The sequence below is a fragment of the Bradyrhizobium sp. CCBAU 45321 genome (genome assembly GCF_028128975.1).
GTDB classification, from domain to species: domain Bacteria; phylum Pseudomonadota; class Alphaproteobacteria; order Rhizobiales; family Xanthobacteraceae; genus Bradyrhizobium; species Bradyrhizobium yuanmingense.
This window is the reverse complement of the sequence record NZ_LFKZ01000124.1, coordinates 55794-113342: the sequence shown is the minus strand read 5'-3', so window position 1 is coordinate 113342 and position 57549 is coordinate 55794. Positions and strand designations below refer to the sequence as shown.

Annotated in this window: 48 protein-coding genes, 1 tRNA gene and 6 pseudogenes (2 of these 55 running past the window's edge); 41 read left to right on the top strand and 14 right to left on the bottom strand. The window is 61.0% G+C overall.

Translation table 11 applies throughout. The features are described from left to right. The 4 genes from dxs to ACM43_RS20690 form a co-directional block, all read right to left on the bottom strand. On the bottom strand, positions 1 to 134 hold the 5' end (the start) of the coding sequence (gene dxs / locus ACM43_RS20705) for a 1-deoxy-D-xylulose-5-phosphate synthase (protein WP_271542469.1). 1795 nt of this gene lie to the left of the window's left edge; the window shows 134 of its 1929 coding nt (coding positions 1-134); its start codon is at positions 132 to 134; its stop codon lies off the left edge, out of view. A gap of 630 nt (positions 135 to 764) precedes the next feature. Next, the gene (locus ACM43_RS20700; RefSeq protein WP_008132970.1) at positions 765 to 1016 is read right to left on the bottom strand and encodes an exodeoxyribonuclease VII small subunit; all 252 of its coding nucleotides are present in this window, start codon (positions 1014 to 1016) and stop codon (positions 765 to 767) included. Between the two features lie 73 nt (positions 1017 to 1089). Next, complete coding sequence (locus ACM43_RS20695) at positions 1090 to 2019, bottom strand: histone deacetylase family protein (protein ID WP_036004131.1); 930 nt, start codon at positions 2017 to 2019, stop codon at positions 1090 to 1092. A gap of 122 nt (positions 2020 to 2141) precedes the next feature. Then, positions 2142 to 3803: a bifunctional metallophosphatase/5'-nucleotidase gene (locus ACM43_RS20690; protein WP_271542466.1), complete on the bottom strand. Its 1662-nt coding sequence runs from the start codon at positions 3801 to 3803 to the stop codon at positions 2142 to 2144. A 230-nt stretch (positions 3804 to 4033) separates the two neighbouring features. Here ACM43_RS20690 and ACM43_RS20685 point away from each other — a divergent pair, with 230 nt between their 5' ends. Then, positions 4034 to 5278, top strand: a complete 1245-nt coding sequence (locus tag ACM43_RS20685; RefSeq protein WP_271542464.1) for an MFS transporter — start codon at positions 4034 to 4036, stop codon at positions 5276 to 5278. Positions 5279 to 5328: 50 nt separating this feature from the next. On the opposite strand, the gene ACM43_RS20680 is transcribed toward ACM43_RS20685, so the two are convergent. Next, the gene (locus ACM43_RS20680; RefSeq protein WP_271542462.1) at positions 5329 to 7110 is read right to left on the bottom strand and encodes an acyl-CoA dehydrogenase; all 1782 of its coding nucleotides are present in this window, start codon (positions 7108 to 7110) and stop codon (positions 5329 to 5331) included. A gap of 242 nt (positions 7111 to 7352) precedes the next feature. Between ACM43_RS20680 and ACM43_RS20675 the strand changes: the two genes are divergently transcribed. Next, a tRNA-Gln gene (locus ACM43_RS20675) sits at positions 7353 to 7427 on the top strand. 358 nt (positions 7428 to 7785) lie between these two features. Here the strand turns inward: ACM43_RS20675 and ACM43_RS20670 are convergent. After that, positions 7786 to 8301 carry a winged helix-turn-helix transcriptional regulator gene (locus tag ACM43_RS20670; protein ID WP_271542460.1) on the bottom strand — a complete coding sequence of 172 codons (516 nt, stop codon included), beginning with the start codon at positions 8299 to 8301 and terminating at the stop codon, positions 7786 to 7788. A 240-nt stretch (positions 8302 to 8541) separates the two neighbouring features. Here ACM43_RS20670 and ACM43_RS20665 point away from each other — a divergent pair, with 240 nt between their 5' ends. Both ACM43_RS20665 and ACM43_RS20660 read left to right on the top strand, forming a co-directional pair. Further along, positions 8542 to 9174, top strand: coding sequence for a 2-hydroxychromene-2-carboxylate isomerase (locus ACM43_RS20665; RefSeq protein WP_271542458.1), 633 nt, complete (start codon positions 8542 to 8544; stop codon positions 9172 to 9174). A gap of 101 nt (positions 9175 to 9275) precedes the next feature. Further along, positions 9276 to 10475, top strand: a complete 1200-nt coding sequence (locus ACM43_RS20660) for a CaiB/BaiF CoA transferase family protein (RefSeq protein WP_271542456.1) — start codon at positions 9276 to 9278, stop codon at positions 10473 to 10475. 25 nt (positions 10476 to 10500) lie between these two features. Here ACM43_RS20660 and ACM43_RS20655 read toward each other — a convergent pair whose 3' ends face one another. Together ACM43_RS20655 and ACM43_RS20650 are read right to left on the bottom strand one after the other, a co-directional pair. After that, positions 10501 to 11178 (bottom strand): glutathione S-transferase family protein, encoded by a 678-nt coding sequence (locus tag ACM43_RS20655; RefSeq protein WP_271542454.1) that lies wholly within the window; start codon positions 11176 to 11178, stop codon positions 10501 to 10503. Between the two features lies 1 nt (position 11179). Continuing rightward, positions 11180 to 11923 (bottom strand): SDR family NAD(P)-dependent oxidoreductase, encoded by a 744-nt coding sequence (locus ACM43_RS20650; protein WP_271542452.1) that lies wholly within the window; start codon positions 11921 to 11923, stop codon positions 11180 to 11182. A 236-nt stretch (positions 11924 to 12159) separates the two neighbouring features. On the opposite strand from ACM43_RS20650, the gene ACM43_RS20645 reads away from it, so the two are divergent. The 7 genes and pseudogenes from ACM43_RS20645 (at position 12160) to ACM43_RS20615 (ending at position 19879) form a co-directional block, all read left to right on the top strand. Next, entirely contained in the window at positions 12160 to 13761 is a 1602-nt protein-coding gene (locus tag ACM43_RS20645; protein ID WP_271542450.1) for a class I adenylate-forming enzyme family protein, read from the top strand. 18 nt (positions 13762 to 13779) lie between these two features. After that, complete coding sequence (locus ACM43_RS20640; RefSeq protein WP_271542448.1) at positions 13780 to 14517, top strand: SDR family oxidoreductase; 738 nt, start codon at positions 13780 to 13782, stop codon at positions 14515 to 14517. Between the two features lie 14 nt (positions 14518 to 14531). After that, positions 14532 to 15713 (top strand): acyl-CoA dehydrogenase family protein, encoded by a 1182-nt coding sequence (locus ACM43_RS20635; RefSeq protein WP_271542446.1) that lies wholly within the window; start codon positions 14532 to 14534, stop codon positions 15711 to 15713. Positions 15714 to 15736: 23 nt separating this feature from the next. Further along, positions 15737 to 16867, top strand: coding sequence for an acyl-CoA dehydrogenase family protein (locus tag ACM43_RS20630; protein WP_271542444.1), 1131 nt, complete (start codon positions 15737 to 15739; stop codon positions 16865 to 16867). Between the two features lie 14 nt (positions 16868 to 16881). Beyond that, positions 16882 to 18069: an acetyl-CoA C-acyltransferase gene (locus ACM43_RS20625; RefSeq protein ID WP_271542442.1), complete on the top strand. Its 1188-nt coding sequence runs from the start codon at positions 16882 to 16884 to the stop codon at positions 18067 to 18069. Between the two features lie 22 nt (positions 18070 to 18091). Beyond that, positions 18092 to 19101, top strand: a pseudogene (locus ACM43_RS20620) (NAD(P)H-dependent flavin oxidoreductase). A 124-nt stretch (positions 19102 to 19225) separates the two neighbouring features. Continuing rightward, positions 19226 to 19879, top strand: coding sequence for a flavin reductase family protein (locus ACM43_RS20615; RefSeq protein ID WP_271542440.1), 654 nt, complete (start codon positions 19226 to 19228; stop codon positions 19877 to 19879). Between the two features lie 119 nt (positions 19880 to 19998). Here the strand turns inward: ACM43_RS20615 and ACM43_RS20610 are convergent, their stop codons facing one another. Together ACM43_RS20610 and ACM43_RS20605 are read right to left on the bottom strand one after the other, a co-directional pair. After that, positions 19999 to 21201 carry a multidrug effflux MFS transporter gene (locus ACM43_RS20610; protein WP_271542438.1) on the bottom strand — a complete coding sequence of 401 codons (1203 nt, stop codon included), beginning with the start codon at positions 21199 to 21201 and terminating at the stop codon, positions 19999 to 20001. A gap of 96 nt (positions 21202 to 21297) precedes the next feature. Next, complete coding sequence (locus ACM43_RS20605; protein WP_271542436.1) at positions 21298 to 22494, bottom strand: acetyl-CoA C-acyltransferase; 1197 nt, start codon at positions 22492 to 22494, stop codon at positions 21298 to 21300. A 161-nt stretch (positions 22495 to 22655) separates the two neighbouring features. Between ACM43_RS20605 and ACM43_RS20600 the strand changes: the two genes are divergently transcribed. From ACM43_RS20600 to ACM43_RS20585, 4 genes are all read left to right on the top strand, one after another. Continuing rightward, positions 22656 to 23279, top strand: coding sequence for a TetR/AcrR family transcriptional regulator (locus tag ACM43_RS20600; protein ID WP_271542434.1), 624 nt, complete (start codon positions 22656 to 22658; stop codon positions 23277 to 23279). A gap of 14 nt (positions 23280 to 23293) precedes the next feature. Then, positions 23294 to 25615, top strand: a complete 2322-nt coding sequence (locus ACM43_RS20595; RefSeq protein ID WP_271542432.1) for a molybdopterin-dependent oxidoreductase — start codon at positions 23294 to 23296, stop codon at positions 25613 to 25615. A 17-nt stretch (positions 25616 to 25632) separates the two neighbouring features. Next, entirely contained in the window at positions 25633 to 26337 is a 705-nt protein-coding gene (locus ACM43_RS20590) for an SDR family NAD(P)-dependent oxidoreductase (protein WP_271542431.1), read from the top strand. A gap of 67 nt (positions 26338 to 26404) precedes the next feature. Continuing rightward, the gene (locus ACM43_RS20585; RefSeq protein WP_271542429.1) at positions 26405 to 27226 is read left to right on the top strand and encodes an enoyl-CoA hydratase-related protein; all 822 of its coding nucleotides are present in this window, start codon (positions 26405 to 26407) and stop codon (positions 27224 to 27226) included. 75 nt (positions 27227 to 27301) lie between these two features. Here ACM43_RS20585 and ACM43_RS20580 read toward each other — a convergent pair whose 3' ends face one another. Then, positions 27302 to 27733: a winged helix-turn-helix transcriptional regulator gene (locus ACM43_RS20580; RefSeq protein WP_271542427.1), complete on the bottom strand. Its 432-nt coding sequence runs from the start codon at positions 27731 to 27733 to the stop codon at positions 27302 to 27304. 159 nt (positions 27734 to 27892) lie between these two features. Here ACM43_RS20580 and ACM43_RS20575 point away from each other — a divergent pair, with 159 nt between their 5' ends. From ACM43_RS20575 to ACM43_RS20545, 7 genes are all read left to right on the top strand, one after another. After that, on the top strand, positions 27893 to 28756 hold the full coding sequence (locus tag ACM43_RS20575; RefSeq protein ID WP_271542785.1) for an alpha/beta fold hydrolase: 864 nt from the start codon (positions 27893 to 27895) through the stop codon (positions 28754 to 28756). A 34-nt stretch (positions 28757 to 28790) separates the two neighbouring features. Next, positions 28791 to 29795: an NADP-dependent oxidoreductase gene (locus tag ACM43_RS20570; protein WP_271542425.1), complete on the top strand. Its 1005-nt coding sequence runs from the start codon at positions 28791 to 28793 to the stop codon at positions 29793 to 29795. Positions 29796 to 29870: 75 nt separating this feature from the next. Then, positions 29871 to 30650 carry an SDR family oxidoreductase gene (locus ACM43_RS20565; protein ID WP_271542423.1) on the top strand — a complete coding sequence of 260 codons (780 nt, stop codon included), beginning with the start codon at positions 29871 to 29873 and terminating at the stop codon, positions 30648 to 30650. Between the two features lie 230 nt (positions 30651 to 30880). Next, the gene (locus ACM43_RS20560) at positions 30881 to 32476 is read left to right on the top strand and encodes a class I adenylate-forming enzyme family protein (protein WP_271542421.1); all 1596 of its coding nucleotides are present in this window, start codon (positions 30881 to 30883) and stop codon (positions 32474 to 32476) included. Between the two features lie 78 nt (positions 32477 to 32554). Further along, on the top strand, positions 32555 to 33754 hold the full coding sequence (locus ACM43_RS20555; RefSeq protein ID WP_271542419.1) for an ABC transporter substrate-binding protein: 1200 nt from the start codon (positions 32555 to 32557) through the stop codon (positions 33752 to 33754). Positions 33755 to 33822: 68 nt separating this feature from the next. Continuing rightward, entirely contained in the window at positions 33823 to 34923 is a 1101-nt protein-coding gene (locus ACM43_RS20550) for an NADH:flavin oxidoreductase (RefSeq protein ID WP_271542417.1), read from the top strand. 49 nt (positions 34924 to 34972) lie between these two features. Continuing rightward, positions 34973 to 35764: a crotonase/enoyl-CoA hydratase family protein gene (locus ACM43_RS20545; RefSeq protein WP_271542415.1), complete on the top strand. Its 792-nt coding sequence runs from the start codon at positions 34973 to 34975 to the stop codon at positions 35762 to 35764. Here ACM43_RS20545 and ACM43_RS20540 read toward each other — a convergent pair. Beyond that, a complete protein-coding gene (locus tag ACM43_RS20540) occupies positions 35691 to 36059 on the bottom strand; it encodes a MaoC/PaaZ C-terminal domain-containing protein (RefSeq protein WP_271542413.1) in 369 nt (122 codons plus the stop codon). The genes ACM43_RS20545 and ACM43_RS20540 overlap by 74 nt on opposite strands. Positions 36060 to 36198: 139 nt before the next feature. Here ACM43_RS20540 and ACM43_RS20535 point away from each other — a divergent pair, with 139 nt between their 5' ends. The 8 genes and pseudogenes from ACM43_RS20535 (at position 36199) to ACM43_RS20500 (ending at position 43574) form a co-directional block, all read left to right on the top strand. Then, positions 36199 to 37263, top strand: a complete 1065-nt coding sequence (locus tag ACM43_RS20535) for a LysR family transcriptional regulator (protein ID WP_271542411.1) — start codon at positions 36199 to 36201, stop codon at positions 37261 to 37263. Between the two features lie 124 nt (positions 37264 to 37387). Continuing rightward, a complete protein-coding gene (locus tag ACM43_RS20530) occupies positions 37388 to 37924 on the top strand; it encodes a hypothetical protein (RefSeq protein WP_271542789.1) in 537 nt (178 codons plus the stop codon). Between the two features lie 444 nt (positions 37925 to 38368). Beyond that, positions 38369 to 38794: pseudogene (locus tag ACM43_RS20525) on the top strand (transposase); the annotation flags it as partial. Beyond that, positions 38787 to 39053, top strand: a pseudogene (locus tag ACM43_RS20520) (glycosidase); the annotation flags it as partial. The pseudogenes ACM43_RS20525 and ACM43_RS20520, both read left to right, overlap by 8 nt. A 747-nt stretch (positions 39054 to 39800) precedes the next feature. Then, positions 39801 to 40217: pseudogene (locus ACM43_RS20515) on the top strand (transposase); the annotation flags it as partial. A 384-nt stretch (positions 40218 to 40601) separates the two neighbouring features. Beyond that, positions 40602 to 40919, top strand: a complete 318-nt coding sequence (locus tag ACM43_RS20510; protein ID WP_247419046.1) for a co-chaperone GroES — start codon at positions 40602 to 40604, stop codon at positions 40917 to 40919. A 141-nt stretch (positions 40920 to 41060) separates the two neighbouring features. Beyond that, on the top strand, positions 41061 to 42698 hold the full coding sequence (gene groL, locus ACM43_RS20505; protein ID WP_271542409.1) for a chaperonin GroEL: 1638 nt from the start codon (positions 41061 to 41063) through the stop codon (positions 42696 to 42698). Positions 42699 to 43190: 492 nt separating this feature from the next. Beyond that, on the top strand, positions 43191 to 43574 hold the full coding sequence (locus ACM43_RS20500; RefSeq protein ID WP_271542407.1) for a hypothetical protein: 384 nt from the start codon (positions 43191 to 43193) through the stop codon (positions 43572 to 43574). Between the two features lie 336 nt (positions 43575 to 43910). On the opposite strand, the gene ACM43_RS20495 is transcribed toward ACM43_RS20500, so the two are convergent. Continuing rightward, a complete protein-coding gene (locus ACM43_RS20495) occupies positions 43911 to 44198 on the bottom strand; it encodes a DUF1488 domain-containing protein (protein WP_333919549.1) in 288 nt (95 codons plus the stop codon). A gap of 755 nt (positions 44199 to 44953) precedes the next feature. Here ACM43_RS20495 and ACM43_RS38980 point away from each other — a divergent pair. The 8 genes and pseudogenes from ACM43_RS38980 to ACM43_RS20455 all read left to right on the top strand — a co-directional run. After that, positions 44954 to 45169: pseudogene (locus ACM43_RS38980) on the top strand (sensor histidine kinase); the annotation flags it as partial. A 15-nt stretch (positions 45170 to 45184) separates the two neighbouring features. After that, the gene (locus ACM43_RS20485) at positions 45185 to 45379 is read left to right on the top strand and encodes a hypothetical protein (RefSeq protein WP_271542405.1); all 195 of its coding nucleotides are present in this window, start codon (positions 45185 to 45187) and stop codon (positions 45377 to 45379) included. A gap of 84 nt (positions 45380 to 45463) precedes the next feature. Next, positions 45464 to 46402 carry a slipin family protein gene (locus ACM43_RS20480; protein ID WP_271542403.1) on the top strand — a complete coding sequence of 313 codons (939 nt, stop codon included), beginning with the start codon at positions 45464 to 45466 and terminating at the stop codon, positions 46400 to 46402. A 293-nt stretch (positions 46403 to 46695) separates the two neighbouring features. After that, positions 46696 to 47446 (top strand): annotated as a pseudogene (locus tag ACM43_RS20475) (fatty acid desaturase). A gap of 779 nt (positions 47447 to 48225) precedes the next feature. Continuing rightward, a complete protein-coding gene (locus tag ACM43_RS20470) occupies positions 48226 to 49230 on the top strand; it encodes a TRAP transporter substrate-binding protein (protein ID WP_271542401.1) in 1005 nt (334 codons plus the stop codon). Between the two features lie 6 nt (positions 49231 to 49236). Continuing rightward, on the top strand, positions 49237 to 51228 hold the full coding sequence (locus ACM43_RS20465) for a putative bifunctional diguanylate cyclase/phosphodiesterase (protein WP_271542398.1): 1992 nt from the start codon (positions 49237 to 49239) through the stop codon (positions 51226 to 51228). 378 nt (positions 51229 to 51606) lie between these two features. Beyond that, a complete protein-coding gene (locus ACM43_RS20460; protein WP_333919546.1) occupies positions 51607 to 52761 on the top strand; it encodes an HlyD family efflux transporter periplasmic adaptor subunit in 1155 nt (384 codons plus the stop codon). Continuing rightward, the gene (locus ACM43_RS20455; protein ID WP_271542395.1) at positions 52758 to 54701 is read left to right on the top strand and encodes a glycosyltransferase; all 1944 of its coding nucleotides are present in this window, start codon (positions 52758 to 52760) and stop codon (positions 54699 to 54701) included. Before ACM43_RS20460 ends, ACM43_RS20455 begins: the two co-directional genes overlap by 4 nt. A gap of 551 nt (positions 54702 to 55252) precedes the next feature. Here ACM43_RS20455 and ACM43_RS20450 read toward each other — a convergent pair. Beyond that, the gene (locus ACM43_RS20450; protein ID WP_271542393.1) at positions 55253 to 55579 is read right to left on the bottom strand and encodes a hypothetical protein; all 327 of its coding nucleotides are present in this window, start codon (positions 55577 to 55579) and stop codon (positions 55253 to 55255) included. Between the two features lie 306 nt (positions 55580 to 55885). Between ACM43_RS20450 and ACM43_RS20445 the strand changes: the two genes are divergently transcribed. From ACM43_RS20445 to ACM43_RS20435, 3 genes are all read left to right on the top strand, one after another. Next, on the top strand, positions 55886 to 56239 hold the full coding sequence (locus tag ACM43_RS20445; protein WP_271542391.1) for a phasin family protein: 354 nt from the start codon (positions 55886 to 55888) through the stop codon (positions 56237 to 56239). Positions 56240 to 56317: 78 nt separating this feature from the next. Beyond that, positions 56318 to 56563 carry a hypothetical protein gene (locus ACM43_RS20440; protein WP_271542389.1) on the top strand — a complete coding sequence of 82 codons (246 nt, stop codon included), beginning with the start codon at positions 56318 to 56320 and terminating at the stop codon, positions 56561 to 56563. Between the two features lie 556 nt (positions 56564 to 57119). Then, positions 57120 to 57549 carry the 5' portion of a DUF1236 domain-containing protein gene (locus tag ACM43_RS20435; RefSeq protein WP_271542388.1) on the top strand. It continues 14 nt past the right edge of the window, so 430 of the gene's 444 nt are visible here — the first part of the coding sequence; its start codon is at positions 57120 to 57122; its stop codon lies beyond the right edge, outside the window.

Sequence of the window (57549 nt, the reverse complement as noted above, 5' to 3'; positions counted from 1 at the left end):
GTCACCGAGACGGCATCGATGGTCTCCTGCCGCAGCTCGTCGGCAACCTGGCGAATCTGCTCGACCTTGAGCTTGCGCAGATCTTCCGGCGTCCGGATGGTGTCGAGAAGCGGCGTCTTACTGTATGCGTTCACGGCGATTTCCAATTTGTCAGCACCGGAAGGTCATTCCGGTGCGCGATGGGTTTGCACAATATCGGCGCAGCGCGAGTCCTATAACCGTCGGAGCCACCTGCACGGGGCAAGGCCCCGCCTTCAAGCTTAGGTAAGCTTAAGTGTGCTCCGGTTCAGTCTCTGTGATCCCTGTCACTTAGATCGGCTTCGTCCGTCCCAAGCCAATTTCATTAGCAGTTTGAAGCGCTTGTCGTCGGTAATCGGTGCCCACGCAAGGCTTACAAAAAGCCACACTCCGCGCAGCTTTACACCAAAGCTTGGGCCAAAGCCAACCCGCTGGGCCGATTAGGGGTATGCAGGTGCAACTCGCGGACCAGAAGTGGTTAACCTCGGTGCGGGGTAAGGGGTTCCGGCCTTGCTCGGTTCTTGGCAGCTTTTTGGCCCGAGTATGGGCTTTTCTCGCTCTCAACGACCCGATTCGAAGGCGGGGACGTATCGATCCACCGCCAGGGAACCGCATGCCGGTCGGGAACTGCGCACTGCGATAAGGACGCAGCGGCCACGCTCACCGCGAAGACATTCTATGCGGACCTGCGTCGCGCTCTTGCACGGCCCTGGGGAGTCAGAAGGCTGAGCGGGAGAGCACTCTTTTTACTGGACGTCGAGCGGCGCCGTGCCGGTGGCCTGGCCGCTGGCATCGGTGGTGATCTTGTCGACGCGCGCCTCGGCTTGGCGCAGCAATTCCTCGCAACGCCGCTTCAGGGCCTCGCCGCGCTCGTAGATCGTCACGGATTCCTCGAGCGGCACCTTGCCATCCTCGAGCCGCTTCACGATCGTTTCGAGTTCCTCGATCGCGCGCTCGAAGGTGAGCCTGGAGACGTCGACTTGAGTATTTTCGGCCATATCCGTTTCCGATTGCCCGATTCGCTTCACCTTGGAGAAAGCAGAGTTTTGCGGGCGTAATGTGGCGGGTGGGTCAAGCGCCCATCAGGGCGCCGACATGCGCCGTAACAGATTCTTTCAGTCCCTGCAGGTCATAGCCGCCCTCGAGCACCGAAACAACGCGGCCGCCAGCGGTCTTGTCGGCGAGATCCATCAGCTTGCGCGTCACCCAGGCATAGTCCTCCGCGCGCAGGTTGAGCGAAGCCAGGGGATCGCGATAATGCGCATCGAAGCCGGCCGAGATGATCAAGAGCTCGGGGCTGAATTTCTCGAGCTGCGGCAGGATCAGATTCTCGAACGCGACGCGGAATTCCGGGCCGCCGTCCTCGGAGGCGAGCGGCGCATTGACGATGGTGTCGTGATCGCCGCGCTCGCTTTTAGCGCCGGTGCCCGGAAACAGCGGCATCTGGTGCGTCGAGCAGTACATCACGGTCGGGTCTGACCAGAAGATGTCCTGCGTGCCGTTGCCGTGATGCACGTCGAAGTCGACGATGGCCGCCCGCTTGATGCCGTATTTGCGCTGCGCGTGGCGCGCGGCGATCGCGACGTTGTCGAAGAAGCAGAAGCCCATCGGCTTGCCGATCTCGGCGTGATGTCCGGGCGGGCGGACCGCGACGAAGGCGTTGCGATGCTCGCCGGCCATCACCGCTTCGGTCGCCGCAACCGCGCCGCCGACGCCCCGCATCACCGCCTCCCACGTGCCGGGGGACATCGAGGTGTCGCCGTCGATGTAGACCTGACCGCTGGTCGGCGCGATGTGGCGCAGCTCGGTGACGTAATGCTCGTTGTGGCAGAGCGTGACGAGATCGAGATCGCCCTCCGGCGCTTCCTCGCGCGCCAGGAACTGGAAGCGCTCATGCGACAAGGCTTCTTCCACCGCGCGCAGGCGATCCGGCCTTTCAGGGTGTCCCGGCGGCGTGACATGGTCGAGGCAGGCCTTGTGGGAAAGGAGAAGCGTGCTCATCAGGTCGGCCTCACGGAAAACGGGCTTTTGGCGTCGTTGGCCCATTCGGCGCCAAAACGCAATGCAAAACCCAATCTAGGCGCTTGGCCGGGAATGGCAAAGGGCTGCCCGCTTGATCCGGATCAATTCACACGCAGGATGCGCCTGGGCGGCAGCGGACCGACCGGCCCGTGCGCCCGGAAGAACGCGAACAGCGCGTCCGCATCGTAACCGCCGTATTGTGGCGCGGTGCCCTGTTTGGCGACGGTAAACCCGTCTCCGCCGACGGCGAGATAATCGTTGAGCGTGACGCGGTAGCCGCTTCCCGGCTCGATCGGCCTGCCGTTGAGTGTCATCCGCTCGAGGCTGACGCGCTCGCCGAACGGCTTTGAAGCATCCCAGGTATAGGCGAAGCCGTTCGACACCTGGAGAATCCGCGGCCGCTTCGGGTCCAGCCATTGCTGCTCGAGCAAGTCCTTGAGCTGGCTGCCCGTCAGCGTCATGGTGACGAGGCGGTTGCGGAACGGCTGGCTGGCGAAGACGTCGCCGAACGTGATCGCGCCATTCTCCTTCGGAACGATGTCGGTGCGGATGCCGCCGGGATTGGTGAGCGCGATGACGGCGCTGCCATCCTTGGCATCGCGGGTTGCGAGCAATTGCGCGTCGGCGATGATATCGCCGAGCGCGCTTTCGCCGGCCTCGTTCGGCACGCGCGACAATGTCTGCGTCACCGAGCCGGCGGGCCGGTTGGCGATCGGCGCGGAGAGCTTGTCGTAGGCCTCGATCAATGCGGTCTGCTCGGGATCCCTGGCCAGCGAGGCATTGGCGACGATCACGTTCTCGGCTTTCGCGCCGACGATGTCGCGCGTTGCGGGATCGAGCTTGAGGTCGATCGCAGTGACGAGCGTGCCGTATTTGTCGCCGCTGGTGACGAGCCGCCCGTCGATATCGCAGATGTAGGCGCGGTGGGTGTGGCCGCTGACGACGACGTCGACGGCAGGATCGAACTTCCTGACGATGTCGACGATCGGTCCCGTGATGGCAGGGCATTCATTGTAGTCGCCGGCGGGCTCGCCGCCCTGGTGGATCAGCACCACGATCGCTTCGACGCCGCGCGCCTTCAGCTGCGGCACCAGCGCGTTCACCGTCTCGGCCTCGTCGCGGAATTCGAGCCCGGCGATGCCCGCTGGCGAGACGATGCCGGCGGTCTCCTTCAAGGTCAGGCCGATGAAGCCGACGGGGATGCCGTCGAACTCCCTGATCTCGTAGGGCGGCAGCACGCTCTTGCCGGTCGCGGTCTCGACGGTGGAGGCCGCGAGATAACGGAATTTGGCGCCCGTGAAGGGATGCGGCCCCTGGCAGCCGTCGACGGGATGACAGCCGCCGTTCTGCATGCGCAGAAGCTCGGTGTTGCCCTCGTCGAATTCGTGATTGCCGACCGAGCTGATCGCAAGGCCCATCATCGAGAGCGCCTCGATCGAGGGCTCGTCGTGAAACATCGCCGACAGAAACGGGCTCGCGCCTATCAGGTCGCCCGCGGCGACGAAGATGGCGTTCTTGTGCCCGTCGCGCAGCTGCTTCAGCAGCGTCGCCATGTACTCGGCGCCGCCGGCCGCCACCGTCACCTTCTTGGACTTGTCCTCGGGGTCGTTGATGCGGATGCCGCCCGGCGGCGGCCGCAGATGGCCATGGAAATCGTTGATGGCGAGAATGCGCAGCTCGACGGGGGCTGCGCTCTGGGCCGCAGCGGGGAGGGTGCCGGTGAGAGCGAGGACGAAGCAAGCCAGGCGGAGAGGATGTCGCATGGAGTTAGACTATTCGTTCGGCGCAAAGATTTCACGAAGGTTGTTGTCGTCATTTTTGGGGCACGTGCAGCGTCGTTCCCCCGAGAATCCCATCATCGCACGAGCCGTGCCGCTCGATGAATGCCATGCCCGTTACGTGCCGCAACAATTAGCTACAATGTTTCATTTGAAAAACCGTTGGTTGTGGGGCACGATCCGGCCCCGTTCCCTTCAGGCAGACCGTCAGATTGATGATTGCCGCCCCCCGGATCGACGAATCCTCGCCGTATTATCGCGGCTGGCGGGTCGTGCTGGCGTGCTTCCTGATGGCCTTCTTCATGTTCGGCTTCGGCCTCTACGGCCAGGGCGTCTATCTCGCCGAGTTGCAGCGCGCTCACGGCTGGCCGGGCACGCTGATCTCCGCGGCCAGCACCTTCTCGTTTCTCCTGACCTCCGTGCTCGTCATCTTCACCGATGACCTGCTCGAGCGCATCGGGCTGCGCGCGTTGATCCTGTGCGGCCTGACGGCGCTCGGCGCTTCGACCGTGCTGCTGGCGCTGATGCAGACGCCCTGGCAGCTTTATCTCGCCTATGCGCTGATGTCGGTCGGCTGGACCGGCATGGGCACGGTGGTGATCGCGACCGTGCTGAATTCCTGGTTCGAGCAGCGGCGCGGCCTCGCGCTCAGCCTTGCCTTCAACGGCGCGACTTGCGGCGGCATCATCCTCGTCCCGCTGCTGCTGTCGCTGACCGGCAGCATCGGTTTCCGGTCTGCGATGCTGACGGCGACGCTCGCGATGATGGTGCTGGTGCTGCCGGCGGTCGTGACCTTCGTCGGCTGGCCCGCAGGGACAGCGCCTGCAGCGGGCGGACGTTCCTCCGGCTCAGCGCCGGTTCGCTCGCGCAAGGCGGTGCTCGCCAACGCGGCGTTCTGGACCATGGTGCTGCCGATCGCGCTCGCGCTGCTGGCGCAGATGGGTTTCATCGTCCACCAGGTGGCGTTTCTCGAGCCGCTGATCGGCCGCGCCGCCGCAGGGCTTGCCGTCACCATCATGGCGGCGATGGCGATCGTCGGGCGCCTCTCCCTCGGCCTGTTCGTCGACCGGCTCGATGCCCGGCTCGCCTGTTCTGTTTCGATGACGAGCCAGGCGGCTGCGCTGTTCGTGGCTCTGCAAAGCACGAGCCCGACCGTGCTGCTGGCCTGCTGCGCCGTCTACGGCTTCTCGATGGGGAACATGATCACGTTCCCGCCCTTGATCATCCAGCGCGAGATCGGTGCTTCGGCCTTTGCGACCGCGGTGGGCCTGGGCACCTCGATCAGCGGCATCGTTAGCGCCTTCGGCCCCGGTGTCGTCGGGCTCGTGCGCAGCTTGACCGGCAACTACACGACCGCATTCGCACTGTGCGTGGTGCTCAATCTCGTGGCCGCCGGAATCGTGTTGTGGCGGCCGAGGAGAAGGCTGCAAGATTCGCACACTCTATCACCGTCGCCCTGAGGCGGTCGCTTCTTCAGCGGCCCTCGAAGGATGACGGGAGCGACAGACAACTAGCTACCCAGCAACGCCGCATCCGCCGCTGCGACCGATTCCGCGCTCTCCGTCACGGTGCGCTCGAGCGCGCCGGCCTGCACCGCGATGTTCTCGGCGAAGAAGCGCGCCAGCGCGACGTAGCGCGGCGCATCGCCAAGGCCTTCGGCCTTGGCGGCGAGCGCCTCGGAGGCGAGCAGGCAGCCGCCGAGCGTCGCGCCGAATTGCTGCAGATAGGGCGTCGCCCCCGCAAGCGCGTCGTTCGGAGCGGAGGCAACGCGCTCCAGCAGCCATTTGCTGGTGCGCGTGAGCGCCTCCAGGGCCTCGCGCAGCTTGGTGCCGGTGGTGCCGAAAGCGGGATCGTTGGAGGCCTCCACCTGCTTGACCGTTGCCGAGAGCTCGTCGAGCAGCGCCCACACCGATGCGCCGCCATTGGCAGCTAACTTGCGCGTGACGAGATCGATCGCCTGAATGCCGTTGGTGCCTTCGTAGATCGCGGTGATGCGGGCATCGCGGTAGTGCTGGGCCGCGCCGGTCTCCTCGATGAAGCCCATGCCGCCATGCACCTGCACGCCAAGATAGGCGACCTCGTTGCCGATATCGGTGGAGTAGGCCTTGGCCATCGGCGTCAGCAACGCCGCGCGCGCGGCGGCTTCAGTGCGCACCTTCGGATCCTTGGCACGGGTCGAGACGTCGATCGCGACGGCCGTCGCATAGCAGATGGTGCGCGCGGCCGCGGTCTGCGCCCGCATCCGCATCAGCATGCGCTTGACGTCGGGATGCACGAAGATCGCATCCGAGCCGTCGCCTTTCTTGCCGACCGCGCGGCCTTGGCGGCGCTCCTGCGCATACGACAGGGCCTGCTGGTAGGCCCGGTCGGCAACGCCGACACCCTCCAGGCCGACGCCGAGGCGGGCCTGGTTCATCATCGTGAACATGCAGCGCATGCCCTGGTTCTCTTCACCGATCAGATAGCCGATCGCGCCGCCATGATCGCCCATGGTCATGGTGCAGGTCGGCGAAGCATGCATGCCGAGCTTGTGCTCGACGCCGCTCGCATAGATGTCGTTGCGCGGCCCCAGCGAGCCGTCCGCATTGACCATGAACTTGGGAACGAGGAACAGCGAAATTCCTTTGGTGCCGGCGGGCGCATCGGGCAGACGCGCCAGCACGAAATGCACGATGTTGTCGGTCATGTCGTGCTCGCCATAGGTGATGAAGATCTTCGTCCCCTTGATGCGATAGGTGCCGTCCGCCTGCTTTTCGGCGCGGGTGCGCAGCGCGCCGACGTCGGAGCCGGCCTGCGGCTCGGTCAGCTGCATCGTGCCGGTCCATTCGCCGGAGACGAGCTTTTCGAGATAGATCTGCTTCAGCTCGTCGCTGCCGTGGGCGTCCAGCGCCTCGATCGCCGACGCCGTCAGCAGCGGGCAGAGGCCGAAGGCGACGTTGGCCGCGCTCCAGATCTCGGTGCAGGCGGCGTTGATCGCGAGCGGCAGGCCCTGGCCGCCGAAATCTTCCGGGCCGGACACCGCGTTCCAGCCGCCCTCGGTCCAGCGCTTGTAGGCGTCAGGCCAGCCCGGCGCGGTCGTGACCTTGCCACCCTCGAGCTTGATGCCGTGTTCATCGCCGACCTTGTTGAGCGGCGCCAGCACGTCGGATGCGAACTTGCCGGCTTCCTCCAGCACGGCGGCCGCGAGGTCGGCGTCGAAATCGCCGTAATGGCCGGCCTCCAGGGCGGCCTTGAGGCCCGCGCCATGGTTGAGCGACAGCAGCATGTCAGAAATCGGCGCGCGGTAGGTCATGGCTCACTCCCCGAGAACAGATATTGGCGCCGTATTCCCATGAAACGGGAGCGGTCTCAACTGCCGGGACGCCGGATGCCTAGCCGGAACGGGCAGGGCCGTTGGGGCCCAGAATAGAGTGTCAGCCGCGGGCCCTTTTTGCCCCTCCAGGCGGTTGAAATGCTGCGCCGCTCCCTATAGACCGGGCTACGACCGACGGGAATCTGCGGTGGCCGGTTCTGCCCGTTCCGTTCGTCGTCTGTTGGGGCGTAGCCAAGCGGTAAGGCAGCGGATTTTGATTCCGCCATTCGGAGGTTCGATCCCTCCCGCCCCAGCCAGCATACAAGCTGTTGAGTTCGTTGGGTAAGCAGCTCCATTCCCGCCAAATTTTTGGCGCGTTTGGAAATTGAGCTTCTAATGCTTGGTCCAGAATCGAACTAAGCGACGTTCTGCATCACATGGACACTATTGGGTCTTTCCGTGGCTTTGATCGCAATATAAACCGCATAGGCTACTCGGGGAGACCTCTTACGCGCTGTCGTAGAACAGAGAGTTATGGCGAGCAAATCGGATAGTCAGTTGAGCTGATGCGCTTCTGCACCAGAGGGGCGTCAAGCTGTAGTTCGCCCAGCCGATGGCGCAGAGTTAGCCGCAGTGGCGCTGCGGCCGTTGTGGGGGAAACGCGGCTAGTCGCCGTTACGCCGCTTTCCTGCGGGGCTTCGGCTTTGCTTTTTTGTCAAGCAAGACCCTCTCTGGAGCCGGGCGCGCGCCTGGACCAGGGTGGACATGAACTTCCTTGGCTGAAAGCGGCTCGCCGCATTCCGAGCACACCATCACGGGGTCGAACATCTTTCCGCAGTTGCGGTGCTCATGCAGCAGGGGACGTCCGCGTTCGTCGACCATGTGCGTGTCGCCCCAATGTACGAGCGCCATCATGATCGGATAGAGGTCGAGGCCCTTTTGCGTCAGGATATACTCGTGGCGTTTAGGCGACTCCTGATAGGGAATGCGGCGCAGGACGCCCTGCCGCACCAGCTTCTTCAACCGCTCGGCGAGCAAATGCCGTGTGATTCCAAGCGCTGACTGAAAACCCTCGAAGCGGCGCGTGCGCAGGAAGCATTCGCGGAGAATCAGAAGAGTCCAGCGGTCGCCAATCACACCGATGGTGCGAGCCATCGAACACGGCTCTTCCTCAAGTTCATCCCATTTCATTCTGCTCTCCGGTCGACCGGCGCCTGTTCCGCTCGAATCAGGGGGAAGCGGCAGCACGCTTACACCATTCTAGATAGGTACTAAAGGGGATACAATCCCCCGCCGGTCGTCCGAAACCTCGTGATTTCATAGCAGATTTGACAGTTCAATTTTAGAACTATAGAAATGAGTGACAGCCTGCGTTCGGCCTAGAAGATCACTCAAATCTGACCAACATCGCGCCCTGCGGGAGGAGCTGACATGTCCCTCAAAGTTGAATTCCTGTTCGATTTCGGCAGTCCGAATGCTTACCTCGCGGAACTGGCGCTTCCGGGAATCGAACGGCGCACCGGCGTGAAATTCGAATATGTCCCGATCCTGCTCGGCGGCATCTTCAAGGCGACCGGCAACATGTCCCCGTTCGATTCCCTTCGTGGCATCAAGAACAAGCCGGAATACCAGGCTCTAGAGACCCAGCGCTTCATTCGCCGCTACGATGCAACGAAGTTCAGGTCCAATCCTTTTTTTCCGGTCAATACGCTGATGTTGATGCGCGGTGCCGTCGCGGCGCAATTCGAAGGCGTGTTCGAACCCTATTTCCGCGCGGCCTACCACCACATGTGGGAGGAGCCAAAGAAGATGGATGACCTCGAAACCTTCCGAGCGGCATTCATCTCCTCAGGCCTCGATATCGATCGGTTGCTTGCGCGTGCGCAGCAGGACGACGTCAAGAAGGGGCTGATTGATCGAACCACCGACGCCGTCAACCGCGGCGCATTCGGCTCGCCGACCTTCTTCGTTGGAAAGGAGATGTTTTTCGGCAAGGACCAGCTTCGCGATGTGGAGGAGTCGATCGTCGAGCAGATCGGCCAGCCCGTTTCGAAGACGGCCTGAGGCCAGAAGCTGGAGCTTTTGCAGAGCCGGGCAGACGTCCGCGCGCCTGCATGACGAAAGCTCAGTCGGCCTTATAACGAAACCAATTCAGGGAGAATGTCATGCCCGGTCCCCTCAACGGCGTTCGCGTCCTCGATTTGACAGGCGTCGTGTCGGGCCCGTTCGCGACCATGTTCCTGGCGGATCAGGGCGCGGACGTCCTGAAGATCGAGCCGATCGGCGGTGACATTACGCGGCGCAGCCGCGCCACCATCGACAAGGAAGGCGAGTTCTCGGCACTGTTCATTTCGTCAAATCGCGGCAAGCGCTCGCTCGCCATCGACGTCAAGAGCGAGGCCGGCCGTGAGGTTCTGGCCAAATTGGTCGCGAAGGCGGATGTGCTGGTGCAGAATTTCCGGCCCGGCACCATGGAGCGCCTCGGTCTCGGCGTCGAAGAGTTGCGCCAGCGCCATCCGCGCCTGATCTATGTCTCGATCAGCGGTGTTGGCGACTCCGGACCTTATGTGAAGAAGCGTGTTTACGACCCGATCATTCAGGGCCTGTCGGGCTTTGCCGATATCCAGTCGCAGCCGGTTACGAACCGTCCGCAGATGATCCGGACTATCGTCTGCGACAAGACAACCGCCGTGTTCACCGCCCAGGCGGTGGCGGCAGCCCTCTACGCGCGCGAGAAGACAGGGCAGGGTGATCACATCCAGGTCGCCATGCTGGACGCGATGATCTCCTATTTGTGGCCGGAAGGCATGATGCAATACACGGTGGTGGGGGCCGAGGCCACTGCTGCAGATCCCAACGATCGGCCGGATCTCGTGTTCAAGACCAGCGACGGCTACATCACCGCCGGTACCATTTCCGATTCCGAATGGCAGGGTTTTTGCCAGGCGTCCGGCGATCCGGAGCTTGCCAGGGATCCCCGTTTCTCGACGCCGGCGGCGCGCTCCGTCAACGCCACGGCACGTATCAACAAGATGGCGGAGTATATCAGCCAGCACACCACCGCCGAATGGCTGGAGCGTCTGGACGCCGCCGACGTCCCCTGTTCGCCGATCCTGCGACGGGGCGAGATCATTCACAATGAACAGGTGGTCGCCCGCGATATCATTGCCGAGTTCGACCAGCCGAAGGTGGGGCGGGTGCGGCAGCCGAAGCCAGCGGCGCGTTTTTCGGTCAACGAGGCCACGATCGGCGGGCCTGCTCCCAGGGTCGGCGAGCACTCCCGCGACGTGTTGCACGAACTTGGGTACGACGATGGCGCCATCGACAAGATGATCGCCGAGCGCAGCGTGCGCGTCGCGGTCTAACCGCGAAACCCGTTGGCGATGTCTTCTAGGCCTTCGTCGGCGCCGGCGTGATCGGCGCCATGGGAACATTCGCTGCAACGGCTCGCTGGAACGCTTCGCGTTTCCGGATGCTCTCGAGATAAGGCTGAGCGTTGTCGCAAATGCCGACGCCATAGGCGATAGCCCACTCGAGGCACGTCGTGAGCAGGATGTCTGCGCTCGTAAAACGGTCACCCATCAGGAATTTCCGGCCGTCTCCGAGCGCGACTTCAACATGGCGCAACTGCTGGCGGAAATACTCGCCGGCCTGGGCAACGACCTCGGGTGCGATGCCGTAGATCGGTCCGAGCGCGTCAGCCCGATGGCGGCGCATCACGTAAAGGCTCGTGGAATCCAGCTCCGCGACGATGAAGAAGCACCATTCCAGCCACGCGGCATACTCGCGCGGGGCGTCCGGAATCAGCGATCGATCCGGCGTGGAATACATGCGCGACAGGTAGGCAACGATCGCTGCGCTCTCGCCGATGCAGAAATCGCCATCTTGAAGCAGCGGGATCTTCTCGCGCGGATTGAGCTTCGAGTATTCTGCGGTCTTGGTTTCGCCGGTTCGTGGGCCAATGGGCCTTGTGTTGTAGGCCAAGCCCAGTTCGTGCATGGCCCAGTGCGGACGAATGGTGCGACTCGTTCCAACGCCCCACAGGGTCAGGTCTGGTGTCGCATTCATATTACCATTTCTCCACGGACGGACGGAGATCGAGTTCGTGGGTCCAGCCATCTTTGCTCTGCTGGTGGGTGAACCAATAGGCTTCGGCTATGGAAGACGTCTTGGTCAGGCTATCGGGCGGAATGTCGCTTGCTTCGATGCCCTTCGCCGCCTTCATGCGTTGGTGAATCGCCTCGCTATCCACGCCGGCGTCGATCAGGAGATGCACGACGTGGATGTTCTTCGGTCCAAGCTCGCGCGCCATCGCCTGGGCCACTGCACGAAGGCCGAACTTCGCTGATGAAAATGCTGCAAATCCCGGGCCGCCACGCACGCTTGCCGTCGCACCCGTAAAGAAGATGGTGCCGCGTCCGCGCGACAGCATCACGCGGGCCGCCTCACGTCCAACCAGGAAACCACCATAGCAGGCGAGTTCCCAGGCCTTGAAGAACAGCTTCTCCGTGGTCTCGAGCAGGGGCTTGTTGACGTTCGAGCCGGCATTGTAGAGACAAACCTCGACAGGCCCGTGCTCTTTCTCGACTCGCGCGAAAATGCCTTGGACGTCTGCTTCCTGACGCGCATCCACGCTGAATGCGTGAACATCATGCCCCGCATCCCTCAGCTCGGCCACGAGTCCCTGTGATTTGGACGCATCGCGCCTGCAGATGCAAACCGTATAGCCGCCTTGGGCAAAACGCCGGGCGACCGCCGCGCCAATGGCATCGCCTGCGCCAACAAGTATCGCTACACCGCGGCTCGCTGCCATCCTCGATCCTCCCTTTAAGTTCTTATTTGATACTATAGACTAGCTGCCGGATGATGCGTTGTAAACGGAGGTTCTTAGGAGCCGCGCAGAAAAAAGCTACTCGCGGATGGATCTTCCGTTCGACTCCGGGAAAGACCGACGACGATTTATCGATTGACGAGTTCTAAAAAAGAACTATAAGTCGAAGACAAGTGTGCCGCATTGCAACGTCGGCATGGTCGGTCGGGAGGTCAGTCGTGGCGGAGCTTTCAGAGACGATTAGTGTCGACGAGATCGCTGCCGGCTTGCCGAGCCGAATCGATAAAGTCACGGCAGGACCGGTTGCCAGAGCGCCCGACCGGATTGCGCTCGTCGAAGACGGGGCCTCCTGGAGCTATCGAGATCTGGAGCAGCGCGTTGGCGAGATCGCCACCGTTCTCTCCTCGCTGGGGATCAGGGCCGGCGATCGGATGATCATCGTCAGCGAGAACTGTATTGCGCTTGCTGCTTTGCTGCTGGGGGCGAGCCGGCTCGACGCCTGGGCGATCGTCGCCAACCCGCGCTTGGCGGCGCGCGAACTGGACCAGATCCGCGATCACAGCGGCGCCCGACGGATGTTGTTTACGTCGGGTATTTCGAAGGAGGCCGCTGCTCACGCCTCTCGCTATGGCGCCGAGAGCCGGCGAATTGGCCCGCTGCCGGATATTGGTGTTGGCCCGCTCAACGAAAGCGCGTCAGTCCAGCCCGTGGAGACCGATCCAGCAAGGCAAGTCGCGGTTTTGATCTACACGTCAGGGACGACCGGAACTCCCAAGGGCGTGATGCTCTCGCATGACAACCTGCTGATCAGCGCAAAGACCACCGCGTACTTCCGCAGGATGAACGAGAACGACAAGATCTATCTTGTGTTGCCGATCTCGCATATCGTCGGCATCTCGCTCCTGATCATGACGCTGATGGTTGGCGGCACGGTGCGGATGGTCAGCAAATACGATCCGGCCGCGACTGCAAAGGCCATCGCGGAGGAGGGCGTCACCATTCTCAATGGCGTGCCTGCCACCTATCAGCGCCTGCTGGAGTACAAGAGCGTATCAGGCGTGGAACAACTCCCCCGAGGCTCGTTGCGCTTGATCGCCGTCGCCGGCGCGCCGCTGGATTTGAACCTGAAGGTGCGCGTGGAAAAGGAGTTCGGGCTTCCCTTGCTCAACGGCTACGGGATCACTGAATGTTCGCCGGGAATATCAGGGGTACGTTTCGATAGGCCACGTTCCGATCAGGCGGTTGGCACGCTGCTGCCAGGCGTGGAGGCGCGGGTGCGAACCATCGAAGGATTTCCGACGGCAGTAGGCGAAGTCGGCGAGCTGCATGTTCGCGGGCGCAACGTGATGCTGGGCTACTATCGTGCCCCCGAGCTTACCGCGAAGGTGGTTGATAGCGAGGGCTGGTTCAATACCGGCGATCTCGCGCGTTTCGACGGCGACTGTCTGTACATCGTCGGCCGCACCAAGGAAATGATCATTCGTTCCGGTTTCAACGTCTATCCCGCCGAGGTCGAAGCAGTCCTCAACTCACATAAAGACGTCGTGCAATCCGCTGTGGTTGGTCGTGCCGCGGACGGCAATGAGGAGATCGTGGCCTTTGTGCAATTGCTGCCGGGATCCCGCACGACACCAGAGACGCTGATGCATTTCGTCAGATCTCAGCTTACGTCTTACAAGCGGCCGTCCGAAATCGTCATCCTCGAGGCCTTGCCGGCGACATCGACTGGCAAGATACTCAAACACAGGCTCGCGGAGTCCTTGCGCGAAGGCGCAACCCCTGCGATGCAGGCGCCCGAATTCCGCAGGCAACATATCTAACTTTACCGGGAGGACATCTTGCAAAAGAGAAACGCAACGGCGGCCGTGATAGGCGCGGGTGACTTCATCGGCGGCGAGATCGCCAAGAAATTCGCAGCAGAAGGCTTTACGGTCTTCGCCGGTCGTCGTAACGGCGACAAGCTGGCTCCGCTCGTCAGGGATATCGAGGCTGCCGGCGGAGAGATCCAGGCCCGTTCGCTCGATGCTCGCAAGGAAGACGAGATCATCTCCTTTCTCAACGATGCAGACAAGCATGCGCCGCTGGAAGTCTGCATCTTCAACATCGGGGCGAACGTGAACTTCCCGATTCTGGACACCACAGAACGCGTCTTCCGCAAGGTCTGGGAAATGGCATGCTATTCCGGTTTCTTGGCCGGTCGCGAGGCCGCCCGCCTCATGCTGCCGCGCGGGGGCGGCAACATCTTCTTTACGGGGGCGACCGCCTCGCTCCGCGGCGGCAGCGGGTACGCCGCTTTCGCAAGCGCCAAGTTTGGCCTTCGCGCGGTCGCGCAGGCCATGGCCCGCGAGCTTGGCCCGAAAAATATTCACGTCGCGCATCTCATCATCGATTCCGGCGTGGACACCGAGTGGGTTCGGCAACGCCGGCTGGAGGCTCTCGGGCCCACCGCGCTGGATGATCCGGACGCCTTGATGCCTCCGGCCTCCGTCGCGACATCCTATTGGCAGCTCTACCAGCAACCGAGAAGCGCATGGACGTTCGAGCTGGAGATCCGTCCCTTCGGCGAGAAGTGGTAGCGGAGCCTGCTGCGATGGAGCTCAAGCTTTCCCGCGAGGATGCCGCGTTTCGTGACGAGGTGCGCAGTTTCATTGCGCAGAACTATCCGCCGGAAATGCGCGTTCCCAATCCGGAGACCGACCTGACCAAGGAGCAGTCGCTGCTCTGGCACCGGATCCTGCACAAGAAGGGCTGGATCGCGCCGCTCTGGCCCAAGGAGTATGGCGGCCCAGGCTGGTCGGTCACGCAGCGCTTCCTGTTCGAGCAGGAGACGTCTCGCGCAGGCACGCTGCCGCCGCTCGCCTTCAGCGTGACCATGGTCGGGCCGGTGATCTACACCTTCGGCAACGAGGCGCAGAAGAAGAAGTTTCTGCCGCGGATCCTGTCCGGCGAGGATTGGTGGTGCCAGGGCTATTCGGAGCCGGGTTCGGGCTCGGACCTCGCGACCGTCAGGACCAAGGCCGTGCGTGACGGCGACCACTACATCGTCAACGGTCACAAGACCTGGACGACGCTGGCGCAGCATGCCGACTGGATCTTCTGCCTGGTGCGGACCGATCCGAGCGCCAAGCCGCAATCCGGCATCTCCTTCCTGCTGATCGACATGAAGTCGCCCGGCGTCACCGTGCGGCCGATCATCACGATCGATGGCAGCCACGAGGTTAACGACGTCTTCCTCGAAAATGTCCGCGTGCCCGTCGAGAACCTGGTTGGCGAGGAGAACAAGGGTTGGACCTACGCCAAGTTCCTGCTCGGCAATGAGCGCACCAGCATGGCCGGCATCGGCCGGTCCACCCGCTACATCAACAAACTGAAACAGATCGTGAGGGCCGAGATACCGGTCGACGATCCCGCGCATCTCGAATTCCTGCGCGACATTGCCCGCATCGAGCTCGACGTGCTGGCGCTGGAAGCGACGGAGTTGCGCGTTGTCGCCCAGATGGCGCGCGGCATAGATCCAGGACCTGCGGCCTCGCTGTTCAAGATCCGCGGCACCGAGATATTTCAGAATATCACCGAGCTCACCCATCGCGCGATCGGCAATTACGGCCTGGCCATCCGCGAGCATCCGGTCAGCGCCAACCGCTTCATGCCCGGCCCCGACTACGGTCACACCGCGTCGGAAAAATATCTGAACGCGCGCAAGCTCAGCATCTACGGCGGATCCAACGAGATCCAGCGAAACATCATCGCCAAGGCCGTGCTTGGGCTCTAGCCACGACGGATCGAGAGGATCGGATGGATATTCAGTTCACGGAAGAGCAGGAATTGCTGCGATCCAGCGTCCAACGCTTGCTGCGAGACCAGTATGATTTCGAGGCGCGGCGCAAGATCGTGGCGAGCGAGGAAGGCTTCAGCCGGAAGCAGTGGGAGGGTTTCGCCGAGCTCGGCCTGCTCGCCGCACCGCTCTCGGAAGGCGCGGGCGGTCTCGGCGGGGGTCCGCTGTCGACCATGATCGTCATGCATGAGTTCGGCCGTCACCTCGTGGTCGAGCCTTTCGTCGAGACGGTGGTGCTGGCCGGCGGATTGATCGAGCATGTGGGCACGCCGGAGCAGCAGCAAAGCTTCATCCCTGAAATCATCGACGGCTCGAAGATCTGGACCTTGGCCTGGACGGAGAAGGGATCGCGCTTCGATCTGGCCAATGTCACGACCAGAGCGCGGCGCGGGGGGAGCGACTACGTCCTGACCGGCGCGAAGACCATGGTGATCGCCGCGCCCTGGGCCGACCATCTGATCGTCTCGGCGCGGACCTCCGGCGACGATCGTGACCGCGGCGGCGTCAGCCTGTTCGTGGTGGATCGCCGCGCGACGGGCGTCGATCTTCAGGGTTTCAGAACCATCGACGGTCGGCGGGCAGCGGAGGTCAGCCTGCGCGGCGTCCGCGGGCAATTGCTGGGAGAGGAAGGCGAGGGCCTTGCCGCGCTGGAAGCCTGCCGCGACCGCGCCATCGGCGCGCTCTGCGCGGAAGCCGTCGGCGCCATCGGTGAGTTGAACTCGGCGACGCTGGATTATTCGAAGACGCGCAAGCAGTTCGGCACCACCATCGGCTCGTTCCAGGTGCTGCAGCATCGGATGGTCGACATGTTCATCGCCCACCAGGAGGCGCTCTCTCTGATGCAGCATCTGAGCCTCAGCCTCGGCGGCGGCGATGCCGGCCTGTCGCGGCTCGCCTCCGGTGCCAAGTCGAAGATCGGCTATGCCGGCAGGTTCGTTGCCGACCAGGCGGTGCAGCTTCATGGCGGCATGGGAATGACCGACGAGCTCAATGTCGGGCACTATTTCAAGCGTATCTCCTCCATCAACATTCAGTTCGGCGACCCTGCGTTCCACGTGCTGCGTTACGCGCAGCTGGACGCGGCCGCGTAGGCAGAGAGGCCAGCATGACGACAGAAGCAGTCATCGTTTCCACCGCCCGAACGGCCGTCGGGAAGGCCTATCGCGGTGCGCTCAACAACACGGACGGCCCGACCATGGCCGGGCACGTAATGGCCGAAGCGGTGAAGCGCGCCGGCATCGCGCCCGGAGAAGTAGAAGACGTGGTCATGGGCTGCGCGATGCAGCAAGGCACCATGGTGATGAACGTGGCGCGCAAGGGCGCCATTCGCGCCGGCCTGCCCGTCACGGTGGCGGGCACCACCATCGACCGGCAATGCGCGTCCGGCCTGCAGGCCATCGCGGTTGCCGCGCGCTCGATCATGCTCGACGGGGTCGAGGTCGCGATCGGTGGAGGCATCGAGTCGATTAGCCTCGTGCAGAACGAGCATATGAACAAATTCCACGCCGTTGACGAAGAGCTGATGGCGATGAAGCCTGAAATGTACATGTCGATGCTCGATACCGCCGAGGTCGTTGCCGAGCGCTACAAGATCGGCCGCGACAAGCAGGACGAATACAGTCTCGAGTGCCAACGCCGCGTCGGCGCTGCGTTGCAGGCCGGCCGCTTCAACGACGAGATCGTGCCGTTCACGACCAGGATGGCGCTGGTCAACAAGGACACTAAGGAGGTCACCTACCAGCAGGTGACGCTCGCCAAGGACGAAGGGCCACGGCCGGAAACCACCGCCGAGGGCCTGGCCAAGATCAAGCCGGTGTTCGAGGGCAAAACCATCAGCGCAGGAAATGCCAGCCAGCTTTCGGACGGTGCCTCGGCCTGCGTGATCATGAGCGACAGGATTGCTGCCAGGAAGGGGCTGAAGCCACTCGGCATCTTCCGCGGCTTCGTTGCCGCCGGCGTCGAGCCCGACGAGATGGGCGTCGGCCCGGTCGCCGCGATCCCGCGCCTGCTCAAGCGCCATAACCTGAAGATCGACGACATCGACCTCTGGGAGCTGAATGAGGCTTACGCGGTGCAGGTGATCTATTGCCGCGACAAGCTCGGCATCGACCCCGACAAGCTCAACGTCAATGGCGGCTCGATCGCGATCGGCCATCCCTACGGCATGACTGGTTCGCGGCTCACCGGCCACCTGCTGATCGAGGGGCGTCGGCGCAAGGCGAAATACGGCGTGGTGACCATGTGCATCGGTGGCGGCATGGGCGCAGCCGGTCTGTTCGAAATCATCCACTGAGCGGCAACGCGGGAGATCATTCGTGAAGACAGCAATTACCGAACTGTTCGGCATCGAGCACCCGATCATCCAGGGCGGAATGCACTATGTCGGCTTCGCCGAGCAGCTGCGGTGTCGAACGCCGGCGGGCTCGGCATCATCACTGGGCTGACCCAAAGGACGCCCGAGCTGCTGGCAAAGGAAATCGCGCGCTGCCGCGACATGACCGACAAGCCGTTCGGCGTGAACCTCACCTTCCTGCCGACCTTCAGCGCCCCACCTTATCCGGAATATATCGCCGCGATTAGGGAGGGCGGAGTAAAAGCGGTGGAGACCGCCGGCCGCAGCCCGGAACAGTACATGCCGGCACTGAAGGCCGCCGGCATCAAGGTGATCCACAAATGCACCTCGGTCCGTCATTCGCTGAAGGCCGAGAAGATCGGCTGCGACGCGGTCAGCGTCGACGGCTTCGAGTGCGGCGGTCATCCGGGCGAGGATGACATTCCGAACATGATCCTGCTGCCGCGCGCCGCAGACGAGCTCAGCATCCCCTTTGTCGCGTCCGGCGGCATGGCAGATGGCCGCAGCCTCGTCGCGGTGCTGTCGATGGGCGCGGCGGGCATGAACATGGGGACGCGTTTCGTCGCCACCAAGGAGGCGCCGGTCCATGACAACGTCAAGCAGGCGCTGGTCAAGGCCACGGAGCTGGACACCGTTCTCGTCATGCGCGCGCTGCGCAACACCGAGCGCGTGCTCAAGAACAAGGGCGTCAACGAACTGCTCGAGATCGAACGCGAGAAGGGGGCAAGCCTGAAGATCGAGGACATCCATGATCAAGTCGCCGGCGTATACCCGCGCGTGATGGTCAACGGTGAGATGGATGCCGGCGCCTGGAGCTGCGGCATGGTGGTCGGCCTGATCCACGACATCCCGACCGTGAAGGAACTGATCGACCGTATCATGGCCGACGCCGAACGCATCATCCGGGAGCGCCTGACTGGTTTTCTCGACGGCGCCGGGCAACGGCCGGCTGCGGTTAGGGCAATCGCCTGAACCCTTCCGGAAGGGCGTTGCGGACGTTCTGACGAGGTTATGCGCAGCGCATGGTCATGCGTGCGTCGATCGTTGTTGAGGCCGATGGGCTGATGGACGGCCTTCGGTAGCCTCGGAGGCACTTATGAGCCAAGCCGACTTCCACTACTACGAGCCTTCGAAAGGCCACGGACTCCGGCATAATCCCTTCAATGCGATAATCGCGCCGCGTCCGATTGGGTGGATTTCGTCGCGCAATGCAGCCGGTCAATTGAACTTGGCGCCGTACAGTTTCTTCAATGCGTTCCTCTACGATCCTCCGATCATCGGGTTTTCCTCGATTTCGTGGAAAGACACGGTCAAGAACGTCAGCGAGACGCGCGAGTTCGTCTGGAATCTGGTCACCATGGATCTCGGCGAACGCATGAACGTGACAGCGACGCCGCTCGATCACGGCGTGAGCGAGTTCGAAGCAGCCGGTTTGACGCCGATACCCGGCCGCCACGTTGCTGTGCCGCGGGTGGGCGAGAGCAGGGCCGCCATGGAATGCAAGGTCGTCGAGGTCTCTCAGCTGGCCAACGCACGCGGAGAAAAGGTGGAAGGATGGTTCGTGCTTGGTGAGGTCGTCGCGGTCTACATCGACAAAACGTTGATCGAGGACGGCGTCTACAACACGGCACTTGCGCGTCCCATTCTGCGCGCCGGCCGGGGTGGAGATTATCTCGAGGTCAGGACCGAGAACATGTTCGAGATGAAGCGCCCACCCGGCAGCAGCAAACCGGAATTCCACGGCACCTGATTGCGCTGGAAGCAGGCTCAACTGTCGGGCTGGCCAAGCACTTGGTCGACAGGCCTGAGCCCGGCTTCACAACGCCGATGAGAGACTAAACGGGAAGCCTGTGCGGGGTCATATGCCCATCAAGATCCCGGGCCTCGTGCGTACAGGCCAAGAGCCAGCAGCGAAAACGAGCTCATCACGACGCCCAACGCGAACATTGCTTCCGGTGACACTGTGGCAGCAAGCCATACGCCGATCGCGGCGATCATCATCTGCAAGAAACCGAGCAGCGCCGAGGCGGCGCCGGCCTTCTCGCCGAATGGAGAGAGCGCCCGCGCAGTGGCCAGTGGACTGACAACACCCATGCCGAGAAGAAAAACGCACATCGCGGCCAGAAACGGCAGGAAGGTCGGGCTGATCATCGAGATGAGCAGGATCGCAAGGCTGCTGGCCGTTGTCGCGCACAAACCTGCCCGGATCGGGCCGTCGAGCCCGTAGCGCGGTGCCAATCTCGTTGCGAGCATACCGGCGGCGAATACGATGAAGACGGTCCCGGCGAAAAAGAGGCCTAGCTGGATCGGCGTGAAGTGCAGCGCCTCGATGAACAGGCGCGGTGCGGCGGAAAACATCGAGAACAAGCCGCCCATAGTGAGGCTCGAGGCGGCCGCGGGGGTAGCGAAGCGGCGGTCGCCAATCAGGCTGGCATAGGTCCTGCAGATGACAGCTGGATTGAGCGGCGTGCGGATCGAATGGTGGGTTTCGCCGAGGACGATGCTGTAGGCCACGGCGCTGACGGCGGCGAATATCGCGACCAGCGCGAATTCGGCGCGCCAGCCCAGGCTGTGGTCGAGGGCGCCGCCAAGCAGCGGCGAGAACCCGGGCGCTGCGGACATCACGATCATGATGAGCGCCATCGCGCGCGCCAGTGCCGCGCCACTGAACATGTCGCGGGCAATGGCGCGAGACAGCACTGATGTCGCGCAGGCACCTGTTGCCTGCACGACGCGGCCGGCCAGGAGATTAGGCAGGTCGGTCGCCAGACCGCACCAAACGCTGCCGGCGAAGAACACGGCAAATCCGATCAGGACCGGCCAACGTCTTCCGTAGCGATCCGAAAGCGGTCCGACCACGAGTTGACCGAAGCCGAACACTGCAAGAAAGACGGTGATGGCGGACGTGACCGCCGCACTCGTGACATTCAATGAGATCGCGATCTGCGGCAAGGACGGCAGCAGAATGTTCGTCGCGAGCGTTCCCATCGCGGCCAGGACAGAAAGGACGGCGATGGGCAGGGCGCTGGAGGTGGGAATGTCCCGCGGCGCGGTGTTGATCAGGTCAGCCATGGGACCTTTCGTGTGATAGGGATAGGTAGATTGAGACGGCGAGTGAGGCGGTTCGCGCCGCTCGCCGACTTCGTTCTTGTCCGCCCAGCCGTGTTATCAGCGGACGATGCGTTCGACTGCTATGGCCGTAGCTTCGCCGCCGCCGATGCAGAGTGACGCGACGCCGCGCTTGAGGTTCCGCGTTTCGAGCGCGTGAAGCATCGTCACGATCAGCCGCGCACCGGTGGCACCGATGGGATGACCGAGCGCGCAGGCGCCGCCGTTGACGTTCAGCTTCTCCCTGGGGATACCGAGATCCTTCTGCGCCGCCATCGCTACGACCGCAAATGCCTCATTAATCTCGAACAGATCGACGTCGCCAACGCTCCAGCCAACCTTGTCCACCAGCTTGCGAATAGCCGGGATGGGGGCCGTGGTGAACCATTGTGGTTCCTGGCTGTGGGTGGCATGGCCCTTGATCTCGGCGAGCACCGGGAGGCCGTCGCGATCGGCCAGCGAGCGTTTCGCCAAGATGAGCGCCGCAGCGCCGTCAGCATTGGCGGATGAGGCTGCGGGCGTGATGGTGCCGTTGGCGCGGAATGCGGCTTTCAGCCCCGGGATTTTGGCGGGATCCACTTTGAGCGGATGCTCGTCGTTCGAGATGATCCGGGGCCCGGCCTTCTCGGTCAACGTGATTGGAGCAATCTCAGCCTTGAACGCGCCGCCTTCAACCGCCTTGCGGGCGCGGCTCAAGGTCTCGATCGCATAGTCGTCCTGGTCTTTGCGGGTGAATTGATAGGCCTCCGCCGTGGCCTCGCCAAAGTCGCCCATCGAGCGTCCGGTCTCGTAGGCGTCTTCCAACCCGTCCATCAGCATGTGGTCGATGATGCGGTCGTGGCCAGCGCGATAGCCGCCGCGTGCCTTGGCCAGCAAATAGGGTGCATTGCTCATGCTCTCCATGCCGCCAGACAGAACGATCTCGGCGGAGCCCGCATTGATGATATCGTGAGCCAGCATGGTGGCCTTCATGCCGGAGCCGCAGACCTTGTTGATGGTGGTGGCGCCGGTGGCATCCGGCAATTTGGCGCCGCGCGCGGCCTGGCGTGCCGGCGCCTGGCCTTGTCCGGCTGGCAACACGTTGCCCATGAAAACCTCGTCGATCCGCTCGGGCGCCAGTTTGGCTCGTTCGAGAGCAGATCCGATCACATGGGAACCGAGCTTGTGGGCACTGAGTGGCGAGAGCTCGCCCATGAAGCGGCCGAGCGGCGTACGGACCGCGGAGAGGATGACGACGGGATCGGAAGCGGCGGCCATGGCGAATTCTCCTGTTGATCACTTCGTTATATGACGATAGTCATATAACATGGGCGACATTGCAATGAAATATTGCCGTCGCTCCAAAAGCGCGGTCCAGAAGCGCTGGTGGATGGGATCGGTCGAGCAGCCGGTCACCGAACAACTTGCACGGAGGGGAGATGCGTTACGTAGGAGACCACAGGCGCCAGACCCACAGCCGGATCGTTGAAAGTGCCTCCTACGGCTTGCGTCAAAACGGTGCCGAGGGACTTAGTGTCGTCGAGTTGATGAAACTCGCCGGTCTTACGCATGGCGGATTCTATAATCACTTCGAGTCGCGTGCCGCGCTTGTTGGCGAGGCAATTGCGTTTGCGATGGATCAAACGGCCGAGCGGTGGAAAAAGCTGGCGAACCGGAAGGCGAACGAGGACCGTTTCGAGACTTTGATCGCCGATTATCTCAGTTCCCGCCACCGCGACAATCCCAGACAAGGCTGCGCGCTTCCAGCCCTGGCCGCTGATGTCGCTCGATCGAGCCCGAGGGAGCAACGGGCGCTTGCGTCCAAGCTGGAGAAGATGATCGAGATCCTGGTCGAAATGCTTCCTGCCGAGGGTCCTCAACAGGCACGCCAAATCGCGACGAGCGCCATTGCGACCATGGTTGGATCGATCATGCTCTCGCGTGCTGTCGGCGCCGGGAAGCTTTCCGACGATATTCTCGACGCCGGACGGATGTCTGTCTGCGGCCCGGTTCACAAGCGACAGCGCAGAACAGCAAAGGCGATGAGCTGCGACAAACCATAATCTGGGAGGTGCCCATGACGGCCGGCAAGTGGCTCAAGACAGCCTGCAACCTGTGTTACGTAAACTGCGGCATCGAGGTCTGGGTGAATGAGGGGCGTCTCGAGAAGGTACGAGGCGACCGTTCAAACCCGAAGTCGCAAGGCTATTTGTGCAACAAGGCAGCGCGCATTCCCTACTATGCGCATCACAGGGATCGGCTCACGACCCCGCTGCGTCGTCGCGCCGATGGCGGCTTTGATGAAATCGAGTGGGACGTCGCGATCGCTGAAATCGCGGAGCGGCTTCGAGACGTCGTCGACAGGTATGGCGGCAAGAGTATTGCCCTTTATGGCGGCGGCGGGCAGGGCAACCACGCCGGCGGTGCCTACGCCAGTGGCTTGTTGCGTGCGCTGGGCTCGCGCAGCGTCTTCAACGCGCTTTCGCAGGAAAAAACCGGCGATTTCTGGGTCAATGGCCACATGTTCGGCAGCCAAACCTGCCACACGTCAGAGGACGTCCATCATTGCGATCTCCTGCTCGTCATCGGGGCAAATCCCTGGATCGCGCACGGCTTCCCCAATGCGCGCGACCATCTCAATCAGATCCGCAAGGATCCCGCACGCAAGCTGATCGTCATCGACCCCCGTCGAACCGAAACCGCAGAGATGGCGGATCTGCATCTTGCGGTTCGCCCCGGTGCCGATGCGTTTCTGCTTGGCGCGCTGCTGGCCACGCTCGTCCGTTCCGACCGGATCGACCATGCGTTCATCGAGGCGCACACGATCGGCTTCGCGGAAGTGAGGCAAGCGCTATTGAACATCCCCGTCGAGGAATGGGCGGCCGCCGCCGATATCTCGATCGCGGAGCTGGAGAGCTGCGCCGCGATGATCGCAGCCGCGAAGGCCATGGTGGTTCGGGTTGAACTCGGCATCCAGCAAGGCGTCAACTCGACACTCAACTCCTATCTTGAAAAGCTCTTGATCATGCTTTCCGGCAATTTCGGTCGTGAAGGTACCAACCAATTGCATAGCTGGCTTCAACCGCTATGGGGAAACTCTCCGAACCAGACATTCGCGCCGACCGGCGACGCGATCATTGGGGGCTTGTTGCCGCCCAACATTTTCCCCGAGGCGGTACTCAAGGATCATCCGGAGCGGTTGCGTTGCGTCTGGATCGACAGCTCCAATCCCGCCAACACCGCCGCAAATACCGTGGCGATGGAACGCGCGTTGCAATCGCTAGAGCTATGCGTTGTGGTCGACGTTGCGATGACCGAAACCGCACGGCTCGCGCACTACGTTCTCCCGGCCTCCACACAATACGAAAAGACCGAATTTACTCTGTTCAACTTCGAATTTCCGACCAACTATTTTCATGTCCGCGCCGGTGTTCTGCCGCCACTTGCCGGCACCTTGCCGGAGCCCGAGATTTACACGCGGCTTGCCGTCGCCCTGGGGCTTCTGCCGGGTGACAATGTGCTCGCGCCGCTACGCGAAATAGCACGGCGCTCGCGACCTGAATTCGCCGCGGCCTTTCGTGCTTTCATCGCGGAGAACCCTGCGGCAGTGCCTGCCCTGGTGCTCTACCATACGCTGGGGCAGACGCTTCCGGACGGTACCGCGGCAGCGGCGCCGATGTGGAGCGCGGCGCAGGCTTGCGCAAAGCGATCGCCGCAAGCGGTGCGGCGGGCGATCGGCGCATCCGAACAGGTGGCGGACCATCAGCTCGGAGATCTCCTGTTCGACACCATCGTGGCCTCCCGGCAAGGCACGGCGGTTACACGGCACGAGTATGACGAGGTCTGGTCACTGATCGGCCATTCGGATCGCAAGGTTCGCCTGATCGTCCCGCAGATGCTGGAATGGCTGGCGCGTCTCGATCCGCAAGCCGCTCGCGCGCCAAGGGAGTTCCCGTTCGTGCTGGCGGCTGGTGGCCGCCGCATGTTCAATGCCAACCAGATCTTTCGCGATCCCGCGTGGCGTCGCGACGACCCGGACGGCGCCCTGTTGATCAATTCGCGCGATCTGAGCGAGTTGGGCGCGAAGGATGGTGACTGGATCGCGGTGGAGTCGGCGGCGGGGCGGCTCGTCGTCCGCTGCAAGGTCGACGACGCCATGCGGAACGGCCAATTGGCGCTGCCGCACGGCTACGGTCAGGCATACCCGACATCGGACGGAGAGCGCCTGATCAACGGACCGCGCATCAATCTGCTCACCGAGAGCGGCAACCGCGATCCCATTGCGGGTACGCCCTACCACAAGAACGTCGCGGTTCGTCTGGCCCTGGTATCCGGGCACGAAGCTGCCGCCTGTCAGTCGCAATCCGAGCGAATTCACATGAGAGCGGCCGGACAATAGCTGGAAGGGAACATCACATGACTGAGAAACCGATCGCGATCGTGACCGGGGTGGGGCCGGGCACGGGAGCTGCCATCGTCAAGCGCTTCTCTGCTGGCGGTTTCCGTATCATCGCGCTTGCTCGCTCTGCGGAGCTCATCGATCGCCTTGCGCAAGAGCTTCCCGACGTGCACGCGATGACCTGCGACGTGTCGGACGAGTGCCAGGTGCGGACTGTGATCACAGACGTAAAGCGGCGTTTCGGCCCGGCTGACGTTCTCATCCACAACGCTGTCGGCGGGGGCTGGGGGAATTTTCGCGAGATTGATCCGAAGTTGTTGAAGGGAAACTTCGAGGTCAACGTGATGGGTTTGTTGTATCTGGCCCGCGAAGTGGTGCCTGACATGATTGATCGCGGCAAGGGCGCAATCCTGGTGACCGGCAACACCTCTTCGATCCGAGGCAAAGCCAATTTCGCCGGCTTCGCACCGACAAAGGCGGCGCAGCGTATTCTGGCCGAGTCGATCGCACGTGACGTGGGACCTCTCGGCGTGCACGTCTCCTACGTTCTCATCGACGCCGTGATCGATACCCCCCGGATGCGCGCGCGGATGAGCGACAAACCGGATGAATTCTTCATCAAGCCGGCGGCGATCGCTAACGAATTATTGCATCTCTACGGTCAGGACCGCTCGGCCTGGTCGTTTCTCACGGAACTGCGGCCATTCAACGAAAATTGGTGATGCTCGAGCACGGACACGGCGCGCTGGGTCACTTGGAGAGATCTCCGCGACTTGAAAGGTCAGAAACATGCCTGATGGATCCATCTCGGTTGATACGGGGACGGACGAACTGCTGTGCGTGATCCGGGATCGCGTCGCGGTGATTACCTTGAACCGACCCCAGGCCCGAAATTCCTTGTCCGATCATCTTACGCCGGCGTTGCGCCGGATGATCAAACAGAATGGAGATGATCCTGAGGTCGGAGCCCTCCTCATAACAGGGGCAGGCACCGCGTTCTGTTCGGGCGGCGACGTCAAGGGAATGGGCGGCAACTCTGCGGTGCCGGCCATGTCGGTCAGCGACAAGGTTGCGCGGTTGCGGGAACGTCAGCGAACCCTGACCGGCGTACTTGTTTCGGTGCGGAAGCCCACCATTGCGGCTTTGCCGGGACCGGCGGCTGGCGCCGGGCTTGCGATCGCACTCGCTTGCGACATTCGTATTGCAGCCGAATCCGCCATCATGACGACCGGGTACGCCAAAATCGCGCTCACCGGCGATTACGGCATTTCTTGGCTGCTGACCCGGCTGGCTGGGACGGCGCGTGCCCGCGAACTGATGTTCTTGTCCGAACGTATCGATGCGCGCCGCTGCGAAGCGCTCGGGCTGGTTAATCGCGTGGTGTCCGATTCCGAGCTGCAGGACGAAGCATTTGCAGTGGCGAGGACGTTGGCGAATGGTCCGGCGAGCGCCTATGCCTCCATGAAAGATAATCTCGCCCTTGCGCTGTCGGCTGACTTCCTGACGTCAATGGATCAGGAGGCCGAGAGGATGGTCGTGGCGGCGGGCACTGCGCAGCACACCGAAGCCGTCCGGGCTTTCATTGAGAAACGTTCTCCCAGTTACAGGTGAAGCCCGCTGGGTTCATTGCGTTGAAGTGCGGTTGGGGGCTACGCTCGCAACCGCGCCAGAGGAATGTACAATAGCTTATTCAGGTTCGGCGATACGAATGGGACGTGTTCCGATCGGAGCGCCGGTGGCGCGGTCGATGGTAAGGGGATCGATCTCCGTTCCGCCCTCGGCGTCGTAGAACCGGATTATCTTGCCCCCACTACGATGCTTGCGTCCCCACGCGCCAATCGCGAAGAGCACCGGCAAAAAGTCGCGCCCGGCTTCCGTCAGCACATATTCGTCCCGTGGCGGACGGTCTGAATAACGACGTTTCTCCAGCAGCCCTTCCTCGACCAGGGCTGAAAGCCGCCCTGTCAGCATCGTTGGCGCGATACCGAGACTCTTACGAAAGTCATCGAAGCGGGTCAGGCCCCCATGGGCGTCGCGCATGATCAACATGCTCCACGCGTCCCCGACAATCGCCAGGCTCCGGGCGATCATACAGGGCTGGGTCGAAAGTTTTTTCATGTAGGTCTCGTTTTAGTAGTGACTTCGTACTAAATTGATAGTAACACATCGCTCGTCGATGTTCCAGAGCAAATTGAGAAGGCCGGAATGAGCAAGACAGAACAGGGAATTGCGCTGATTCCGGGTGGTTCCGGTGCCAGCCGAACGATGGAGCAAGTGATGTCAAACTATGTCAGCCACTCGGGATCGGTCGTGCGCTATGTCGATGCGCCGAATCTCTCGATCAGTGCCGCAGGAATAACCTTTGCCTATCGCGATATCGGTCCGCGCACCGGCGTGCCGCTGATCCTTCTCAACCATTGGGGCGCGGTTCTCGACAATTTCGATCCACGAATCGTCGATGGGCTCGCCACCAGGCATCGCGTGATCGCGATTGACTACCGCGGTATCGGTGCTTCAAGCGGGAAGGCGCCTGTTACGGTTGGCGAAATGGCACGAGACACGATCGCTCTGATCGCCGCGCTGGGCTTTGCAAAAATCGATCTGCTCGGCTTTTCCCTTGGGGGTTTCGTGGCCCAGGATGTCGCGCTGAGAGCCCCTGGCCTGGTGCGGAAGCTGATTCTGACCGGCACGGGTCCGGCAGGCGGCGAAGGTATCGAGAAGGTTGGGCCGGTGTCCTGGCCGCTGATGATCAAGGGCTTGCTGACTTTGCGGGACCCCAAATTCTACCTGTTCTTCACCTCCACGGCCAATGGCCGCCGAGCCGCAAACGAATTTCTCGCAAGGCTGAAGGAGCGCAAGGCAGATCGGGACAAAGCAGCCACACCAGTTGCCCTCTTGCGGCAGCTCAAGGCGATCAAAAGTTGGGGCCAGCAGGCGCCTCAGGATCTCGGCAGCCTCCGCATCCCGGTCCTGATCGCGAATGGCGATAACGACATCATGGTGCCGACCGCAAACAGCACCGACATGGCACAGCGTATCCCGGGCGCACAACTGGTCATCTACGAAGATGCCGGGCATGGGGGGATTTTCCAGTACCACGCCGATTTCGTGCCGAAGGCGCTGTCGTTCCTCGACGCCTGACGCCGCAACCAGATTCCAGATTGGAGATGACATCATGAAGGCATTCGTCGTCGACAAATACGAGAAGAAAGGCGCTGTTCGCCTGGCAACCATGCCGGAGCCGGAGGTGCGGGACGACGATGTCCTGGTTCGGATCCACGCAACAGCCGTGAACGTTCTCGACTCCAAGATCAGGGGTGGGGAATTCAAGCTCATCCTGCCGTATCGTCCGCCTTTCATTCTGGGTCATGACGTTGCCGGAACAGTTGTCAGGGTCGGCCGCAATGTTAGACGGTTCAAGGCGGGCGACGAGGTCTACGCACGGCCGCGCGATCATCGGATCGGAACATTCGCCGAATTCATTGCGATGAACGAAGCCGACGTGGCGCCGAAGCCTGCGAACATCAGCATGGAAGAGGCCGCCTCCATCCCGCTGGTGGGACTGACCGCCTGGCAGGCGCTGGTCGAGGTGGGCAAGCTGAAGCCTGGCCAGAAGGTCTTCATCCAGGCTGGCTCCGGTGGCGTGGGGACTTTCGCGATCCAGCTCGCCAAGCATCTCGGTGCGGTCGTGGCGACGACGACGAGCGCGAAGAATGTCGAGCTGGTCAAAAGTCTCGGCGCGGACCTGGTCATCGACTACAAGACGCAGGATTTCGAGAAGGTCTTGTCGGGCTACGATCTGGTCCTGCACAGCCAGGACGCCAAGACGCTTGAAAAATCTCTGCGCGTGCTTAAGCCGGGCGGCTTGCTCATCTCGATCTCCGGGCCGCCTGACCCGGAATTCGCCAGGGAGCAGGGCATGAACCTCTTCCTGAAACTGGTGATGCGCTTGCTGAGCCGCAGTGTGCGGAAGAAGGCCAGAAAATTCGGTGTGCGCTTCTCATTCCTGTTCATGCGTGCGCAGGGACAGCAACTGAGCGAAATCACGTCCCTGATCGAAACTGGGGTGATCCGTCCGGTCGTGGACAAGGTTTTCCCGTTCGAAAAAACCGGCGACGCGCTCGCCTATGTCGAGACCGGGCGCGCAAAGGGCAAGGTCGTGATTGCCGTGACGCACTAGGTCCCGCAATGACGCTGCTCGCGTTGTGAAGCCCTGACTTGTGACCAACAAGGTAAACACATTGGAGGAAGCAACATGACTGAGTCCCCCCGCGACACTCACACTTCCACACCTGACGTTGCACTCATTGTCGGCGGCGGCCCTGGTATCAGCTCGAGTTGCGCCAGGCTGTTCGCGGAAAACGGGATGCGTGTCGCCGTCGCAGCCAGGAATCCGGAAAAAGCCGTCCTTGAGACACTCGAAAAGATGCACGGCGTGCGTCGGTACGCCTGCGATGCAAGCGAACCGGCGGCCGTGGCGCAGCTATTCAAAGACGTCGCTCAAGAGGTCGGGACGCCAAGGCTTGTCGTGCACAACATCGACGGTCGCGTTTCCGGCATTTTCCGCAAGACGGTGGTCGAGGCCGACCCGGTCATGACGTTCGAGACGCTTCGCAACGCCGCGTTCTCTGCGTTTCTGGTGGGCCAACAGGCCGCTCGGCTGATGCTCGGAAACGAGCCTGATGCCAACGGCGCGCGAGGAACGATCATCTTCACGAACGCCAGCGCGGCGCTCAAGGGCTTTCCATCAGGTGGGCCATTTGCAATGGCATGCCATGCCAAGTCCGGACTCGCGCAAAGCATGGCGAGAGAATTGATGCCGCGTGGAATCCACGTGGCGAATGTGCCGATCGACGCCGCGATCGGCTGGACTCAGGAGGACGGCACCCGGGCGCACCGGCTGGCGGGAACGACTGTCGACGACAACATGGCCGACCCCGCTCATATTGCCGAGACCTATCTGCAACTGCACCGCCAACATCGCTCGACCTGGGCCTTTGAAGTCGTGCTGCGGCCGTGGGTCGAGAAATGGTAGGCGCGCCTAGCTGATCCCTTCGAACGATTCTGAGGAGGTGGACAATTCCAAATTGGAATTCTGTGCATCTATTGGCGACTCCATAGAATATGGCCCGACCGGCCATACAGTCGCCTTGACAGTTCTATTTTAGAACGGTTTACTCCATCTGCCGATAGCAATGAGCGTGCGGACCTCCCGGTCGAAGGGGGCTGCAACGCTGCCGAAAACAAGGCACAGGGGAGGATGGCATGAGGAGCGTGGACGAGCTCACCGCAGCCGAACTGCTGGACGGCCTGCCGTCCAGGGTGCACGAGGTCTACGCGCCGTTCGTGCGGGATATTCCGGATCATCCGGCCTTTATGGAAGGCGGTCGTGCCTGGAGCTACCGGCAGTTCTCGGACGCAGTCGACGCAGCGGCAAAGGATCTCGTCGGTTTGGGCATCAGGTCTGGTGATCGCCTGATCGTTGCCAGCGAGAACAGCGTGGCCCTGGGAGCGATGCTCTTCGCGGCAAGCAAGCTCGATGCCTGGGGCATTCCAGTCAATCCTCGCCTTTCGCCCAGGGAAATCGATCTCATCGGAACGCACAGTGGCGCCAGACGCGTGCTGTTCAACTCGGCGCTGTCGAAGGAAGCGGCCGACCATGCCAGCCGCATCGGTGCGGAAATCGGCGCCGTGGGGCCGTTCGGCGGCATCGGCATCGGTCCTCTCAATGCGGATGCCGAAGCGGAGCCCGTCGAGAAGGATGGCGCCCGCCAGGTCGCAGGCCTTTTATACACCTCGGGCACGACCGGTGCGCCGAAGGGCGTCATGCTGAGCCACCGCAACCTCCTCTTCACCGCAAGGACGTCGGGAATCCTTCGCCGAAGCAGTCCAGGCGACCGCATTTACGGCGTGCTGCCGATGTCGCACATCGTCGGGTATTCGATCCTGCTGATTTCGACGCTGATGCACGGCGGCACGTTGCATGTCGTGGCCAAGGCTGATCCCGCTGCGCTGGCTCATGCCATCGCCGAGGAGGGGATTACGAGCCTGTTCGGCGTGCCTGCCACATATCAGCGGCTGCTTGAGCACAAGGCGGTCAAGGGCATCCAACGGCTCGAACGGGGCAGGATGCGGATCATGGCGGTCGCTGGCGCTCCGCTCGACCTCGATCTCAAGAAGCGGGTCGAGGACGAGTTTGGAATCCCGCTGCTGAACAATTACGGCATAACGGAATGCTCACCAGGCCTCACCGGGGTCCGTTCGGAACAGCCTGTTCCGGACGAGTCGGTCGGCCCGTTTCTTCCCGGCATCGAGCACCGGATCGTGGACGGACAAGGAAAAGAGGTGGCGACCGGTGAGGTGGGCGAATTACACGTTCGAGGTCCGAACATCATGCTGGGCTACTATCGTGCGCCCGACCTGACGGCGGCGGCGATCGATGAGCAGGGATGGTTCAACACGGGAGATCTCGCGCGGGTGAACGGCAAGGGGCATCTCTATATCGCCGGCCGCACCAAGGAGCTTATCATCCGCTCCGGCTTCAACGTTTATCCCGCCGAGGTGGAAGCGGTCCTGAACGCGCACGACCAGGTCGTTCAGTCGGCCGTCGTCGGACGAAAGGTCGAGGGCAACGAGGAGGTCGTCGCGTTCGTTCAGCTTCTCCCCGGTGCGAGCATCAGCGCGGAAGACCTCATGGCGTACACGGCCCAATTGCTCACGTCCTACAAGCGTCCGACCGAATTGATTGTGCTTGACGCTCTGCCCTCGGCCTCCACCGGCAAGATACTGAAACACAAGCTGCGGGAGATGGCGAACGATCAGGCTGCCCCGAAGGCGTCGCGTGCGGCAGCCGCTGGCTGACGGGCGTCAGGTGTGATTTGCACGGCAATATGCCGGTTTAAGAAAGAACGTTAGCGACGGACTTGTCGCCAAAGGGAGATGACAATGTTGAGAAACGCCATGATTGTAGCCGCGCTCGCGGCATCCATAGCCGGCGCGCATGCGCAGACGCCGGGCGTCACCGAATCCGAGATAAAGATAGGAGCGACGTTCCCTTTCAGCGGCCCCGCTTCGCCGCTCAGCAATACCGGAAAGGGCATGATCGCCTACGTCAATTCGATCAATGAGCGTGGCGGCATCAACGGGCGGAAGATAAACCTCGTCACCTACGACGATGCCTACAGTCCCCCCAAGACGGTGGAGCAGACCAGGAAACTCGTGGAAAGTGACGAGGTGGCGTTCCTGTTCGGCCCGCTGGGTACGCCCGGCATCAGCGCTACTATCAAGTACGTCAACGCGAAGAAAGTCCCGCATCTGTTTGTCGTGAGCGGAGTCACAAAATTCACGAACTTCGCTGAATTCCCCATGACCACGACGGGATTGCCGAGCTACGACACCGAGGGACGAATCTACGCGAAATACATCACCCAGACCCGGCCGGACGCGAAGATTGCCATCCTCTACCAGAACGACGATCTGGGTAAGGACTTCGTCAATGCATTCAAGGGCTATTTGAAGGACGATTTCGACAAGAAAGTCGTCGCGTCGTCCTACGAAGTGACGGAGCCGACCATTGATTCCCACGTCGTTTCGCTGAAATCGTCTGGCGCATCGGCGTTTTTGGTGGCCGGCACGCCGAAATTCGCAGCGCAGGCCATCAAGAAGGCCGATGAGATAGCGTGGAAGCCGCTGTTCCTGATCAACTTTGTTTCGAGCTCGGTGTCCTCGACCATCGTCCCCGCAGGACCGGAAAAGGCCGTAGGCATAGTCGCCGCGACAATCACGAAGGATCCGAATGACAAGAAGTGGGCCGACGATCCCGGCATCAAATGGTACCGCGAGTTCTTTACCAAATACCTGCCGGGCGCAGATATCGGAGACAACAATTATCTGTTCGGGACGCAGCAGGGACAGCTCCTGGAGCAGGTACTCAAGCAATGTGGCAACGATCTCTCGCGGGAGAATATCGTCAGGCAATCGCGCAGCATCCGCGGGCTGTCGCTTCCCACTGTTATACCAGGCGTCATCATCAACACGGGCCCCGAAAACAGTACGGCGTATACGCAGCTGCAGCTGCAGCGCTGGAATGGGACCACGTGGGAGCAATTTGGTAGCGTACTCAGCGCCGACGGAAAGTGAATGCACCTTCTGAATGCAGCGCGGGTGATTTGAGCCCGTAACACGACCAGCTTACTCGTGGAGTATGGATGTCCAGCGACGTTCTTTTCCGACCTTTCAAGCTGAAAGGGCTGAACCTGCCGAACCGGGTCGTGATGGCGCCGATGACGCGCTCATTCTCTCCGGGCGGAATCCCGACCGAAGACGTCGCGCGGTATTACCGCCGGCGTGCCGAAGGAGCGGTCGGATTCATCATATCGGAGGGTACGGGCGTGGATCGTCCGGCATCCCTGAACGATCCGAACGTTCCCCGTTTTCACGGGGAGAAGGAGCTGGCGGGGTGGCGGCGTGTGGTCGACGAGGTGCATGCCGCGGGTGGTCTGATGGCACCGCAGTTATGGCACGTCGGAGCCGTTCGCACCCGCGCCCAGGATTGGTCTCCTCCTGGCGCCTACGACAGTCCGTCGGGTCTGTCGCGGCCGGAGAAGAAATTCGGCGAGCCGATGAGCGAAGCGGACATCGCAGACGCGATCCGCGCTTTCGCCGATGCGGCGCTTGCTGCGAAGCGCCTGGGGTTCGAGGCCGTCGAATTGCACGGCGCCCACGGCTATCTAATCGATCAATTCTTCTGGGAAGGCACCAATCGTCGCGAGGATGCCTACGGAGGCAAGGACCTGCCGGGCCGGGCCCGGTTTGCCGCTGATATCGTCCACGCGGTGCGCAAGTCGGTCGGACCGGACTTTCCGATATTGCTCCGCATCAGCCAGTGGAAGCAGCAGGATTACGAAGTGAAGCTGGCCGATACGCCTCGCGCGTTGGAAGCCTGGCTCAAACCTCTGGTCGAGGCGGGGGTCGATATTCTGCACTGCTCGCAACGGCGCTTCTGGGAGCCGGAGTTCGATGGCTCCGATCTGAACTTCGCCGGATGGGCCAAGAAGGTGACGGGCGTGCCGACGATTTCGGTCGGGTCGGTCGGCCTGACCGGCGAGTTCATCGCCGCATATGGCGGGGAGAGCTCCCGTCCGGCGTCCCTCGACGAGCTGATCCGCCGCCTCGATCGCGAGGAGTTCGATCTTGTCGCGGTCGGGCGGGCGCTGCTTCAGGATCCGCAATGGCTCCTGAAGATACGCGAGGGCCGGACGGAGGAATTGATGGCCTTCGAACGGACTGCATTCGCTGCGCTGAGCTAAGGCTGAAAGGGGTGCCTGCAGTCGGCTGGAAGCAATTCGGAGACGAGCAATGAGCGACGCCAAGACCCAAGTCGGCCAGATACGCACCGAAGTGCACGGGCATGTGTTCAAGATCATCATCGACAACGTGGCGAAGAAAAACTCCTTCAGCCCGCAGATGATGGCGCAGATGTCGGATGCGATGACGCTTCTCGATCGCACCGACGATTATTGGGTCGGGGTACTGTGCGCCGAGGGGCCGGATTTCACGGCCGGGCTGGATATGCCGAAATTCTTCGGACCCAAGGCCGAGAATACCGAGCTAAAGCCCGGCAACATCGATGCGTTCGCCTTGAAGAGCCGGTGCCGCAAGCCGATTGTGACGGCCGTGCAGGGGATCTGCTTCACGATCGGAATCGAAATGATGCTGGCTGGCGACATCGTCGTGGCGGCCGACGACGCCAGGTTCTGTCAGATGGAATCCAAGCGCGGGATCGCGCCTCTTGGTGGTGCCCATTTCCGGTATTTGACGCGGGCGGGCTGGGGAGACGCGATGTATCACCTTTTCCTATGTGACGAGTTCGGCGCAGCCCGAGCTCACAAGATCGGGTTCGTTCAGGAAGTCGTTGCACCCGGCCAGCAGATTGCGCGCGCGATGGAGATTGCGAATCTGATCGCCAAGAACGCGCCGATCGGCATTCAGGTGACGAAAGAGGCCGCGTTGAAATACATCGAGGCCGCCGAGAAAGCCGCGATCGATTACATTCCCAAGATCAAGGATCGCGTCTTCAGCAGCGAAGACATGAAAGAAGGCATCCAGTCCTTCGTGGAACGTCGCTCGGCCGTGTTCCGCGGGAAATAGAAATCCGGCGGACCTTGTCCAGACCATAGTTGAAGACGGCAGATGCGTCGACCGGAGCGAGCCCCAGGTCCATGCCAAGCGGTGCAATCAACGACAGGCTCAGGAAGCCGTGGGCAATGGTGCCGCCTGCAGGACTTTCTTTGCTCGCACGCTCTGCGTCGACGTGGATCCACTGGCTGTCTCCGGTGCAGGCGGCGAACTGGTCGATCATGGACTGGTCGATGGTGACCCAATCGGACTTTCCGAGATCCTGGCCCACGAAATCCCTGATCGCTCCAAGTGTGATTTTTGCCATCGCTGGCGTCCGTTGTTTCGACTTTTGGCATATTCCCTTGTACTGCAGGGAAGGCCATGTCGATTTTGTTCAACGGGGACCGTAATCTTGAATAACGACCGCGCTCTGACAGTGTTTTCGTTGCGCAAGGGACGAGAGCATGACCGAGGCAAGCTGGGATTTGTTTCGCTTGTTTTCCGTGGTGGCGCGCACCGGAAGCGTCAACCGTGCCGCGCACGAACTGGGTATGAGTCAGCCGACATTGAGCAGGCGTCTGAAGGAGCTGGAGCGCTACGTGGCCGCTCCCCTGTTCTTTCGCGCATCGTCCGGCGTGAAGCTGACGCGGGAAGGCGAGGACCTGCAACGCTCGGCCGGCGATATGATGCTTGCATTCGAGTCGTTTCATCGTGATCTGCGTTCGCGGGTCGGGCAGCGATCGTCCGTGGTCAGGATATCGGCGACCGAAGGCATGACCAAGCACTGGCTCCTCCCGCGGGTTGCGGAGCTGCGGCGGCGCGATAGCCGAATCTATCTGGAAATAATCTCCACGGTGAACCAGCAGAGCTTGGCAACGAGCGATTTGGATTACGTCATCAGGATGGGAGATCCGGGTGAGAACGATCTCATTGGAAAGCGGGTCGCCGATGTGCCGATGGGGATATTCGCCTCCGAGCAGTACCTTGCCGGACGCTCTGCGCCCCGATCATTGCCTGAGCTGAGGGATCACGACATCATCGGCCATACTGCCGATTTTGTCTCATTTCGCAGTATTCGGCCCAATCAAAGGCATCTATTGGAGTATTTCTCGGAAGCGGCGGGTACTCGCAGCGTCGTTCGGGTCAACCCGGTGGCTAACCATTTTGCCGCCGCCGGTTGCGGCCTCGGGCTTGCGCTTCTTGCCGTCCTGTTCGCGCAGGCCGAGGGGCTGGTTCACGTATTGCCGCAAGAGACAGTCACGATGAACGCATGGTTGCTCCGCAGGCGCGAGAGCGCCGCAATTGAAGTTGCGCGGCTTGAAATTCGCGACGCCATTGGGCGCCGCATGCTGACGGCACAGCGCGGCCTATCGGCAAACGCCGCGTCAGTGCTGACGCAACTTTGCGTTAGCTTGATTTCCTCGCTCGCAGTCGAGGCACGCGCGGGCGCTTCGCGTGCCTCGTTGGATAATGCAGCTGATGCATTGCCACCTTCATCGCCGGGTGCGCCGAATCGTCGACAAATCTAATTGAGAGGGCAGGGCGTTCAGTATAGCTACAGAGTTGTAGTGGGCGCATGGGACAGTCGGGTCGCAGTAATGGCAGATCACTCGCCAGGTGACACCAACGACCGTCGACGAAATCTCGGACGCGATGGAAAAGGTGTTCGGCCGGCACCGCGCCGAGATCAAGTCCATCACCGGCGTCTACAAGCGGGAGGCGTCCACCATGGGTAACCGGGTCGAGAAGGTTCAGGCGATGATCGACGCCTTCGTTCAATCCGCCCTGATGCTGCTTCTCGGCTTCGCGATGTTACGAGGCGCTGCGATCGACGGGCTTAGTCTTGTCAGCCAACAGGTCGTTAATCTCTGGTTTGTACGGCGCCGGGGCATTGCGGCGGCTGCCAGTCTCGGCCTTGCGGCCGATTCCTTCGTCTTTCCCAAGCTGATCGATGGTCTCATCACGCTCACACGAGCAGGTCGGTGCCGGTCGGATCCCTTACCGGGAAAGGCGCTTCCTCATTTGGAAACGTCTGCTAAGCAATTGATTTTTCTAGAGGCGAATGCGGCTATTTTTTCCAAACGCTCATTGGAATCATTGAATAATCAAACAGGTTTTGATTCCGCCATTCGGAGGTTCGATCCCTCCCGCCCCAGCCAGCACTCAAAGCTGCTGAGTTCACTTATATAAACAGCGCTATTTCCGCCAATTTTCTTGGGTGCGTTTGGAAATTGAGTTTCTGGTGCTCGGTCTGGACTCGAACGAAACGACCGTTGGCTTATCTCCGTGGGTCTCATCTCCCAACATATACTGCGGAAGCTGCTCGGGCAGGTCCGTTAAGCCCTCATCGTAGGATGGCGCATTGCGGCGAACAAATCGGACATGGCGGGCGCCTCTCCTGCGCGCGGGTGTGATGGGCTTTGACGGCGTGAAGTAGTTCACGAGCCGCAAGCATCGCCAGGGGTAGCGTTCCTCGGGGGTCGTGTCCCCTGTGGTGGTGTAGCTCGGTAGAGCAAAGCCGCCCGTACGCGCGCCGCAGATAGCGCCGTAGCGGGCGGGCGGCTTTGCGGTGGTCACCGGCGGTTCGCCGATAGGGTCGGGTTGCTGACACCAACCTGATTCGAGGAACCACCGATGACCGATGAGATGATGAACCTCCGCACGCTCGTGGAGAAGACCCCCGATGCGGATCTGCTGCGCGAGATGATCGGCTTTGCGGCCCAGCGATTGATGGAGCTGGAAGTTGAAGGCCAGGCCGGGGCCGCCTACGGCGAGAAGAACCCCGAGCGTCTGGCACAGCGCAACGGCTACCGCGACCGGACCTGGGAGACCCATGCCGGCACGGTCGAGCTTCGCATCCCCAAGCTGCGCAAGGGCTCCTACTTTCCAGGCTTTCTGGAGCCGCGCCGGATGGCCGAGAAGGCGCTCACCGCCGTAGTGCAGGAAGCCTATGTGCCAGGCGTCTCGACCCGCTCGGTCGACGATCTGGTGCAGGCCATGGGGATGAGCGGCATCTCCAAGAGCCAGGTCTCACGGCTGTGCGCGGAGATCGACGCACGGTGTCGGCCCGGTCCGCAAATACTCGATCGGTGCGGCGCTGCTCGACAAGCGCGACCCATCCAAGGTGCTGGCACGTTCGCGCGAGCCGCTATTGCGGCCTGAATCATCCGAGCGCGAAGGATACGTCCCTAACGTCGTTTATACTTGTGGCGGGATGCGGCACAACAACCAGATCATTCTGCCATATGCCGTGTCGGACACATTCTCGAATTTCGCAACGATCGAGATTTCCGAGCTCATGGACGCGATGAAATGCTAGGCGCGGCCTTCGTGGTCGTTGGCGTCAACCGTGTTTCTCAACAACTCGTAGGAACCTAATAGCCAGCTAATGCGAGCAAGGGCGGAAGCACCACTCTCCTGACGTGTTCGTAGCCATCGAGAGGATAATAACAGAGGAATCCAGATGCGTTACATCCAGCTGGCCTTCGATTGTGCTCACTTCCTATTCGAAACGCCACTCGTCTAGCACCCTCCGTGGACTTGACTCGATCCGCGCATCTTAAGCTGATCTCAGGAGCATACATCCAATTCAATAGCTCCTTTTTTTCCCGAGCTACTCCTGCGCCGTGACAGCGGGCCGCACGCTAATTCTTGCGAGCTCGCGACGCTCGTCGTCTGTCAGTTGCCAATTCGCGCACTGGCTGCAAAGCTGCGCGAAAACGTCGTGCAATTGGCTTCGGGCGACCCTGACGATCTCGGTATCGTCGAATTCGCAAGACTTCAGGAAAATTGGCAAGGTAAAACTGGTCTGACGGCTATCGAAACGTCAGGCGAATGTCCTCGCCACGTTCATTCGGCAGAATCATCTCGATGCGTGCGATCGTAATCTCGAACATATTGGTCGTGTCCCCGGAGGTGATGTAGCTCGGTAGAGCAAAGCCGCCCGGACGCGCGCCTCACCTAGCGCCGTAGCGGGCGGGCGGCTTTGCAGTGGTCACCGGCAGTTCTCCGGTAGGATCGGGTTGCGACACGCCAACCCAACCGAGGAAAGCCGACGACCAACGACATGATGAACCTGCGCACGCTCGTAGAGAAGACCCCAGGCGCCGATCTGCTGCGCGAGCTGATCGGCTTTGCTGCCCAGCGTCTGATGGAGATGGAATTCGAAAGCCAGACCGGGGGCGGGCTACGGCGAGAAGGCCCCGAGCGTCTGGCCCAGCGCATGGCTACCGCGACTGGATCTGGGACCCGGGCCGGCGCGATTGAGCTGCGCATTCCCAAGCTGCGCAAGCGGTCCTAATTCCCGGGCTTCCTGGAGCCGCGGCGGATGGCCAAGAAGGCGCTCACCGCCGTGGAGCAGGAAGCCCATGTGCAGGGCGTCTCGACCCGCTCGGTGGACGATCTGGTGCAGGCGATGGGTATGACCGGGATCTCCAAAAGCCAGGTGAGCCGGCTCTGCGGCGAGATCGACGACAGGGTGAATGTGAATAAGCCGAAGTTCGCCCCCCATCGGCTTACAACATTGACCCCATACGTGATGAACATTCCCGTGATCGTTCAATGAATTCGGCTGTGTTGGCGGGGGTCAACCTTCGGCGCCGATCGGGGTCAAACCGCGCGCCGAATAACAGCGGATCTCTGAAAAGGCCGTGCAACTCAAAGCAGAGAAGAGCATAAGATTGCAGAACTCACACCTTTGCATCCCGGCTCCCTAGCCGCCGCGGCCTTGGCAGTTGTGATGCTCTCGGAATATCGATTCAGCACGGTCTTGTACGTCCCCTGCGGCGGCTTATGTGCTGATTAGCACTTGCTGGCCACGACTGCTATTTCATCCAAAGCAACAACAACCAGAAAACAGGAGGACAGCATGAAGTTCCGTCCGCTTCACGACCGCGTTGTGGTCAAGCGCATCGAAGCCGAAGACAAGACCACTGGCGGCATCATCATTCCGGACACTGCCAAGGAAAAACCCTCGCAGGGCGAGATCACGGCGGTTGGTCCAGGCGGCCGCGACGAAGCCGGCAAGCTGATTCCGATAGACCTCCAGGTCGGCGACCGCGTGCTGTTCGGCAAGTGGTCCGGTACTGAGGTCAAGCTCGATGGTCAGGAACTGCTGATCATGAAGGAAAGCGACATTATGGGCGTTCTCGTCGATCTGCCTGCCGCGAAGAAGAAGGTTGCCTAAGCACCAGTCAGTTTTCCTCATCCTGAGCCGTCGGCGCAGCCGGCGTCTCGCAGGATGAGGCCCGCAAGTTCAAATCCCGCTCCTTAAGAGCTCGCCTAGGCGCGATCATTGGGATCTGACCAGTCGAAAACGGAGATCATGATGTCGGCCAAAGAAGTCAAGTTCGGCGTAGATGCCCGCGACAAGATGCTGCGCGGTGTCGAAATTCTCAACAACGCAGTCAAGGTCACGCTCGGTCCCAAAGGCCGCAACGTCGTTCTCGACAAGTCGTTCGGCGCTCCCCGCATCACCAAGGACGGCGTCACCGTCGCCAAGGAGATCGAGCTCGAGGACAAGTTCGAGAACATGGGCGCCCAGATGGTGCGCGAAGTCGCCTCCAAGTCCGCTGATGCCGCCGGCGACGGCACCACGACCGCCACCGTGCTCGCGGCTGCGATCGTCCGTGAAGGCGCCAAGGCGGTTGCCGCCGGCATGAACCCGATGGACCTGAAGCGCGGTATCGACCTCGCCGTGGAAGCCGTCGTTGCGGACCTCGTCAAGAACTCCAAGAAGGTCACCTCGAACGACGAGATCGCCCAGGTGGGCACCATCTCGGCCAACGGCGATGCCGAGATTGGTAAGTTCCTCTCCGACGCCATGAAGAAGGTGGGCAACGAGGGCGTTATCACGGTTGAAGAAGCGAAGTCGCTCGAGACTGAACTCGAGGTCGTCGAAGGTATGCAGTTCGACCGCGGCTATATCTCGCCTTACTTTGTTACCAACGCAGACAAGATGCGCGTTGAGATGGACGACGCCTACGTCCTCATCAATGAGAAGAAGCTGTCTCACCTGAATGAATTGCTTCCGCTGCTCGAAGCCGTGGTGCAGAGCGGCAAGCCGCTTGTGATTATCGCGGAAGACGTCGAAGGCGAAGCGCTCGCCACTCTCGTCGTGAACCGCCTGCGTGGTGGCCTGAAGGTTGCGGCCGTCAAGGCTCCAGGCTTCGGCGATCGCCGCAAGGCCATGCTGCAGGACATCGCGATCCTGACCGGCGGCCAGGCGATCTCGGAAGATCTCGGCATCAAGCTCGAGAACGTCACGCTCAACATGCTCGGTCGCGCCAAGAAGGTGATGATCGACAAGGAGAACACCACCATCGTCAGCGGCGCGGGCAAGAAGGCCGACATCGAGGCGCGCGTCAATCAGCTCAAGGCGCAGATCGAGGAGACCACCTCGGACTACGACCGTGAGAAGCTGCAGGAGCGTCTGGCCAAGCTCGCCGGCGGCGTCGCGGTCATCCGCGTCGGCGGCGCGACCGAGGTCGAGGTGAAGGAGCGCAAGGATCGCGTTGATGACGCGATGCATGCGACCCGCGCGGCGGTCGAGGAAGGCATCCTGCCGGGCGGCGGCGTCGCCCTGCTGCGCGCTTCCGAGCATCTCAAGGGGCTGCGCACCAAGAACGATGACCAGAAGACCGGTGTCGAGATCGTGCGCAAGGCTCTATCGTATCCGGCTCGCCAGATCGCGATCAACGCTGGCGAGGATGGCTCGGTGATCGTCGGGAAGATCCTGGAGAAGGATCAGTACGGCTACGGCTTTGACTCCCAGTCCGGCGAATACGTCAACCTGGTCACCAAAGGCATCATCGACCCGACCAAGGTGGTTCGGGTGGCGATCCAGAACGCGGCCTCAGTCGCGGCTCTCTTGATCACCACCGAAGCCATGGTCGCCGAGGTGCCGAAGAGGAATGCAGGCACCGGCGTGCCTGCGGGCGGCGGCATGGGTGGTATGGATTTCTAAGCGAGCCGGCTCATGACGAAGAATGGCAGAGAAGGAAACGGATGAGCCGAATCCTACAGAGATGCCGAGGTGCCGAGGTGAGCCTTGCTGTCCTATCGGCATCGACCGCGAAGTCCTCAAGCGAAAAGCCCGGCCACGAGAGCCGGGCTGATCGGTAATAATTCCAAGTCAGGCAATGCACGGAAGAAATCGGGGAAAGATGTCGCGTCTGTTCAAAAAGGAACACTCGAACCGATTATTGGCAAGACCGCGCAGTGTAGAGATTTCACAAGGGCGCGACATTTCGGGGAGTCCCGCTCCTGGCCCTTGGCGCAGATACTCGCTGTGAGCATAGGGCGCTGCCGCCAGGCTACGGCGACAAGGCGCATCGTGCCCTCGTAAGAGTGTCCGTATGCGATTGCGTGAGCAATTTGGTACAGACGCCGATCGCTTGACGTGTCTAGCCTCCTTAACGGGTGAGATTCGACTTACCTCTAGGTCAAGGCGAAAACGATGGAAATCTCCAGGGAGACAAAAGCTGCCGTGCGGCCGGCACTGTGGGGAGCCGTGGCCGGAGCAATCGCTCTGGCAATCGTGGGTTTCAGCTGGGGCGGCTGGGTGACGGGTGGGACCGCCGAGGCGCTCGCAAGGAATGGAGCTGCGACGGCTGTCGTCGCAGCTCTCACACCCATCTGCGTTGAGAAGTTTCGACAAGCCGCAGACGCGTCGGCAAACCTGGTCGAAATGAAGAAAGCGACCTATGCATGGGACCAGAGCAAGTTCGTTGAAAAAGGCGGTTGGGCCACCATGCCGGGAAGCACCGAGCCAAACTCGGCCGTTGCAAAAGCTTGTGCCGAATCGCTTGGTAGCAAGAATGCCGCGGAGCTGCGCGGATAGTCAGGAAACTCGTGCGGCGGAAAGACCGCTGCCATTGATGGTTCCCGGCCTCTTCTTGCAGGCACAGGCGGCTTATACCGTCGATTCGATGTGACCATCGCCACTTCCCGGGTGAGAGTCTTTTCTTTCCACGCAACCGTTCCGTGAGCCAGAACGCGAAGAGGAAAATTCCTACACACGACGGAAGTTAATTCGCGCGCAGTGTCGGTTGGGATCTTCCGGCACACGGGTGTCGGCCCAGCGCTATTGTCCAGGTGGGCAGATCAAAGAGTCGACGTTTAGCTGTTCGCCGCGCAATTTCGCTGATGGAGCCCAGCTTGCGCGAGCAGGACCGTTTCAAAAGTTTGCGGCGACCAAATCGTAAGAGCCCCTGCTGCCGCGGCTGTAGATCTTGGCAGCGGCGGCACAGATCAAGTCACGATTGCAATCAAACGCGTTCAGAAAGCCTGGTTCATCGTAGCTGGCATCTGGTTTAAGTCGCTTCAGCGCACCTTCGTTTATGAAGAACGACGCCTCAATAGCGCTGTCGTATCCCCAAAATCGCACGGCGCGCCGCGTGCGATCATAAGAGCGACTGTGATTTGGAAACTCAATCATGGTTGAGCCGATCAGTTGCCGATACACGAGACTCGCGCCTAGCACGATTTGCATCGGAGGTTGGAGCGATTCAGTTGCGCGAACTCTCAAGTGGTTATCTTGGAAGCGTATTACAATGTCGCTCGATGATAACGACAGCAAGAAAGTTGCGCTTGGCCCTCGTCATTCTGCGAATAGGCACTACATCTTAGTCATCACCGCGCGCTCCTCGGCTGTTATCGGTGACTGAGAGCATTGTGCTCCCGCCGCGGCCAAGAGGCGGTCAAATGTCGAATATCTCCAAGTTCAGTGTTCGCGAGTGGATGGTACCTCCCGTATTGCTGCCGATCTTTTTCGTGCTGCTGATCGCTGCTGCAGTGCTGATTCAGTGGTAGTTCCCTCCGGCAGGCGAGCGTCATCAGTTCCAGCCAATGATCCATTCGCCAAGGAAGGGAGCCAAATCGTTTGTTGGCTTCTGAACTGAGCATCAGGGCGGCAAACGCCTCGGATAGAGCTCGCAAGATGCCGCCGGACATCAGAGCGCGGAGGCACTGCAAAAGGTAACAATCCTGGAGAACGCTGCCGAGATGCTCAAGCATCTCGGCTGCAAGGTCGGCGTGTCATCAGAATGACAGGTGAGAGTTGATCCTGTCCGCTCCACCGTTCACGCACGCCGATGGGGTCGGATATTATGAGGAAAGAGCACCTGGGTATGGATCATAGGGGCACCGAGATGCTTGTCCCAGATCGATCGCTCGTACCAGTCTACAGCCGTTTCCCGTAGATGGCCCATCCAATGATGCTGGTCCAGCGCTGATCTTGCACGGCCGTCCGTAGCGCGATCGAAGCCTTCGACAATCCCGATGAGTCGAAATTCTCTCCTCGGGACCCGATAGCCGAATGACGTCGGCTGCCGTCATCGCTGTCGCGATGACGCTTAAGGAGCTTTGCACGAACTCCACGAAGTTTGGCGGCCGGTCGGTCCCGGAGGGCGGGTCGACCTCGTCTGGACAGTGGAAGGCATGTGATACGTCTTGCGGATCGTGGCAGCGGAAAGAATCGGACGACGAAGAATCAAGCTTGCCGCACCGGATGACCAGCTGCTGATCAATATTGCTCACGTTCCAAGAGAATGGGCGCCAGGTGCGGTCAAGGAGTTCGACCCGCATCCGGTGCATCCGGAGCCTGCAGCCTTGTTCAGTCCGCCGTATGAAGTGCTGTCTTTGTAGACTGAGCAATATTGCTCAGCAAAACATCCCGATCTGGATCAATATACTGGTTCGCAGGGGCGAACTCGGCGGAAGGAGCCAACTATGAATCCGATCACCGCATTTCTTGCGATAGCCTGCGTCGCTATCGGCGCGGTGCTTGGCCTGATGGGTTACTTCGCGCTCGGCACCGCTTCGCTGATCGCCGCGATCGTCATCGCCTCCGCGCTGAAGATGGCAAACACCTGGCAGAAGTTCGTTATCCTCCGCGCCGGCAAATTGCGCGGCGTGAAAGGGCCCGGACTTTTCGTGATCATTCCGGTTGTCGATAGTGTCGTTGCCGTCATTGACGAGCGTATCCAGACTACCGCTTTCAGCGCCCAGGAGGCCCTGACGAAGGACACCGTCCCAGTGAACGTGGACGCCATCATTTTTTGGTTCGTCCATGACGCACAGAAGGCGGCCTTGAACATTACGAACTACCGGGAAGCCATCGATCGTGTCGCCCAGACTTCGCTGCGCGAAATGATCGGCTCCTCGATGCTAGCGGCGCTCTTGTCGGAGCGGACCGCCGCTGACCAGCTGTTGCGAAGCGAAATCGGACGCAAAACGGCCGACTGGGGCATCTCAGTGAGGTCAGTCGAGATCCGCGACGTCGCGATCCCGGTGGCTTTGCAGGATGCGATGTCTCGGCAAGCGCAGGCCGAGCGGGAAAAGCAGGCCCGTGTAATCCTCGGATCGGCCGAAGCCGCCATAGCCGGCAAATTCGTCGAGGCGGCCGTGATCTATGCGGGGCGGCCGGCGGCATTGCAGCTCCGCGCCATGAACATCATCTATGAGACAACCAAGGAGCGCGGCACCACGATCCTGATGCCGACATCGATGGTCGACAGCATGAACCCCGTCGTGGCCTTGGCTTTGGCGAGCCAGGACAAGACCGTGTCGGCCGAGAAAACCGGCTCGCTGCCGCTGAGCACCCCGTTCACACAACAGAAAAACGCTTCCAAGGTTGACGAGACTTCGCTTGCTCTCGAGCCAACTTGACACACCAAACGCGGTTTTGGAGCTGTTACTAAGGGACCGTCGGTGGATACGCTCGAACGCACATGTCCGAAAGCAGTCTAGACATGGTTCAAGGCCCCTCAGAAACCCGCGCGTTGGCGCAGTTGCTTGCCCACTATCGCCAACCCAATAACGCGCGCGGTATTTTCGAGCTTTTGATCACAGCAGTACCCTTTTTGGTCATCTGGGCTCTAATGTTGGCCGTTGTTGTCCGCGGCCATTGGATTGGTCTGCTGCTGGCAGCGCCCGCGGCGGGCCTGCTCGTTCGTCTCTTCATGATCCAGCATGACTGCGGCCATGGGTCGTTCTTCCGCGGCCGTCTTGCGAACGATTGGGTCGGCCGAGCCATCGGCGTTATTACCCTAACTCCGTACGATTACTGGCGACGCAACCATGCGCGCCATCACGCGAGTTCGGGTAATCTCGATCATAGGGGCTCCGGCGACATTGATACATTTGACCGTGAGAGAGTTTGCCGCACGGCCTCGATGGCGACAGATCCTCTATCGTCTGTACCGGCATCCGATCGTAATGTTCGGCGCAGGTCCCACATATCTCTTCATTTTGCGGCATCGCTTGCCGATAGGGTCGATGCGCAGCGGCTGGCGGCCCTGGCTAAGTACAATGGGTACGAACGTCACCATCGCGGTTCTGATCGCCGGCATGATTGGGCTGGTTGGCCTTGGGCCATTCCTGCTGGTGCATCTGCCGATCGTGGTTCTGGCTGCGTCAATCGGTGTCTGGCTGTTCTATGTTCAACACCAATTCGAGGAAACATCGTGGTCCCGTGATAAGGCGTGGAGCTTTCACGAAGCTGCGCTGCATGGCAGTTCGCACTATTACTTGCCGGCTGTCTTGCGCTGGTTTACGGCGAACATCGGCGTCCATCACGTCCATCATCTATGCAGTCGAATTCCCTGCTATCGGTTGCCCGACGTACTCCAGGATCATCCGGAACTCGCTGCCGTGGGACGGAATCACGCTTTTGCAAAGCCTGCAGTGTGTGCCGAGGGCCTTGTGGGATGAGAAAGGGCGGCGGCTCGTTTCGTTTCGAGAGGCCCGTCTCCGGCAAAATTTCCAATGTGAGCAATATTGACCAGTGAGCGCGGCATTTTTGAAAGCATACTACCGCTCTGATCGCCAGAGATTGGCCGCCGTTGTCTAACATTCCGTTATTGGCTTGAGGTCTCAAACAGGTTCCCGTAAGCGGCGCATTGAAGCCGTCCTCGAAACGCGCGTTTCAGTCCCGCAGCGATGTGCGATGCGGTCAGGAAAGCGGGCGCGGTTCATTTTCTAGGAGTCGCCTAATGGTTGAAAATGCGCCGCAGAGTAGATTTTTCGTTCGCGCGGGAGGTGTCGGCTGGATGGTCTACGATCGAGAACGCAGGGGGCCGGCTCTGATTGGAACCGATGTGGCGGATCGTTTATCGAAGGAACAAGCAGGACGGGCGTCCGCGATCCTACTTGCTTCAGCACAGAAGACCTGGAGCTGAAAGCTTAAGAGCGGGGCCGCCTCACTTCGCGGACTGACAAGGCTAGCCTCGGGTTTCGCACCATTTGCCGTGCGGGCACAGGCCGCTGAAGTTGGGCCGAGTCATCGGCCCTCTCAGACAATTGTCTCGTTCACGTTAGCACACGTCAAACCACGATGTGCGATTTGATCGCCGCTCGGTCAGCATTTTCTGGCATTTTCTACGTATGAGAGTTATCTTCAGCGTTTCTATCTATGGGAGTTCGCTAGAGACCAGAGAAGATCGGTGTCTCGCAAAATTGTGTGACGCGCCGCCGCCACGATCGGAAAACCGATGCTTAAATTGCTGGCACGATGCGCGGTGGTCTCTATTGTGCTGACTTCGGCGCTCGCCGCCGAACCGGTCAAGCTCAAATTGGCGTTCTTCAGCTCCGACCGCTCGACGAGCTATCTCGCGGCGGTCAAGCCGTTCGTCGACGCGGTCAACGCCGAGGCCAGAGGCCAGATCGAAATTGAAACCTATTTCAGCGGCGCGCTTGGCAAGGACCCGGCTGAGCAGCCCCAGCTCGTGCTCGATGGTAGGGCGGACATCGCCTACGTCGTCACAGGCCTGACGCGCAATCGATTTGCCGACAATGCAATCCTCGAATTGCCCGGCTTGTTTGCGAGCATGCGGGAGTCCGTTGCGGTGCTCACCCGGCTGATGGCAGCCAACGCGCTGCAAGGTTACGATGACTACATCGTGATCGGCGCTTATGTCAGCGAACCCGAGACGATCCACAGCAATATCCCGATCACGTCGCTGAATGATCTGAAAGGCAAGCGACTTCGCGTCAACAATCCTGGCGAAGCCGCCGCGCTCGAAAAACTGGGGGCGCGGCCTGTGCTCTTGCCGGTCAACAAGATCTCCGAAGCTATCGGCAACGGCAGCATCGACGGCGCCCTCGTGAACCCTGCTTCAGTGGTCGATTACGGCGTCAAACGCGTTGCGACTTATCACTACCTTCTTGGCATCAGCGGCGCGCCGCTGATGGTCTTGATGAACCGGAAGACATTCAACCGGCTCCCGAAATCGGCGCAGTCAATCATCCTCAAATACAGTGGTGCGTGGTCTGCCGGACGCTTCGTAGATACCTACGAAGCTGTGGAAAGCAGCATTATGAGGGAGCTAAAGTCAGATCCCAACCGTCACGTGATCGTGCCCACGCCGTCGGACCTGGATGCGGCAAATGCCGTATTCGCGACCATTGCCGATGATTGGGCTTCGAAAAGTCAGCGCAATGCCGAGCTACTGAAAACGGTCCGGGCCGAGCTCACGAAAATGCGATCGAACCGGTAGCCGCGGATGCCATCATTCGCCAGCATCCGGCCTCAGCGAAACATCGTCATCATCTGCGTCGCGCTTGCCATATTGTTGCTGGGTACCGGGGCGACCCTGAAGATCACGACTGATTATCTTCTCCGTCAAGACGCGACGTCGACCGCTCGCAGCTGGGCCCGGTTCCTGGCAGCCAGTGTCGCCGATCTCGAGCAGATTGCCGGCGGCGAGCAGCCGGCCGCCGCAAGCCTAGCGTTCTTCTTGTCGGCCCGAAATTCCGGTGAGGTCTTTCAATACGAGATCTTCAACCGCAATGGTTATTCGCAGCTCGTGTCGACCCAAGCAAAGATCGCACTCCTCGATTTGTCGGTATACAGCCCCGATGCAGCGCGATCGGTCGCCGAGGCTCAACCTATCGTCGATGTCAGGGAGGGCAATTCGGTCGACCGACCGGCATTCTTCGCGCGCGCCTATGTCCCGGTCCAGGCCGACGGTCGTCACATTGCGGTCGTTGCGGCCTACGTGGATCAAACGGAGCAACGCAGGAGTTTTCACAATACATTCCTGACCGCGGCCGCATTCCTTTGCCTGCTGTCGGGCCTCGCCTTCTCCATTCCCGCAGTTGCGTGGTATCGTGAAACAAAGGTGAAGCAGGTTGACCGACGCATCCGCTTCCTCGCCCACCATGACGCGTTGACCGGGCTGGCCAATCGTCCCCAGTTGATCGAAAAGCTGGAAAGAGCCCTCGCTCACTTGCCGACGCGGGGCGGCAGCCTTGCCGTGCACTTCATCGATGTCGACCGCTTCAAGGAGGTCAACGATACGCTTGGTCATGACGGCGGCGACTTTCTACTCAAGTCCATCGCCGAGCGTCTGCGCGCTGCGGTCCGGATCGACGACGTGGTGGCCAGGCTCGGCGGCGACGAGTTCGTCGTCGTGCAGAACGACGTCGGCGGCAGGATGCAGGCCGAGACCTTTGCGCGCCATCTTGCCACCGCCGCAAATGCTGCGGTGAAGTTCAAGCAGCACGAGATACACACCACCGCTAGCATCGGCGTGGCGCTGGCGATGGAGGAGGGCACCAGCCCGGAACGATTGCTCAAGAGTGCCGACCTCGCGCTCTACGCGGCCAAGGCCGCCGGCCGCAACTGCATCCGGTTCTTCGTGCCCGAGATGGATACCGAGCTACAAGCGCGCATCGAGCTCGAAAGAGCGATTCGCGAGGCGGTGCTGAATGATCGCTTCGAACTGCATTACCAGCCGCTCTTCGAAGTATCTCAGCGCCGTCTTGCCGGCTTCGAAGCGCTGATCCGGATGCACGCAGCGGACGGGACCCTCGTTCCGCCACTGGCCTTCATCCCGGTCGCCGAGGACTTGCGACTTATCGACAAGATCGGGGCGTGGGTGTTGCGGGAGGCATGCCGCACCGCCGCAACCTGGCCGGCGCACCTGACCGTTGCAGTAAACCTGTCACCCCAGCAGTTCGTGGCGGGCACCATCAGCGACATCGTCGCTGCCGTACTGAGGGAGGCGGAACTCGCGCCGCACCGGCTCGAACTGGAGATTACCGAAGGCTTGCTGCTCGGCAACACCGAAACGATCATGGCGCAGCTCCTGACTCTCAAGGCGATGGGCGTGGCCATCGTAATGGACGATTTCGGTGCAGGCTATTCGAGCTTCAGCTATCTGTGGCGCTTTCCGTTCGACAAGATCAAGATCGATCGAACCTTCATGCAGGGCCTCGACGGCCCCCATCGCCAGGTCGGAGCGGTGGTCAAAGCGATCATCGCGCTTGGACGCGAGTTGCACATGCGCGTAACGGTCGAAGGCGTCGAGACCGCCAGCCAGGCGGCATTTCTCGATACGGCCGACGGTGATCAGGTCCAAGGGTTTTTCTTCGGCCGGCCGGTCCCGGCCTCGGAGCTCGGCGCCAGCATTCTGGCGGGCTTCGCGAGGCCAATGTCGCCGGCTTTACCCGTGCCCAAGCTGCAGGTCGTCAACGCCACCGCTGAACGGTAGCACGAACCTGCACCTCCGTGGGCGGAGCGGCTCCCCGGCCCTCCGCCATTGTAGACCATTCTCGCGTTTCGGTTAGCGCTTGTCTCACCAACATGACATTTTTCTTCCGTAGCCTGCATCTCTCGCCGAGGTTGCGAATTGGTGATCATGCCTACCATGGAAAATCAATCGCGTTGCACCTCCGCGCCGGAACGCGGCAGCCCACACACAGGTGGCCCCCTCACGACGCCGATCGACGGCGCAACAAATGGCGGGTCCGGTCCACGGCACGCGTTGGACGTGCATCTTGATCCCGGCAAGACCGAGGTCTCGGAGACTGACGCTCCGAGTGCAAATGTGGCGCCGAGCCGGACACCACTGCGATTTGTGAAGGCAGCCGTGGGCATCGCCATCGTCGCAGTATTCGGCTGGCTCCCCCTGAGAGCGGTTTTCCAGACGTCAAGCGTCGAAGCAGTCGTCAACGCGAGGCTGGTGACATTGAGGTCGCCGATTGACGGCAAGATTTCATCCGGCGCCGGTCTGTCGGGCGATCCAGGCATCGTCGCCGAGGGCACGTTCATCCTTCGTGTCGTCAACGCGCGCGGTGACCGCGTGCGGCTCGACGATCTGCGCAGCCAGATGTCTCGCCTGGAAAACGAGAGGCCAAGCCTCGTTTCGAAGATAGCATCGGCTCGCGCGGCGCAGAAGGATCTGGCGCGTCAGGCGGCCCTGTTCACGAAGGGGCGTATTCGTCAGCTCGAGGCGCGCATCGCGGAAATCCAGGCCTCAATCGAAGCGGCCGCGGCGCGTCGCGAGGAGGCGACGGCCGCGGTGGAGAGAGCCTCTTCGCTTGTAAAATCGGGCAGCGTTTCCTCCGTCGAGCTTGGGCGCTTGACGAGAGATCAAACCATCGCCCAACAGACTGAGATCGGCGCGCGACGCCGCCTGGATGCAACCCAGGTTGAGCTCACCGCCGCCCGCGAAGGCACCTTTCTCGGCGACAGTTACAACGATCGTCCGAGTTCGGTGCAACGTGAGGAGGAAATGCGGCAGCGGGCGGAGGGGCTCACCGCGGACGTCGCGCATGCGGATGCGCAGATCGCGTGGCTCGAGGGTGAGATTGAATCCGAGCGATCTCGCTACAGCAGCCGCTCCGAAGCGGAGCTCAAATTCCCCGTCGCCGGCCGAGTCTGGGAAATCCTGACTGCGCCAGGTGAGGACGTCCGGGCCGGTCAACCGCTCGTTCGCCTGCTCGATTGTTCCGGCGCGGTGGTGACGGCGAACGTCAGGGAGAGTGTGTATAACAGCCTGCAACTTGGATCGGTCGCGCAATTCCGACCGAGCGCCGAAGGGCCCGAGTTGGCCGGCACCGTGGTCAATCTTACGGGCTCCGCAGGGGCCGCGGCCAACCTCGCCATCAATCCCGATGCCCTGAGCAAGGAACCATATCGTGCCACAATTTCGGTCCCCGCCCTTAACGATGGCTCCAACGATTGTCCGGTCGGGCGAACCGGACGCGTCATCTTCTCGGCAGATAGTGCGAGAATGCCATGATCGCCGCGCTGACACCGGGCCTTCTTGCGCTCGGGTTCTGCCTTGCCATCCTGCCCTGGCTGCGGCCTGGGAACTCTGCGCCGCGTTCGCTGATGATCGCGATTCTATTGCTGCTCATGATCCGCTACTTTGGATGGCGCCTTACGTCCACGATCCCGCCCGTCGGCTGGACCGCCGATTTCGTCGTGGGAGTCGTGTTCCTCCTCGTGGAGGCTGCATCACTCGCGGCGAGTGCACTGTCGCTACTGTTTCTCAGTCGTACGATCGATCGAACGCCGCAAGTCGAAGCCAATAGGCGGTGGCTTGCCGGACGGGACACTCCCCTCATCGACGTGTTCATTTGCACCTACAACGAGGAAGTTTCGATTCTCGAGCGCACGATCGTCGGCACAACTGGAATGAACTATCCTAACTATCGAGTTTGGGTGCTGGACGACGGGCGGCGCCGCTGGCTCGAAAAGCTTTCAGGCGAGCTCGGCTGCCGCTATCTGGCTCGGCCCGACAACAAGGACGCCAAGGCCGGCAACATCAACCACGCTCTTCGTCATGTGACAGGGCTCGTCGATCCTCCCGACTTCATTTCGATCCTCGATGCCGATTTCGTTCCCATGCCCGAATTTCTCGCTCGCGCGATGTGCCTGCTCCGCGATCCTGGCGTAGGCGTGGTGCAGACGCCTCAGCATTTCATCAATGCGGATCCGATTCAAACCAACCTGGCCGCGACCAAGGTCTGGCCGGACGAGCAGCGCTTCTTCTTCGATATTCTGATGCCAGCGAAGGACGCGTGGGGCGTGGCTTTCTGTTGCGGCACGTCGTCGGTCATCAGACACTCGTCACTGGTGAAAATTGGCGGCTTTCCGACCGATTCCGTGACGGAGGATTATCTACTGACACTGCGGCTGAAGGAGATTGGCGCGCGCACGGTGTACCTGAACGAGCGGCTGACCTTGGGGTTGGCCCCCGAAGGACTGAAGGAGTACATCACTCAGCGCAGCCGATGGTGTCTTGGCTTCATGCAGATAATTCGGGGGCGCAGCGGCCCCTTTTCGCGAAGATCGCGGCTGGAACTTGTCGACAGGCTATCCCTGGTCGAAGCATTCATGAGTTGGACCTCGACCTATGTCATCAAGGTATTCGGTCTTGTCATTCCGAGCCTTTATCTTCTGTTCGGCATCAAAGCCGTTCAGGCGGATCTTTCCATACTCCTCGGAAATTTCCTGCCGTTTTATATCTGGTATTCGCTCACCATCGCCTGGATTTCTCGTGGACGGTCAATGGCGGTGATGTCCGACGTCTCCCAATACATTGCTTTGCCAGCGGTTCTCAAAGCAGTCGCGAGGGGACTGCTCAAGCCGCTGGGGCACAAATTCGAGGTCACCGCAAAGGGCGGGGATCGCGATCAAGGTTTCATCGAATGGCCGCTGCTCAGGATCTACGGCTCCGCGTTGGCGATTACGCTCGCCGGAATTACCTATGCCTTCGTGCTTCATGCGCAAGGCGACATTATCGCTTATGGCGGCCTGGCGCTGGCCTGGAGTTTATACAATGCAGTCGTCCTGACGATCGTCTGCCTGGTGTCCGTCGAGCAGCCGCGGCGGCGAAAGGCCGAGCGGTTCGAGCGAACTGAGCCAGTTCTTTTCAATATCGGTGGGCGGTCCGGCATCTACCGTTTGGCCGACATGTCGATCACGGGTGCCCGCTTCGTGAGCAACAATCCTCCACCGGTTGGCACCGTCGTCCATTGCACACTTCGTGAGAGAACTCTCGCCGCTCTGGTCGTGCGGCGTACAGCGGATGGATTTGCAATCCGATTCGATGAGACCCTCAACACGCGCGTTGATCTCATTCGAGCTTTCTATTCCGGCGACTACGTCACCGCATTCACCGGCATACGCGCCGTCCCCCTCGGCAAAGCAATCATGATGCGGATTTTCGGGTGACTACGTCTACCGGCGGTATTGTTGGGTCAGGCTTCGGGCGCTTCCATCGAAGGCGTTGGGCAGCATGGCTGTCCTAGCATGATAGTCGTGCTAGTGGGCGGCAAGAGCAGCCATAACCGAGAGCGTCGCGGCAGATCGGGGCCATTTGATAACCAACGCGCTCGCCGTGGAGACTGAGCAAAATTGACCAGCGAATCGGTGTCTCTAAGAGCATGTATCCTTGGGGGGCGGGCTGTTGGGAGGAAGGAATGATCGCCGAGCGAAAGCCACCCAGCTTTTGGCCTCAGAGTCCGGACGACGAGATGCGAATGAGGGGCACCCTTCGCTCTCTCGAAAAAGAGAATATGGAGCTGAAGGAGCTGGTCGTCCGCCTTTCGGAGACTATCCTTCGATACGTCGAAGGGCGACGCTGAGTTCGCGAAACGAGGCGCTGAGCTAGATGTCCGTTGAGCGGGTCACGGCCGTAGCGAAGCTAGGCTCGCCCCACGGCTTCGTCGCCGCAAGGCCTACATCGATGGTTTCGGCGCCTGATCGCTTCGGTTGCGCGCGTGCTATGTCGGCGCCCGCAGCTCGCCCCGAAACCAAGCTAAAGTATTTGCGCATTTCATCGGGTCGACTGCTTCGTCGAGGAGCTGGTGGATGAGATCACAAGCGGGACATTCGAAGGTTTGAATGCGAAAGCCGGCGGGACCGGGCGTAATGCGCGCCAGCATCATGCTTATCTGGCATTCGGGACACATCGGTCGCTGGATGGTCATTGAGCTAGCCTTGATCAGGGCGGGAGCGCGAAACTCCCAGTCACCGGTGGATGCCGTTGGGCGCGGTGATGCACCATCGTTGAGCAATGCATGCTGCTGCCGCTGGCCAATATTGATCATCTTCCGAACTAGCGTTGGTTATCCCAAACACGCGCTTTCACGATTCGACTCCTTTTTAGAATATGCAGTTGTCCGGTCGCTCCCATGAACGGCATCTACCGGCCTGGCTGTCCTGTCTGCGCCGACGCGTCGCCGGCGGAACGCTTAGCTCACCGGTCGATGAGATATTCAAGCGTAGACACAGCGGGCTGCTGCTCGTCCTACGAACACACGCCCCGGAACGGACCAGCGATAAGTGAGGGTCCTGAAGCAACCATCGGTGGCGAGCAACGTTGATCCACCACCAAGCGAAACAAGGAGACACAAATGTCAGATCACATCCAGACAGAGCAGAATGTGCCGCACCAACCGAATGGCAATGATCAGCTCAATACAAGAGCTTCGTCCAGCGCCTTGCCCGGGGCCTTCCTTGCGATTGCCAATGCTTACGGGGACTACACGAAGAAGTCGCTCGAGCATACGAGACTGTTTGTTGAGAAGCTCTCGGGCGTAAAGTCGCTCGACAAGGCGATTGAAGTTCAGGCCGACTTCGCCAAGGCAACCTATGGCACGTTCGTTGTGGAGTCGCAGAAGATCGGCACGCTTTACGGCGATCTTGCCAAGGAGTCGTACAAGCCATTCGCTGAGGTTGTTGCAAAGATGACCCCGACAAATCGGTAACATGGCTTAGAACTCTGTCCCGCGGTGCCGGAGCAAAGCGGCTCTGGTTCATCGCGAGGCATTGCCGGGAGGAGCATTATGGCCAGTATCAATCAGATCTTCGAAAGCTTATCCATTAACCCAGAGCAGGTAACCGCCGTGAACGCAGCGTACGACCTGGCATGTCGAACGCTTCAACACATCGGCCAGCTGGAGGTAGATCGGGAAATCATTGCCAGGAGAATTGTGCAGGCAGCAGGCGACGGCGAGCGCGATGCCGACAAGCTGTGCGCGCGTGCCATCCGTGGACTGACTGCGCTCGACTACCGGCAGCATAGCACCTAACGGCCCGAACGATCCACTGACTGGCAGAGCCACAAGTCAAATACCATTTGGGTAGTCGCCTCAGCGAATTGCGCCGCTCGCCTTGCGAGATGAGAGCTTCGAGCGAAGATCCGAATGTCATCCCGTCATTGACTGCGTCTCGTTCGCAACCGAGCACTGCAGGGAACTAAAGCTTGTTAGGGCCGTTCCATCCTATGGCCGATCTTCGTCGGCTTGAATGCAGTTTGATTGGAAAATATTAGCTGACGAAGTCCTTAATAGTTTCTGCAGCTGTCGCGGCGCTATTGGCCACGACAGGGCTGGCGACAGCGCAAGGCGTCAATCAGGGAGCAGCGAAGGAGTCTCCGGCTGCCGCCTCGCCTAAAGGCGATAGCGCGGTGCCGATGAATGCACCAGCGGCAAAGGGAGCCGAGACATTACCCCCCGGCGCTACGTCAAAAGAGGGTAAGCCTCAACATGTACAGGTCAAGCCGGAGGCAACAACGACGGCGACAAGAAAGCTGACGGCCGGTCGAAGGCTCCGGACTCAACTGCTCCGACCGCCGCTTCGAAGGACATGAAGAATCCGACAGCTGACTCGAAATCACTTCCTGACACCAAGCCGGCAAGCGAGCTGAAAGCCGACAGCAAGGCAAAGGCAGTTGATTCGACAACCACCTCAAAGGACTTGAAAACGCCGTCTGCCGACACAAAGCCATCGACCTCCGACAGTAGGACGACGGGAAATGCGGCAAACTCGGCGACGGCAGCTCCTCCCGCCGAGAAGCGCACCCAGATAACCTCGGCGATGAAGCAAGAGAAGGTCGAGGAAGTAACGAACGTGAATTTCAATCTCTCAATCGGAACGGCTGTGCCCGCCGGTATCCGCTATTACCCGATGCCGTCACGTATCGTGGAAATCTATCCGGAATGGCGTGGATACGATTTCATCCTGGTGCACGGCAAGTATTTTGTCCTTCGCCCGCGTACGCATGAGATCGTTTACA

Bases quoted from the DNA above. Each gene is read 5' to 3' on its own strand.
- ACM43_RS20700 (WP_008132970.1), bottom strand. From the start codon at position 1,016: ATGGCCGAAAATACTCAAGTCGACGTCTCCAGGCTCACCTTCGAGCGC.
- ACM43_RS20695 (WP_036004131.1), bottom strand. From the start codon at position 2,019: ATGAGCACGCTTCTCCTTTCCCACAAGGCCTGCCTCGACCATGTCACG.
- ACM43_RS20690 (WP_271542466.1), bottom strand. From the start codon at position 3,803: ATGCGACATCCTCTCCGCCTGGCTTGCTTCGTCCTCGCTCTCACCGGC.
- ACM43_RS20685 (WP_271542464.1), top strand. From the start codon at position 4,034: ATGATTGCCGCCCCCCGGATCGACGAATCCTCGCCGTATTATCGCGGC.
- ACM43_RS20680 (WP_271542462.1), bottom strand. From the start codon at position 7,110: ATGACCTACCGCGCGCCGATTTCTGACATGCTGCTGTCGCTCAACCAT.
- ACM43_RS20670 (WP_271542460.1), bottom strand. From the start codon at position 8,301: ATGAAATGGGATGAACTTGAGGAAGAGCCGTGTTCGATGGCTCGCACC.
- ACM43_RS20665 (WP_271542458.1), top strand. From the start codon at position 8,542: ATGTCCCTCAAAGTTGAATTCCTGTTCGATTTCGGCAGTCCGAATGCT.
- ACM43_RS20660 (WP_271542456.1), top strand. From the start codon at position 9,276: ATGCCCGGTCCCCTCAACGGCGTTCGCGTCCTCGATTTGACAGGCGTC.
- ACM43_RS20655 (WP_271542454.1), bottom strand. From the start codon at position 11,178: ATGAATGCGACACCAGACCTGACCCTGTGGGGCGTTGGAACGAGTCGC.
- ACM43_RS20650 (WP_271542452.1), bottom strand. From the start codon at position 11,923: ATGGCAGCGAGCCGCGGTGTAGCGATACTTGTTGGCGCAGGCGATGCC.
- ACM43_RS20635 (WP_271542446.1), top strand. From the start codon at position 14,532: ATGGAGCTCAAGCTTTCCCGCGAGGATGCCGCGTTTCGTGACGAGGTG.
- ACM43_RS20630 (WP_271542444.1), top strand. From the start codon at position 15,737: ATGGATATTCAGTTCACGGAAGAGCAGGAATTGCTGCGATCCAGCGTC.
- ACM43_RS20625 (WP_271542442.1), top strand. From the start codon at position 16,882: ATGACGACAGAAGCAGTCATCGTTTCCACCGCCCGAACGGCCGTCGGG.
- ACM43_RS20615 (WP_271542440.1), top strand. From the start codon at position 19,226: ATGAGCCAAGCCGACTTCCACTACTACGAGCCTTCGAAAGGCCACGGA.
- ACM43_RS20610 (WP_271542438.1), bottom strand. From the start codon at position 21,201: ATGGCTGACCTGATCAACACCGCGCCGCGGGACATTCCCACCTCCAGC.
- ACM43_RS20605 (WP_271542436.1), bottom strand. From the start codon at position 22,494: ATGGCCGCCGCTTCCGATCCCGTCGTCATCCTCTCCGCGGTCCGTACG.
- ACM43_RS20600 (WP_271542434.1), top strand. From the start codon at position 22,656: ATGCGTTACGTAGGAGACCACAGGCGCCAGACCCACAGCCGGATCGTT.
- ACM43_RS20595 (WP_271542432.1), top strand. From the start codon at position 23,294: ATGACGGCCGGCAAGTGGCTCAAGACAGCCTGCAACCTGTGTTACGTA.
- ACM43_RS20590 (WP_271542431.1), top strand. From the start codon at position 25,633: ATGACTGAGAAACCGATCGCGATCGTGACCGGGGTGGGGCCGGGCACG.
- ACM43_RS20585 (WP_271542429.1), top strand. From the start codon at position 26,405: ATGCCTGATGGATCCATCTCGGTTGATACGGGGACGGACGAACTGCTG.
- ACM43_RS20580 (WP_271542427.1), bottom strand. From the start codon at position 27,733: ATGAAAAAACTTTCGACCCAGCCCTGTATGATCGCCCGGAGCCTGGCG.
- ACM43_RS20575 (WP_271542785.1), top strand. From the start codon at position 27,893: ATGTCAAACTATGTCAGCCACTCGGGATCGGTCGTGCGCTATGTCGAT.
- ACM43_RS20570 (WP_271542425.1), top strand. From the start codon at position 28,791: ATGAAGGCATTCGTCGTCGACAAATACGAGAAGAAAGGCGCTGTTCGC.
- ACM43_RS20565 (WP_271542423.1), top strand. From the start codon at position 29,871: ATGACTGAGTCCCCCCGCGACACTCACACTTCCACACCTGACGTTGCA.
- ACM43_RS20560 (WP_271542421.1), top strand. From the start codon at position 30,881: ATGAGGAGCGTGGACGAGCTCACCGCAGCCGAACTGCTGGACGGCCTG.
- ACM43_RS20555 (WP_271542419.1), top strand. From the start codon at position 32,555: ATGACAATGTTGAGAAACGCCATGATTGTAGCCGCGCTCGCGGCATCC.
- ACM43_RS20550 (WP_271542417.1), top strand. From the start codon at position 33,823: ATGTCCAGCGACGTTCTTTTCCGACCTTTCAAGCTGAAAGGGCTGAAC.
- ACM43_RS20545 (WP_271542415.1), top strand. From the start codon at position 34,973: ATGAGCGACGCCAAGACCCAAGTCGGCCAGATACGCACCGAAGTGCAC.
- ACM43_RS20540 (WP_271542413.1), bottom strand. From the start codon at position 36,059: ATGGCAAAAATCACACTTGGAGCGATCAGGGATTTCGTGGGCCAGGAT.
- ACM43_RS20535 (WP_271542411.1), top strand. From the start codon at position 36,199: ATGACCGAGGCAAGCTGGGATTTGTTTCGCTTGTTTTCCGTGGTGGCG.
- ACM43_RS20530 (WP_271542789.1), top strand. From the start codon at position 37,388: ATGGAAAAGGTGTTCGGCCGGCACCGCGCCGAGATCAAGTCCATCACC.
- ACM43_RS20510 (WP_247419046.1), top strand. From the start codon at position 40,602: ATGAAGTTCCGTCCGCTTCACGACCGCGTTGTGGTCAAGCGCATCGAA.
- groL (WP_271542409.1), top strand. From the start codon at position 41,061: ATGTCGGCCAAAGAAGTCAAGTTCGGCGTAGATGCCCGCGACAAGATG.
- ACM43_RS20500 (WP_271542407.1), top strand. From the start codon at position 43,191: ATGGAAATCTCCAGGGAGACAAAAGCTGCCGTGCGGCCGGCACTGTGG.
- ACM43_RS20480 (WP_271542403.1), top strand. From the start codon at position 45,464: ATGAATCCGATCACCGCATTTCTTGCGATAGCCTGCGTCGCTATCGGC.
- ACM43_RS20470 (WP_271542401.1), top strand. From the start codon at position 48,226: ATGCTTAAATTGCTGGCACGATGCGCGGTGGTCTCTATTGTGCTGACT.
- ACM43_RS20465 (WP_271542398.1), top strand. From the start codon at position 49,237: ATGCCATCATTCGCCAGCATCCGGCCTCAGCGAAACATCGTCATCATC.
- ACM43_RS20455 (WP_271542395.1), top strand. From the start codon at position 52,758: ATGATCGCCGCGCTGACACCGGGCCTTCTTGCGCTCGGGTTCTGCCTT.
- ACM43_RS20450 (WP_271542393.1), bottom strand. From the start codon at position 55,579: ATGATCAATATTGGCCAGCGGCAGCAGCATGCATTGCTCAACGATGGT.
- ACM43_RS20445 (WP_271542391.1), top strand. From the start codon at position 55,886: ATGTCAGATCACATCCAGACAGAGCAGAATGTGCCGCACCAACCGAAT.
- ACM43_RS20440 (WP_271542389.1), top strand. From the start codon at position 56,318: ATGGCCAGTATCAATCAGATCTTCGAAAGCTTATCCATTAACCCAGAG.